The sequence below is a fragment of the Bacillus sp. FSL W8-0183 genome (assembly GCF_038006825.1).
Taxonomy (GTDB): Bacteria; Bacillota; Bacilli; order Bacillales; family Bacillaceae; genus Bacillus; species Bacillus altitudinis.
The window spans coordinates 2816029-2873699 of the sequence record NZ_JBBOVY010000001.1 but is presented as its reverse complement, the minus strand read 5'-3'; the positions used below and the strand labels follow the sequence as shown (position 1 = coordinate 2873699).

Annotated in this window: 55 protein-coding genes (2 of these 55 only partly in view); 37 read left to right on the top strand and 18 right to left on the bottom strand. The window is 40.9% G+C overall.

Annotation, left to right across the window (positions count from 1 at the left end; genetic code table 11):
- Positions 1 to 1559 carry the 3' portion of a septation ring formation regulator EzrA gene (ezrA, locus tag NSQ64_RS15220; protein WP_338705693.1) on the top strand. The gene continues 145 nt to the left of window position 1, outside the view, so the window shows 1559 of its 1704 coding nt (coding positions 146–1704); the start codon falls outside the window, past its left edge; the stop codon is at positions 1557 to 1559.
- Between the two features lie 40 nt (positions 1560 to 1599).
- Here ezrA and brnQ (NSQ64_RS15215) read toward each other — a convergent pair whose 3' ends face one another.
- Positions 1600 to 2943, bottom strand: a complete 1344-nt coding sequence (brnQ, locus tag NSQ64_RS15215; RefSeq protein ID WP_024718689.1) for a branched-chain amino acid transport system II carrier protein — start codon at positions 2941 to 2943, stop codon at positions 1600 to 1602.
- A gap of 214 nt (positions 2944 to 3157) precedes the next feature.
- Positions 3158 to 4501, bottom strand: coding sequence for a branched-chain amino acid transport system II carrier protein (gene brnQ / locus NSQ64_RS15210; protein WP_341017180.1), 1344 nt, complete (start codon positions 4499 to 4501; stop codon positions 3158 to 3160).
- A gap of 202 nt (positions 4502 to 4703) precedes the next feature.
- On the opposite strand from brnQ (NSQ64_RS15210), the gene NSQ64_RS15205 reads away from it, so the two are divergent.
- The 7 genes from NSQ64_RS15205 (at position 4704) to NSQ64_RS15175 (ending at position 11143) form a co-directional block, all read left to right on the top strand.
- The gene (locus NSQ64_RS15205) at positions 4704 to 5846 is read left to right on the top strand and encodes a cysteine desulfurase family protein (RefSeq protein ID WP_203143530.1); all 1143 of its coding nucleotides are present in this window, start codon (positions 4704 to 4706) and stop codon (positions 5844 to 5846) included.
- A gap of 4 nt (positions 5847 to 5850) precedes the next feature.
- Complete coding sequence (gene thiI, locus NSQ64_RS15200) at positions 5851 to 7056, top strand: tRNA uracil 4-sulfurtransferase ThiI (RefSeq protein ID WP_007501769.1); 1206 nt, start codon at positions 5851 to 5853, stop codon at positions 7054 to 7056.
- Positions 7057 to 7145: 89 nt separating this feature from the next.
- Positions 7146 to 7358 (top strand): alpha/beta-type small acid-soluble spore protein, encoded by a 213-nt coding sequence (locus NSQ64_RS15195; RefSeq protein WP_003216385.1) that lies wholly within the window; start codon positions 7146 to 7148, stop codon positions 7356 to 7358.
- A gap of 222 nt (positions 7359 to 7580) precedes the next feature.
- Positions 7581 to 9161, top strand: coding sequence for an acyl-CoA synthetase MbcS (mbcS, locus tag NSQ64_RS15190; protein WP_047945286.1), 1581 nt, complete (start codon positions 7581 to 7583; stop codon positions 9159 to 9161).
- A 136-nt stretch (positions 9162 to 9297) separates the two neighbouring features.
- The gene (locus NSQ64_RS15185) at positions 9298 to 9912 is read left to right on the top strand and encodes a LysE/ArgO family amino acid transporter (protein ID WP_039168907.1); all 615 of its coding nucleotides are present in this window, start codon (positions 9298 to 9300) and stop codon (positions 9910 to 9912) included.
- A 286-nt stretch (positions 9913 to 10198) separates the two neighbouring features.
- Positions 10199 to 10951: a hypothetical protein gene (locus NSQ64_RS15180; RefSeq protein ID WP_135226569.1), complete on the top strand. Its 753-nt coding sequence runs from the start codon at positions 10199 to 10201 to the stop codon at positions 10949 to 10951.
- A gap of 15 nt (positions 10952 to 10966) precedes the next feature.
- Positions 10967 to 11143, top strand: a complete 177-nt coding sequence (locus NSQ64_RS15175; RefSeq protein WP_008356320.1) for a hypothetical protein — start codon at positions 10967 to 10969, stop codon at positions 11141 to 11143.
- A 52-nt stretch (positions 11144 to 11195) separates the two neighbouring features.
- Here NSQ64_RS15175 and NSQ64_RS15170 read toward each other — a convergent pair whose 3' ends face one another.
- Positions 11196 to 11627: a MarR family winged helix-turn-helix transcriptional regulator gene (locus NSQ64_RS15170; RefSeq protein WP_268381824.1), complete on the bottom strand. Its 432-nt coding sequence runs from the start codon at positions 11625 to 11627 to the stop codon at positions 11196 to 11198.
- A 118-nt stretch (positions 11628 to 11745) separates the two neighbouring features.
- On the opposite strand from NSQ64_RS15170, the gene NSQ64_RS15165 reads away from it, so the two are divergent.
- The gene (locus tag NSQ64_RS15165) at positions 11746 to 12333 is read left to right on the top strand and encodes an NAD(P)H-dependent oxidoreductase (RefSeq protein WP_341017174.1); all 588 of its coding nucleotides are present in this window, start codon (positions 11746 to 11748) and stop codon (positions 12331 to 12333) included.
- Positions 12334 to 12438: 105 nt separating this feature from the next.
- A complete protein-coding gene (locus NSQ64_RS15160; RefSeq protein WP_341017172.1) occupies positions 12439 to 13788 on the top strand; it encodes an amidohydrolase family protein in 1350 nt (449 codons plus the stop codon).
- 40 nt (positions 13789 to 13828) lie between these two features.
- On the opposite strand, the gene NSQ64_RS15155 is transcribed toward NSQ64_RS15160, so the two are convergent.
- Both NSQ64_RS15155 and NSQ64_RS15150 read right to left on the bottom strand, forming a co-directional pair.
- On the bottom strand, positions 13829 to 15766 hold the full coding sequence (locus NSQ64_RS15155) for an ABC transporter permease (RefSeq protein ID WP_341017170.1): 1938 nt from the start codon (positions 15764 to 15766) through the stop codon (positions 13829 to 13831).
- Positions 15756 to 16517, bottom strand: a complete 762-nt coding sequence (locus tag NSQ64_RS15150) for an ABC transporter ATP-binding protein (RefSeq protein ID WP_007501759.1) — start codon at positions 16515 to 16517, stop codon at positions 15756 to 15758. Before NSQ64_RS15150 ends, NSQ64_RS15155 begins: the two co-directional genes overlap by 11 nt.
- Positions 16518 to 16815: 298 nt before the next feature.
- Here NSQ64_RS15150 and NSQ64_RS15145 point away from each other — a divergent pair, with 298 nt between their 5' ends.
- The gene (locus NSQ64_RS15145) at positions 16816 to 17160 is read left to right on the top strand and encodes a PadR family transcriptional regulator (protein ID WP_047945291.1); all 345 of its coding nucleotides are present in this window, start codon (positions 16816 to 16818) and stop codon (positions 17158 to 17160) included.
- Positions 17151 to 18395: an FtsW/RodA/SpoVE family cell cycle protein gene (locus NSQ64_RS15140; protein WP_138278865.1), complete on the top strand. Its 1245-nt coding sequence runs from the start codon at positions 17151 to 17153 to the stop codon at positions 18393 to 18395. Before NSQ64_RS15145 ends, NSQ64_RS15140 begins: the two co-directional genes overlap by 10 nt.
- A gap of 74 nt (positions 18396 to 18469) precedes the next feature.
- Here NSQ64_RS15140 and NSQ64_RS15135 read toward each other — a convergent pair whose 3' ends face one another.
- From NSQ64_RS15135 to NSQ64_RS15100, 8 genes are all read right to left on the bottom strand, one after another.
- Positions 18470 to 19474: a sensor histidine kinase gene (locus tag NSQ64_RS15135; protein ID WP_341017165.1), complete on the bottom strand. Its 1005-nt coding sequence runs from the start codon at positions 19472 to 19474 to the stop codon at positions 18470 to 18472.
- A complete protein-coding gene (locus tag NSQ64_RS15130) occupies positions 19474 to 20163 on the bottom strand; it encodes a response regulator transcription factor (RefSeq protein ID WP_341017162.1) in 690 nt (229 codons plus the stop codon). Before NSQ64_RS15130 ends, NSQ64_RS15135 begins: the two co-directional genes overlap by 1 nt.
- A gap of 109 nt (positions 20164 to 20272) precedes the next feature.
- The gene (locus tag NSQ64_RS15125; RefSeq protein ID WP_341017160.1) at positions 20273 to 21196 is read right to left on the bottom strand and encodes an iron-hydroxamate ABC transporter substrate-binding protein; all 924 of its coding nucleotides are present in this window, start codon (positions 21194 to 21196) and stop codon (positions 20273 to 20275) included.
- Between the two features lie 190 nt (positions 21197 to 21386).
- Positions 21387 to 21986: a response regulator transcription factor gene (locus NSQ64_RS15120; RefSeq protein ID WP_060781281.1), complete on the bottom strand. Its 600-nt coding sequence runs from the start codon at positions 21984 to 21986 to the stop codon at positions 21387 to 21389.
- The gene (locus tag NSQ64_RS15115) at positions 21983 to 23119 is read right to left on the bottom strand and encodes a sensor histidine kinase (protein WP_024718676.1); all 1137 of its coding nucleotides are present in this window, start codon (positions 23117 to 23119) and stop codon (positions 21983 to 21985) included. The genes NSQ64_RS15120 and NSQ64_RS15115 overlap by 4 nt, the downstream gene beginning before the upstream one ends.
- Positions 23120 to 23234: 115 nt before the next feature.
- On the bottom strand, positions 23235 to 24290 hold the full coding sequence (locus tag NSQ64_RS15110) for a fatty acid desaturase (protein WP_169056760.1): 1056 nt from the start codon (positions 24288 to 24290) through the stop codon (positions 23235 to 23237).
- A 188-nt stretch (positions 24291 to 24478) separates the two neighbouring features.
- On the bottom strand, positions 24479 to 25921 hold the full coding sequence (locus NSQ64_RS15105; RefSeq protein WP_341017157.1) for a DEAD/DEAH box helicase: 1443 nt from the start codon (positions 25919 to 25921) through the stop codon (positions 24479 to 24481).
- Positions 25922 to 26189: 268 nt separating this feature from the next.
- On the bottom strand, positions 26190 to 26993 hold the full coding sequence (locus NSQ64_RS15100; protein WP_008343132.1) for an NAD kinase: 804 nt from the start codon (positions 26991 to 26993) through the stop codon (positions 26190 to 26192).
- A gap of 448 nt (positions 26994 to 27441) precedes the next feature.
- On the opposite strand from NSQ64_RS15100, the gene sppA reads away from it, so the two are divergent.
- From sppA to NSQ64_RS15030, 14 genes are all read left to right on the top strand, one after another.
- The gene (sppA, locus tag NSQ64_RS15095; RefSeq protein ID WP_135009397.1) at positions 27442 to 28443 is read left to right on the top strand and encodes a signal peptide peptidase SppA; all 1002 of its coding nucleotides are present in this window, start codon (positions 27442 to 27444) and stop codon (positions 28441 to 28443) included.
- Positions 28444 to 28457: 14 nt separating this feature from the next.
- A complete protein-coding gene (locus NSQ64_RS15090) occupies positions 28458 to 28982 on the top strand; it encodes an RDD family protein (RefSeq protein ID WP_341017153.1) in 525 nt (174 codons plus the stop codon).
- Positions 28983 to 29083: 101 nt separating this feature from the next.
- A complete protein-coding gene (locus NSQ64_RS15085; protein ID WP_017358280.1) occupies positions 29084 to 29791 on the top strand; it encodes a DUF2953 domain-containing protein in 708 nt (235 codons plus the stop codon).
- Between the two features lie 14 nt (positions 29792 to 29805).
- Positions 29806 to 30258, top strand: a complete 453-nt coding sequence (gene ytfJ, locus NSQ64_RS15080; RefSeq protein WP_007501733.1) for a GerW family sporulation protein — start codon at positions 29806 to 29808, stop codon at positions 30256 to 30258.
- 112 nt (positions 30259 to 30370) lie between these two features.
- Positions 30371 to 30871: a thiol peroxidase gene (gene tpx, locus NSQ64_RS15075; protein ID WP_007501731.1), complete on the top strand. Its 501-nt coding sequence runs from the start codon at positions 30371 to 30373 to the stop codon at positions 30869 to 30871.
- A gap of 88 nt (positions 30872 to 30959) precedes the next feature.
- Positions 30960 to 31934, top strand: coding sequence for a class I SAM-dependent methyltransferase (locus NSQ64_RS15070; RefSeq protein WP_160757456.1), 975 nt, complete (start codon positions 30960 to 30962; stop codon positions 31932 to 31934).
- A 229-nt stretch (positions 31935 to 32163) separates the two neighbouring features.
- Complete coding sequence (locus tag NSQ64_RS15065) at positions 32164 to 33348, top strand: acetate kinase (protein WP_024718669.1); 1185 nt, start codon at positions 32164 to 32166, stop codon at positions 33346 to 33348.
- Positions 33349 to 33447: 99 nt separating this feature from the next.
- Positions 33448 to 33963, top strand: a complete 516-nt coding sequence (locus NSQ64_RS15060; RefSeq protein ID WP_024718668.1) for a MogA/MoaB family molybdenum cofactor biosynthesis protein — start codon at positions 33448 to 33450, stop codon at positions 33961 to 33963.
- A gap of 173 nt (positions 33964 to 34136) precedes the next feature.
- Positions 34137 to 35348: an argininosuccinate synthase gene (locus tag NSQ64_RS15055; RefSeq protein ID WP_008343148.1), complete on the top strand. Its 1212-nt coding sequence runs from the start codon at positions 34137 to 34139 to the stop codon at positions 35346 to 35348.
- Positions 35345 to 36718 (top strand): argininosuccinate lyase, encoded by a 1374-nt coding sequence (gene argH / locus NSQ64_RS15050; protein WP_341017147.1) that lies wholly within the window; start codon positions 35345 to 35347, stop codon positions 36716 to 36718. The genes NSQ64_RS15055 and argH overlap by 4 nt, the downstream gene beginning before the upstream one ends.
- Positions 36719 to 36836: 118 nt before the next feature.
- Positions 36837 to 37742, top strand: coding sequence for an aminoglycoside phosphotransferase family protein (locus NSQ64_RS15045; protein WP_341017145.1), 906 nt, complete (start codon positions 36837 to 36839; stop codon positions 37740 to 37742).
- Positions 37743 to 37837: 95 nt separating this feature from the next.
- Positions 37838 to 38593 carry an SDR family oxidoreductase gene (locus NSQ64_RS15040; RefSeq protein WP_008343153.1) on the top strand — a complete coding sequence of 252 codons (756 nt, stop codon included), beginning with the start codon at positions 37838 to 37840 and terminating at the stop codon, positions 38591 to 38593.
- A 66-nt stretch (positions 38594 to 38659) separates the two neighbouring features.
- Complete coding sequence (locus NSQ64_RS15035; RefSeq protein WP_024718665.1) at positions 38660 to 39343, top strand: metal-dependent hydrolase; 684 nt, start codon at positions 38660 to 38662, stop codon at positions 39341 to 39343.
- Between the two features lie 144 nt (positions 39344 to 39487).
- Positions 39488 to 40810 carry a CBS domain-containing protein gene (locus NSQ64_RS15030; protein WP_341017143.1) on the top strand — a complete coding sequence of 441 codons (1323 nt, stop codon included), beginning with the start codon at positions 39488 to 39490 and terminating at the stop codon, positions 40808 to 40810.
- A gap of 201 nt (positions 40811 to 41011) precedes the next feature.
- Here NSQ64_RS15030 and NSQ64_RS15025 read toward each other — a convergent pair whose 3' ends face one another.
- Complete coding sequence (locus NSQ64_RS15025) at positions 41012 to 41314, bottom strand: YtpI family protein (RefSeq protein ID WP_003216665.1); 303 nt, start codon at positions 41312 to 41314, stop codon at positions 41012 to 41014.
- Positions 41315 to 41461: 147 nt separating this feature from the next.
- Between NSQ64_RS15025 and NSQ64_RS15020 the strand changes: the two genes are divergently transcribed.
- Positions 41462 to 42403, top strand: coding sequence for a DHH family phosphoesterase (locus NSQ64_RS15020; RefSeq protein WP_025207776.1), 942 nt, complete (start codon positions 41462 to 41464; stop codon positions 42401 to 42403).
- Between the two features lie 49 nt (positions 42404 to 42452).
- On the opposite strand, the gene NSQ64_RS15015 is transcribed toward NSQ64_RS15020, so the two are convergent.
- From NSQ64_RS15015 to NSQ64_RS15005, 3 genes are all read right to left on the bottom strand, one after another.
- Positions 42453 to 42638: a hypothetical protein gene (locus NSQ64_RS15015; protein ID WP_008346082.1), complete on the bottom strand. Its 186-nt coding sequence runs from the start codon at positions 42636 to 42638 to the stop codon at positions 42453 to 42455.
- 109 nt (positions 42639 to 42747) lie between these two features.
- Positions 42748 to 43251 carry a sporulation membrane protein YtrI gene (ytrI, locus tag NSQ64_RS15010; RefSeq protein WP_007501718.1) on the bottom strand — a complete coding sequence of 168 codons (504 nt, stop codon included), beginning with the start codon at positions 43249 to 43251 and terminating at the stop codon, positions 42748 to 42750.
- Positions 43248 to 43589 carry a YtrH family sporulation protein gene (locus tag NSQ64_RS15005; RefSeq protein WP_007501717.1) on the bottom strand — a complete coding sequence of 114 codons (342 nt, stop codon included), beginning with the start codon at positions 43587 to 43589 and terminating at the stop codon, positions 43248 to 43250. The genes ytrI and NSQ64_RS15005 overlap by 4 nt, the downstream gene beginning before the upstream one ends.
- Positions 43590 to 43726: 137 nt before the next feature.
- Here NSQ64_RS15005 and dnaE point away from each other — a divergent pair, with 137 nt between their 5' ends.
- The 7 genes from dnaE (at position 43727) to NSQ64_RS14970 (ending at position 54154) form a co-directional block, all read left to right on the top strand.
- Entirely contained in the window at positions 43727 to 47062 is a 3336-nt protein-coding gene (gene dnaE, locus NSQ64_RS15000) for a DNA polymerase III subunit alpha (protein ID WP_341017140.1), read from the top strand.
- Positions 47063 to 47203: 141 nt separating this feature from the next.
- On the top strand, positions 47204 to 48436 hold the full coding sequence (locus NSQ64_RS14995; RefSeq protein WP_007501712.1) for an NAD(P)-dependent malic enzyme: 1233 nt from the start codon (positions 47204 to 47206) through the stop codon (positions 48434 to 48436).
- Positions 48437 to 48741: 305 nt separating this feature from the next.
- Positions 48742 to 49617 carry an acetyl-CoA carboxylase, carboxyltransferase subunit beta gene (accD, locus tag NSQ64_RS14990; protein ID WP_008346077.1) on the top strand — a complete coding sequence of 292 codons (876 nt, stop codon included), beginning with the start codon at positions 48742 to 48744 and terminating at the stop codon, positions 49615 to 49617.
- Positions 49602 to 50579, top strand: a complete 978-nt coding sequence (gene accA / locus NSQ64_RS14985; protein WP_008346075.1) for an acetyl-CoA carboxylase carboxyl transferase subunit alpha — start codon at positions 49602 to 49604, stop codon at positions 50577 to 50579. The genes accD and accA overlap by 16 nt, the downstream gene beginning before the upstream one ends.
- Before the next feature lie 339 nt (positions 50580 to 50918).
- Entirely contained in the window at positions 50919 to 51878 is a 960-nt protein-coding gene (gene pfkA, locus NSQ64_RS14980) for a 6-phosphofructokinase (protein ID WP_017358271.1), read from the top strand.
- A 27-nt stretch (positions 51879 to 51905) separates the two neighbouring features.
- Positions 51906 to 53666, top strand: a complete 1761-nt coding sequence (gene pyk, locus NSQ64_RS14975) for a pyruvate kinase (protein ID WP_024718661.1) — start codon at positions 51906 to 51908, stop codon at positions 53664 to 53666.
- Between the two features lie 98 nt (positions 53667 to 53764).
- Positions 53765 to 54154, top strand: coding sequence for an FxsA family protein (locus tag NSQ64_RS14970; RefSeq protein WP_007501703.1), 390 nt, complete (start codon positions 53765 to 53767; stop codon positions 54152 to 54154).
- 24 nt (positions 54155 to 54178) lie between these two features.
- Here NSQ64_RS14970 and ytvI read toward each other — a convergent pair whose 3' ends face one another.
- A complete protein-coding gene (gene ytvI / locus NSQ64_RS14965) occupies positions 54179 to 55297 on the bottom strand; it encodes a sporulation integral membrane protein YtvI (protein ID WP_268381841.1) in 1119 nt (372 codons plus the stop codon).
- Positions 55298 to 55397: 100 nt separating this feature from the next.
- On the opposite strand from ytvI, the gene NSQ64_RS14960 reads away from it, so the two are divergent.
- The 3 genes from NSQ64_RS14960 to icd form a co-directional block, all read left to right on the top strand.
- Entirely contained in the window at positions 55398 to 55862 is a 465-nt protein-coding gene (locus NSQ64_RS14960) for a DUF441 domain-containing protein (protein ID WP_007501699.1), read from the top strand.
- A gap of 374 nt (positions 55863 to 56236) precedes the next feature.
- Complete coding sequence (citZ, locus tag NSQ64_RS14955) at positions 56237 to 57355, top strand: citrate synthase (protein ID WP_341017136.1); 1119 nt, start codon at positions 56237 to 56239, stop codon at positions 57353 to 57355.
- A gap of 146 nt (positions 57356 to 57501) precedes the next feature.
- Positions 57502 to 57671: the start of an NADP-dependent isocitrate dehydrogenase gene (gene icd, locus NSQ64_RS14950; protein WP_024424789.1), read on the top strand. It continues 1102 nt past the right edge of the window; only the first 170 of its 1272 coding nucleotides appear in the window; it begins with the start codon at positions 57502 to 57504; its stop codon lies off the right edge, out of view.

Sequence of the window (57671 nt, the reverse complement as noted above, 5' to 3'; positions counted from 1 at the left end):
CAAAAATCAAACATTTAAAAATGACCGGAGAAACAGAGCAGTTTTTTGAAAGATGGCGTGCAGAGTGGGACGATATCGTCACAGCCCATCTTCCAAAGGTAGAGGAGCTATTATATGATGCAGAAGAGTATTCTGATAAATATCGATTCTCCAAAGCGAAGCAAGTTCTTGCACATATAGGAGATCTGCTCACCGCTGCTGATTCAAACATCGAAGACATTTTAAAAGAGATTGCAGACCTTGTCACAAGTGAAGAGCAAAACCGAAAAGACATCGAGAAGGTCAAAGAGCAATATCAAACGGTACGAAAAAATCTACTTGCTTACAGCCATTTATACGGCACCCTTTATGACAAAATGGAGCAGGACTTAGATGAGGCCTGGGAAGGGATCAAGCAGTACGAGGAAGAAACAGAAAACGGAAACTACATGACAGCAAGGAAAATTTTGCTTGAGCAAGACCGCAGACTCGATCAGCTGCAATTATATATCAATGATGTACCGAAGCTCATCGCAGACTGCAAACAAACGGTGCCAGGTCAGCTAACGAAGCTGAAAGACGGTTATAAAGAAATGACAGACAAAGGCTACAAGCTAGAGCACATCCAGATCACAAAAGAGCTGGAGAACTTGAATAAACAGCTGACCCGGGCGGAGAAACTGCTGATTGATGAACTCAATTTAGATGAAGCATCAAGCATTCTGCAAATGATTGATGATGCGATTCAGACGCTGTATGATCAGCTAGAAGCAGAAGTAGAAGCAGGTCAGGAAATCAAGAGCAAAATGCCTGAGCTGACCGAAGCATTTGAAAAACTTGAACAAGACCACACGCAGACTAAGGCAGAAACGGCTCTTGTGAAAGAAAGCTACAAGCTGACAGCGGGAGAGCTGGATCAGCAGAAAGCCTTCGAAAAACGATTAGAAGAAATTGAAAAGCTCATGAAGCAAATACGAGAGAAGCTTGATCGTGACCATGTCGCATACACATTATTAATGGATGAAATCAATCAGCTTGAGGCCTTTATTGAGGAAGCCAAAACGCTTCATGAAGCGTTTAAAGATCACCTTCAATCGTTACGAAAAGAAGAATTACAGGCAAGAGAAACATTGGCTGAACTTAAAACCATGCTGACAGATACAGTGCGCCAGCTGCACAAAAGCAACATTCCAGGTGTACCTGCTGACATCAAAGACCGTGCTGAAAAAGCGCAGGAGATGATTCAGCAAGTGCAGGAGCAGTTAGAGAATTTGCCGCTGAATATGCTAGCAGTGAACCAGCAATTAAAAGAAGCCTCTGAAACAGTCAGACAAGTGGTTGATGAAACACATGACATGCTTCGTAAAGTGGATCAAATTGAACGGATTATACAATACGGCAACCGGTTTAGAAGTCAAAACCACATTCTTTCAGAGCAATTAAAAGAGGCAGAACGAAGATTTTATGCCTATGATTATAACGATTCATTTGATGTGGCAGCAGCAGCTGTCGAAAAAGCATCACCTGGAGCCGTTCAGAAGCTTTTAACTCAGCAAGAAAAAGAATATCAGCATCAATAAAAAAGCTGAAGTCCATTTTAGGACTTCAGCTTTTTCCATGTTATGAAGCTTGCTTTTGGCGTTCTTCTGAAGCAGAAGAAGTGAATAGAGAGATAACAAATCCAATCACGATTCCGAGTATGGCAGGTACAATCCAGCCAATGCCAAGGTCATATAGCGGCAAGATCGTTTGAAAGAGATCTTTCACAGGACCAATCGGCAGTTTCGCCGCTGCTAAGCCGTCAAACAGACTGACGCAGCCAGTTAAAATCAAAGTAAGGACATACACAGGTCTTCTATGACCAAGCCATTTGTCAGCAAGTGATAAGACGATAATCACAATCGCTAACGGATAAATCGCAGTTAACACAGGTACTGAAAAAGCGATAATATGAGCAAGTCCAAAATTTGAAATGATAAAACTGAATAATGTGACGAGTGTAACGACCATTTTATAAGAAAGTTTAGGTAATAAATTTGAGAAATACTCTCCGCACGATGTCACGAGACCGATACTTGTGGTTAAACAGGCAACCGTAATCGCCGCGCCTAACACAATATTACCTAAACTGCCAAAAAGAAATTGCGAAGACTGAGCCAAGATTTTACTGCCATCTCCAACAAAACCAATCGCGTGTGTACTTGAAGCGCCTAAATAAGCAAGTGATAGATAAACAAATGTTAATCCGCAAGCTGCAATGAGGCCTGCTTTGATACAAGCAGATGTGAGTGCTTTTTTACTTGTTACACCACGTCCTTTAATGGCGTTGATGACAACAACCCCAAACACAATAGATGCAAGAGCGTCCATGGTTTTATAGCCTTCTAAAAACCCTTTGAAAAATGATCCATTGCTATAGGACACATCAGGTGTGCCAATGACGCCCATCGGTGTCAAAATGGCTTTGACGATAATAATCAAAATGATCGTAAATTTAATCGGTGTTAACACTTTCCCTACACGATCCACAATTTTCGTTGGATTTAGTGCAAGATAATACGTAATACCAAAAAAGGCCAGTGTAAATAAAAGAAGTGAGAGCCAAGCTGGTACACCAGCTAAAAAGGGTAGTGCACCAATTTCATATGAAACCGTTCCTGTACGAGGAATAGCGAAAAGTGGCCCAATAGATAAATATAAAATGACGGTAAACGCTGTTCCAAAAGCTGGGTGAGCTTTATCAGCTAATCCTTTCGCATCTCGACCTGTCAAAGCGATTGCAATAATCCCCAGAAGAGGTAAACCGACACCTGTTAATAAAAATCCGCCCATTGCTTTCCACACATTTTGCCCAGCATATTGCCCAAGCTCTGGTGGATAAATCATATTACCGGCGCCGAAGAATAGAGCAAACAGCATAAAACCTATGATAACCGTATCTTTCGTCGACAAAGTTGCCTTCATTGCATTTAAAGCCTCCATTATTATGTTGAAATATTCTGTTAATTAGTTGCTAGGTAACCGTTCATCATTAACAATCACTAATTATAAAGGATGTACGCCTGATGTCAACATGTGTTTTCGTACAAAAGTCATGAATTTTTCTATTTTAGTATATGAAGAACAATAAAAAAACATCCCCTTCTTCTTTGGAAGGGGATGTTTTGGCTTGTGATGATTATGAGGCAAGTTGCTTTGGTGGGCTGGTAAACATGGAAATAAGTACACCAATCAGAGCACCGATAATAGCTGGTATGATCCAGCCAATGCCTAAATCGTAAAACGGAACAATTGATTTCAAGATGCCAGGCAATCCGCCTAGATTCACTTTGGCAGCTAATAATCCATCAGTGATGGCAAAGAAACCAGTAAAGATGAGAGAAGTGATATAAATGACTCTTCTGCCGTTAATCCAGCGGTCAAGGAACGATAATAAAATAATGACAATGGCCAGTGGATAGATCGCTACGAGTACAGGCACCGACAGAGAAATGATTTGTGCCAGTCCGAGGTTTGCAACGAATGTGCTAAATAAAGAAACAATTAGAACGACAGTACGATAAGAAAGTGCTGGGAAGAGCTTTGAAAAGTATTCTCCACAAGATGAAATAAGTCCAACACTAGTCGTTAAACAAGCGAATAAAATGGCTGCGCCAAGAACAATGTTACCAGCAGAACCGAATAAAAAGTTGGCAGAAAGTGAAAGCAGTTTGCCGCCATCATTTGCTCCAACCATTCCCGTGGCATCGGGGCTTGAAGCACCCACATAAGCAAGTGAAATGTACACGAGTGCCAGTCCAACAGCTGCTACGATTCCTGCCTTAATACAAGCTGCTGCAAGAGATTTTCGCTCTGTGATGCCTCTGTCCTTAACAGCTGTCACCACGACGATTCCAAATACGATAGAAGCAAGTGCATCCATTGTTTTATAACCTTCTAAAAATCCAGTGAAAAGCGGATTTGCCTCATATGTTTTATCTGGAGCACCGATCATTCCCATTGGCGTAGCAATGGCTTTAATGACAATAATAGCAATAACAGTTAATAAAATCGGTGTCAAAATTTTACCAATACGATCAACCAGCTTTGAAGGATTTAACGCAAGCAAGTATGAAATAGTGAAAAACACTACGGTAAAGATGAATAGTGGTACCCATGAAGTGGCTTGGGCACCTGAGAGAAATGGAGCTAATCCTATCTCATACGAAACCGTACCAGTTCGCGGAATGGCGAAAAATGGTCCAATGGATAAATACAGAATAACGGTAAAGATAGTTCCGAATTTAGGGTGTGCTTTATCGGCAAGACCTTTGGCTCCGGTACCTGTAAGGGCGACAGCAATAACCCCTAATAGTGGAAGACCTACGCCTGTAAGTAGGAATCCGCCGATGGCAAGCCATACGTTTTCACCTGCATATTGCCCAAGAACAGGTGGGAAAATCATATTTCCTGCACCAAAGAATAATGCAAAAAGCATTAGCCCAATAGCCAATGTCTCTTTTATACTTAAACTATTTTTCAAAATAGTCCCTCCTCAATCAGTGTATTGTGTCAAATTTAAATATTCTGACAATTTAGGTGTTTATATGACAATTGCACTATGGATGATATAGTGAAAATAAAAAGTTGTCAACTGCCATTTTCAGAAAATTCTCTGTCTGACTTCATTATGGTAACATATAAATGCATTTATTTTTTAAGTTTTTTTGTAAGGAGTTTAAGATATGATTTATCTTGATAATAGTGCCACAACAAAGCCTTATCCAGAGGTTTTACAAGTACATCAGCAAGTGAGTGAGCGTTTTTTTGGGAATCCGTCTTCGCTGCATCAACTTGGAATTGATGCGAGCCGTCTATTAAGTGAAACGCGAAAACAAATCCTTCACTATACAGGCTTTACACAATATGAGATTATTTTTACTTCAGGTGCAACAGAAGCAAATAACATTGCCATCAAAGGGGCTGCTCTTGCCAAGATGAACCGAGGCAGACATATTGTCACAACAGCGATTGAGCATCCATCTGTCATCGAATCGTTTGAACAGCTGAAAACATTATTTGGCTTTGATATTTCCTATATTCAAGTAAATGAGCATGGCCGTGCAGATATGACGCATTTAAAAGAAGTGCTTCGCCCTGATACAGTGCTTGTCAGTCTCATGCATGTAAACAATGAAACAGGCGCGATTCAGCCGATAGAGGAAGCGGCAAGCATCATTCGGAAGTATGCTAAAGAAGCGATTTTTCATGTCGACGGCGTACAAGGAATTGGCAAGGTTCCGCTGCCTAAAGAGATGGATATTGATCTTTTAACGATGTCTGGTCACAAAATTCATGGCTTAAAAGGCACAGGAGCACTCTTTTTAAAGAAAGGTGTAGTACTTGCCCCTTTTATCACAGGAGGAGAGCAGGAACTAGGCCTTCGCTCAGGGACTGAGAACCCTGCTGGAGCTGTCAGTTTAGCAAAAGCCATAAAGCAATCATTTGAACATTTAAACAAGCATCATGATGAGATGATCGCCTTAAAAACGGAGCTAGAGCAGCAGCTTGGAAAGATAGAAGGCGTCGTCATAAACACACCGCTGACGCATAGCGCACCGCACATTGTGAATTTTTCAGTGCCAGGTATTCAGATCGAAGTCCTTCTGCATATGCTCGAAAAAGAAGGCATTTACGTTTCGACAACGTCTGCTTGTTCTGCTAAGAAAAAGGAACCAAGCCGTGTCCTGCTGGCGATGGGAAAATCAGAAGAAGCAGCCAAAAGCAGCATGAGAATCAGTTTGACATATGGACAAGGACCAGAGCTAGCGCCACAAATCATCACATCGATCGCACAAAGTGTGAAAAAATTAAAAGGAATGAGATAACAACATGAAGTATGACCATATTTTAGTCCGTTTTGGTGAGATTTCAACAAAAGGGAAAAATAGAAAGAAATTTATCGAAAAACTAAGACAGCATATCCGGTTTGTATTAAAAGACTTTGAAGCATTAAAGTATGCATCTGACAGAGACCGCATTACGATCATGCTAAACGGAGAAGATCCTGAACCGATTTCAGAACAGCTTAAAGGTGTATTTGGCATTCAAAGCTTTAGCCTGGCTGTAAAATGTGAGACAAATCTTGATGCCATCAAAGAAGCGGCACTCTCAGCGGTTCAGGAAGTGTATGAACAAGGAAATACATTTAAGGTCTCAACGAAACGTTCTTATAAACAATTTGAGCTTGATTCAAATGAAATGAACCGAGAAATTGGTGGACATGTTTTAAGGAATACAGACAACTTAACCGTTAATGTGAAACAGCCAGATGTTCACTTGCGAATTGAAATAAGAGAACATGCGACGTACATTACATTTAAAGATGTAAAAGGTGCAGGCGGACTGCCAGTTGGTTCAAGCGGAAGAGCGATGTTGATGCTCTCTGGCGGCTTTGACAGCCCAGTGGCCGGCTATCAGGCAATGAAACGAGGCATTCAAATTGAAGCGGTTCATTTCTTTAGCCCACCTTATACAAGTGAACGTGCCAAGCAAAAGGTCATTGATCTAGCGGAATGCTTAGCTGCCTATGGAGGCGAAGTCAAGCTTCACATCGTTCCTTTTACGAAAATCCAAGAGCTCATTCACAAACAAGTACCAGAAAACTATACGATGACTTCAACGAGAAGAATGATGCTCAAAATTGCAGATAAAATAAGAGCCAAGCGTGATGCGCTTGCCATTATTACAGGGGAAAGCCTTGGTCAAGTGGCAAGTCAGACACTTGAAAGCATGTATGCCATTAATCATGTCACAAACACACCGATCATTCGCCCGCTGATTGCCGTGGATAAGAATGACATTATCGAAGAAGCGAGACGAATTGGCACATATGAGACAAGCATTCAGCCATTTGAGGATTGCTGCACGATCTTTACGCCGCCATCTCCAAAAACAAAACCAAAGCTTGAAAAAGTAGAACGCTACGAAAGCTTTGCTGAATTCGAGCCAATGCTTGATGAGGCAGTGGAGCAGATCGAAACAATCGTTGTCACAAATGAAAAGAAAGCAGCTGACAAATTCGCTGATTTATTCTAAATAAAAAATTTCATAATAATTACCATAAAATCAATCGCATGAAGTCATGTGTTTCTACACATTCTATATTCACAAGGAGGTGAGAACACATGGCTCAACAAAACAGACAAAGCAGTTCTAATCAATTAGTCGTTCCAGGCGCTGCACAAGCGATCGACCAAATGAAGTACGAAATCGCTTCAGAATTTGGCGTAAACCTTGGACCAGAAACAACAGCTCGCGCTAACGGATCAGTTGGTGGAGAAATCACTAAGCGTCTTGTATCTTACGCTCAACAACATATGGGTGGCGGATCTTTCTAAGACACACAATTAAAAAGCTATGGCTTATGAGCGGGTTCATTCCCGCTCTTTTTTTTTGTACATAAATTGTTAGAATATTTTTAAAAAAGGAGACGAAATGAAAAAATTATGGCATAATACTAGGAGTAGGTCCTAATTCAAGCATTTTTCAGTTATGAGTGTTAGAATAGGTAAATTGAAACATGATTCGTTTCATAGAAAGAGGCTAAAAGGAGCTGTACCATGAAAAGAGAAGACTTAATTGCACCAGAACAATATAACTTAGTCAGTGAGATTGAAGCGTTCAGTCATGACCAGGAGAAAATCGCCCTGCACTGGCAGGACGGAAATGGCCATGAAGCGCATGTGACATATGCAGCATTAGTGGAAGAGGCGAATAAAATTGGTCATGTTCTATTAAATGCAGGCTTTAAAAAAGGCGATAAAATCATTGTGATGGTGCCGCGTATGCTAGAGGCATACAGCATTTATTTAGCCATTTTAAAAACAGGAATGGTTGTAATTCCTTGTTCAGAAATGCTTCGCGCTAAAGATATAGATTACCGAATTGAACATGCAGAAGCAAAAGGAGCGATTGTTTACGCATCATTCATTCAATCGTTTGAAGGAACCAACCAGCCAAAAGATTTCAAAACATTCTCGATTGGTGAGAATGATCATGGCTGGACAAACATTGTTGCGCAAAAGGAAGAGCAGTCAAGCGAGTTGAAATTGGCAGACACAACACGTACGGACATGGCGTTTCTCTCTTATACATCAGGCACAACAGGTAACCCAAAAGGGGTTGTTCATACACACGGCTGGGCGTATGCACATTTACGTACTGCGGCCAAAGCATGGCTCTCCATTAATGAAGGGGATAAAGTATGGGCAACAGCAGGACCAGGTTGGCAAAAATGGGTGTGGAGTCCTCTCTTATCTGTTTTAGGAAGCGGAGCAGAAGGTTTTGTTTATGGAGGGAAATTTAATCCGAATACGTACTTAGAGCTGCTTCAAAAAAATGAAATCAATGTTCTATGCTGTACACCAACAGAATATCGATTTATGGCAAAAGTGGATGACCTCAGTCAGTACGAGCTACCAACATTGCATAGTGCTGTTTCTGCGGGAGAGCCGCTCAACCGTGAAGTCATCGATACGTTCAAAAAACATTTCGATATCGAAGTGCGAGATGGTTACGGGCAAACAGAAAGCACGCTGCTAGTCGGGGTGCTGAAAGGAATGGACATCAAGCCAGGCAGCATGGGCAAACCAACACCTGGCAATGAAGTAGAGATCATTGATGAGAATGGCCAGATCTGTGCTCCAGGAGAAATAGGTGACATTGCCGTTCATCTTGAAACGCCGGCTTTATTCAAGGAATACTACAAAGATGCAGAGCGTACAAAGGCGCAGCGCCGAGGGGATTACTTTATTACCGGTGACCGTGCGAAAAAAGATGAAGACGGGTATTTTTGGTTTGAAAGCCGCAGGGATGACATCATTGTCAGCTCAGGTTATACAATTGGTCCATTTGAAGTCGAAGATGCACTGATTAAACACCCAGCAGTGAAAGAATGTGCGGTTGTGGCAAGTCCAGATGAAATCAGAGGATCAATCGTGAAAGCATACGTCGTCCTGCGTGATGCATCTGCACAAAGCGATGAGCTGATTAAAGAACTGCAAACACACGTGAAAAATACAACAGCACCGTACAAATATCCAAGAGAAATCGAATTCATTGACGAGCTACCAAAAACTCCGTCAGCGAAAATTCGACGTGTCGAGCTGAGAGAAAGAGAGCTTGCACGAAAATCATCATGACAATAGAAACAATAAGCGTCTGGATGGAAAATCATCCAGCGCTTTTTTTATTGGACAAATCAAATATGTGAAATTCGTTCATGATGATTTATGTTAAAATGTGTAAGGATGACTTGAAAAGGAGAATGTTCTGAAAATGTCGATTGCGATAATTCATGGGATTGTGCTTGCCTTTGGTCTTATTTTACCTTTGGGCGCGCAAAATGTATTTGTATTTCAGCAAGGAGCCCTTCAGCCGCGATTATATCGCGTACTGCCTGTGGTCATTACAGCTGCTCTCTGCGACACACTTTTAATTACTTTAGCTGTCATTGGGGTTTCGGTTGTTGTACTCACCATTCCTATCTTGCAAATGGGTCTTTTTATCATTGGATTTTTCTTTTTACTTTATATGGGGTGGTCAGTTTGGAACACGAGCTCCGCAACAGGTAATCAAGAAAAGATGGACCTGATGCCCGTGAGAAAACAAATCATATTTGCCTGTTCCGTTTCACTTTTAAATCCTCACGCGATTCTCGATACAATAGGAGTGATAGGAACGAACTCTCTGCAATATCATGGGGCGGAAAAGGTGGCATTTACCGCAGCCTGTATCATCGTCTCGTGGTTATGGTTTATGGGTCTTGCCCTTCTCGGGAAAATGTTAGGAAAGCTAGATACAAACGGCAAGTGGATGAACCGGATCAATAAAGCCTCTGCGGTCATGATCTGGCTAGTTGCATTATATATCGCCTATCAGCTTATTGGATAAAGGATACATAGAGCAAAAGAGACGTGATGTTGAACATGTCATTTGAAGAAGCGTTGGATGGAAAACATCCGGCGCTTTTTTGTTGTCTACTGTCTCGGGGCAAGCATCAGTTACACACCGTTCATTTATCTCAGACATACTGACGATTCAATTACCTGAAGGAAATGATATCAAGTAGGAGATATGCTACATTATTTATAGTGGTTTTTTTTGGTAAATAAGCCTCTTATGCCATTTTCCATAAAAAGGTATAATTTTTATGAGATTTATTAAAGGAGGCTACATAATGAAAGTTAGGAAGATGCTTGTTGTTTTATTATTCATTTCACTTCTATGCGGACAATATCCTGTGGGGAAAGCTGTTAGCATAGAAGAGGATATGCCTTTTGAAAAGATACAAAACAATAAAGTGGCTGAAAGGCTCATAAAAAAAACAAAAAAGAGCTTTCAATTTTTACAGGCAAAAGAAATAGCCTACAAAAAAGGGTATCAATTAAATGGAGAAAGTGTAGCAGTTCATTTGAATGATGCTAAAGCGAATGTTGTTTATTTTTATCTAACAAAGAAGAAAGCAGATAATCAGCTAGTAAGCACAGCATCATTTATTTCAATTTCACTAAGTCAGATAAAGTCCTATTATATTCAACTTGCGGAATACGATGAGCAAGGTAATTTACACTCATATTTCATTCAAAATGGAAAGTTGAAGAATGAGTTTCATATCAATCCAAATGGGGAGTTTTTAAAAGGATCTTTTACCTATGGTGAAAACGGTGCGAAAAAAGATATGATGGAATTAAATAGAAAAATTATGAATGCTGAAGATTCGGAAATTCAAACGAGCTTTAATTGGAACAAATTTTGGAGTTGTTTAAAAAAGAAAAGTGGCCCGAATGAATCTCTTCCGCTTCGTTCAATGGTTCTTGGGGCTTGTTATTATGTTTGTTTAACAGGACCTGTTGGTTGTATAGCATGTACAGTCATTAATGCAGGAATATCGGCTGGGATAGCAGGTTATTGTGTGAAAAAAGTTTGGTGAATTGGAGGTTTTCAAATGGCTCATAAAGAACAGCGTAAAGGGGCAGTGCTTGCTGTCTTTGATACATTGACGTTTGGTGTACCAGTCTTGCTGTGGAATTTATATAAGAATACGAATAAAACATTGAAGCTGATGATCCCGATTATTCCAATAGTAGGTTTCATCACGTATCTTTTAGCATCTCTTTACTAATGTGTTCAAAAATCATTTGCATGAGCGATACGCTCATGCTTTTTTCATTCGATCATTTTTTGAAGATGGTTTGATTTAATAGACGGAGAGCTTGTACGATATCATCCATTTGATTTTGGTCAGAGGAAGAAAGGCTGTCCATGAGCATGGATTCAATTTGTTGAAATGCTTTGTCCATACACGCACGGCCTTTTTTAGATAGCATAATGACATGTTTTCGCTTGTCATCTTTATCTTCTTGTCTATCAATGAATTGTTTTTCGTGAAGTTTTTTCAATTCTCTGCTGACATTCGGAAGAGACATGTGCTGACAATTGGCAATTTCACTAGGTGTTAGCGGCTCACTGACGGCTAACTGCTCCAGAATCAAATATTGTAGAGTGGTTAGATCAGATGGTTTGACCTTGCTCATCATAGCATGTTTCAGCTCAGAAAAAGTAGAAGCAAATGTGACAAACTCTTTGAAAAAATGGGGGTTTTTCATCATTTTCACCTCCTACGTACCATACCAAATTTATTATCAAAAAACAATTATCATTTGACAACTAAAAAAGAGGGGTGTATGCTTTTTGTTATCAAATGATAACTAAAGGAGATAAGCCATGAATGTACTCATTATTTATACTCACCCCCATCATAATAGTTTAAATGGTGCTTTTTTTAAAGAAATCCTAAAGGGCAGTGAAGAAAATCCAAACGTTCAAGAAGTGAGAATCATAGATTTATACCAACACAAATTTGATCCTGTACTTATTTTTAATGAAGAGAAAAAAAGACGTGATATGCATAAGGACCCTGAGATTCAAGAATATCAAGAGAAAATTAAATGGGCAGACAATATCGTGTTTGTTTATCCGATTTGGTGGGGGAGGCCGCCAGCCATGCTACTTGGTTTTATTGATCGCATGTTTGCAGCGAATTTTGCTTACCGTCAAACAGGCGGGCTGCTGCCAGAAGGCTTGTTAAAAGGAAAGAGGGCTGTATGTGTATCTACAATGCAAGGACCGACCCACTACCCTTTCTTCTTTTTGCAGAATGCCCACAAGGTGTTAATGAAACGAGCTCTTTTGCAATATGTCGGGATTAAACCGGTGAAGTTCTTTGAATTTGGCATGATGGAAAGTCCAAAAGGGAAGCATGACGTGAAATTAAAACGGATATACAACTATTTTCGGAATATCAGCTCATAAAACCACATTCCTTGAGTCACTTTTCTTCTAATTTGAACCTGTTATGTCTTAAAATGACAGAGAGAGTGAGTGACTCATTCTCTTTATTTGAAAAGGGGGATATGGATGAAGAAAACATTGTTTAAAGATGCGGCTCTTATCACACTTGATCCATCTTTAGGTTTTCTGGAGAAGGGAGATCTATTAATCGAAGGGGCACATATTTTAGAAGTCGGACCTTCGATTGAAGTAAGCGGTGCTGATGTTGTTGATGCGTCTGACATGGTCATCATGCCAGGGCTTGTGGATACCCATCGTCATGTGTGGCAGTCTGTCATACGGGGAATCGGAACAGATTGGTCTTTGCAAACGTATTTAAGCAAAATTTATTATGGCAACTATGGGGCGATGAGACGTCCATCAGATGATCGAATTGCTAATTATTTAGGCGCATTAGAGGCATTAGATGCAGGAGTGACCACGTTTTTCGACTGGACGATGATCAATTCTATGGATCATACAGAAGAACTCATTGGAGGTTTAAAAGATGCGGGTATTCGAGCGGTCTTTGGTTTTGGTACCTCTGGAGATGCAGCGTATTGGGACAGAGAGAGTACGCTCACAAATATGGAAGACGCAGCCCGCGTGAAACAAAAACATTTTCAATCATCGGATCAGCTGTTGACGATGGGACTTGCCATTCGTGGACCTGAATTTTCTTCATGGGAGACGACCGTCTTTGAAATTGAAACAGCGAGATCACTAGATGCATTATGCAGTATGCACATTGGCTTTGGAAATTGGGGAGCAGCGGATCGATCGATTGAGCGGCTTCATCAAGCAGGGCTGCTTGGGCCTGATTTGAATATGGTGCATATCAATGCAATTGATGCAGATCAAATGAAGATGCTAGCTGACAGCGGAAGCTCCATCTCTATTACACCTGAGATTGAAATGATGATGGGACACGGATATCCTGTCACAGGGCTCGCCATTGAAAATGGTGTTCTGCCAACGCTTGGTGTAGATGTGGTGACAGCGACAGGCGGAGATTTATTTACTCAAATGAAATTCGGACTACAGGCGGAGCGGGCGATTCAAAATCAATCTTTATTGATGGAAGGGACGATGCCAGGGCCTGAACTTGGATTGTCTGCACAGCAAATGCTTGAAGCAGCCACAATAAACGGGGCTCGTGCCTTGAAGCTTGATGACAAAATCGGCTCACTCACACCTGGAAAAGAAGCTGATTTTATCTTGATCGATCGGACAAGTATGAATCTTCTTCCGATGACAGATCCAGCTGGGGCAGTTGTGCAAACGGCACACCCTTCAAATGTTGATTCTGTCTATGTGGCTGGAAAAGCAGTGAAACAAAATGGGAAGCTAGTTGGAGTGAACTTAGAAGAGATCAAACAAAAAGCTTATGCGGCAAGAGATCATATTTTACCGCATCAGTTTGAATCAACAACATGACGTGCAATATCCCCATAGGCCACTGCCTATGGGGAATACTTTACAACGATTCTTTAATGACTTTTTTATAATATTGGACAGATAGGAATCCGAAGACGGAGTATAAAACGGTATAAATCGCCATGACAATCAGCATAGGTGTCCACAGTTCGCTGCCAAATAAAAACCAGCCAGATTGTACAGCAAAGTAGCTGTGCAAGAGCCCGACGAGAAGCGGAATGCCAAAGTTGAAAAGCTGTTTGAGCCGAATGCCTTTTAAGAGATCTGTCTCCGTAAAACCAAGCTTACGCAGAATCGTGTATGAGCTTTGTTCCTCTTCGCTCTCATTCATCTGTTTGAAGTATAAAATACAGCCTGATGTCACAAGGAAGCTGAGGCCTAAAAATCCAACTACAAACATCATCAGTCCGATGGTTTGTTTTTGCTGCTGAGTGGTAGCAAATCTAGACATACTTTCATCACTCAATTTCGCAGACATAAAGACGTCATTGGCTTGTTCAACTTTTCCTTCATCTTTTATATTGATCGCAATATATTGGTTATTCTCACGCTGCAGCTTAGGGTCATTGTTTTGATCAAGCTGCTCAAAGACGTTTTGACTGACGACAGCAACAGGTAGGCCGCCAGAAGTAAACTGGTAAGAGATTAAATGATCCTTTTTCATATCAATTACTTTTAAATCAATTGGTTTTTTTATTAAAAGTTTCACATCACCAGAGCTTTTAATCGGCATGAATTTTTTCAATAAATCATTGTAGCCGCTTAACATGACTTCGTTGTTCTCTACATGAATATTTGGTACGTTTTTCTCGCTGATCACAGGTAGTGTTAAGACTCCTGGAGCTTTATTCACACTGCTTAACTTCGTATCGATGATCTGATTTGCATCAAAATCGGCTTGAATGACCTCGAACTGCTTTTTCTCATAGGCAATATGCTGATCAGAAAGTGCACGAGTGAAAGTGCCAGCATCCTTCTCTGACCCCATGACAAAATGTGCTGGAATTTGCTGTTCAGCTGTTTTTTCTGCTGAGTAGTAGGAAATATAGCTGAGTGATAACAAACCGATGGCAAGTGCAGATACGGTAGTAATAATCGTTAACAGCAATGCATTTGATTTTAAACGGAACATGATCGACGATAAAGACAAGACTTCATGAATGGCAAGGTAGCCATTTTTTCTTTTTCGTACGATATTGGCAATGAATGAAACAGAGCCTTTATAGAAAAGGAAAGTACCAATAATGACAGAACCTAAAATATAGATCATGGCTAAAGATAACGAAAACATCGATGTGTATGAGCCATTAAAAAGCTGAGAAGAAATGTAATAGCCTGAGCTGATAAAGGCAATGCCTAGAACCCCGATGATGATTTCAAAGACAGAGATTTTTTTAATACGCTGCTCTGTAGAAGAGGTTGTTCTAAACAAAGCTAAGATCGTTTGCTTCTGAATAAAATGTCTATTTCTTTGCATGATGACAACATAAATCAAGAGAAACACGATGATTGTTTGCAAAAGAGCCGTGCCAGAAAAATGAAGATTGGCAATTGCATGAACACCTGTCACTTTAAATAGAACCATCAGCATCAGCTTTGAACCGATAAATCCGGCCAATATTCCAATAGCCATCGAAATCATATAGAGGATAAAATTTTCTGCATGGAGCAGCTTGGAAATTTTTTGTTTCGTCATTCCAATGAGCTGCAAGAGACCGATTTCTTTTCCTCTACGTTTGATGAAAATGCTATTTGCATATAAAAGGAAGATGCCGACGATGGCGATCAGCAGAATAGAAGCGGCTTTAATGGACGCACCGCCCTTAATGGACCCCTTTACATCATCAAGTGCTGGTGAATACTGCAAGGTGACAAAGGAAAAATAGAGCGCCACACTAAATACAAGTGCAAACACGTATAAATAGTAATTTTTTAAGTTTTTCTTCAGATTGCGGAAGACGAGCTGATTAATGTTCATGCTTCACACCGCCTAAAACACCTTGCGTTTTCATAATATCCTCGAAAAACATCTTTCTCTCTAATGCGCCTTTATTCAATTGTGTATAGATCTGTCCATCTTTGATAAAAATCACTCGTCTTGAATAACTGGCTGCAACAGGGTCATGCGTCACCATGACAATGGTTGCTTTGCGCTTGTGATTGAATTCTTGCAGCTTGTTCAGTAAGTCAGACGCAGATTTGGAATCAAGTGCTCCAGTTGGTTCATCAGCAAAAATGAGGCTTGGTTCATGAATAAAGGCACGTACCGCAGATGTCCGTTGCTTTTGTCCACCAGACAATTCATTTGGATATTTGTCTCTTAGTTCATAAATCCCCATATCCTCTGCAAGCTGTTGAAAGCGTTCAAAAGCTTCTTTTTTAGGCGTTTTGGAGATGGATAATGGTAAGAGGATGTTCTCTTTAACCGTGAGTGTATCAAGTAAGTTATAATCCTGAAAAACAAAGCCAAGCTGTTTCTTTCTAAATTCAGCGAGCTGCTGATCTTTCATTTGCGTCATTTCTGCATCTGCGATCCGAATCGATCCGCTGGACACATGATCAATCGATGACAATACGTTCAAAAGGGTCGTTTTCCCCGAGCCTGATGGCCCCATGATGCTGACAAATTCTCCAGCTTCTATCGTCAAATCAATGCCTTTCAGCACCTCTTGTTTATTGAATTTATTTCCATAGCTTTTATATAACTTGCGAGCTTCTAAAATGTTCATCTGTCGAACCCCTTTTTTATTTAATTGATATCTCTAGTATAAAAAGAAGCCGATCAGACTTCCTGCGATTTGGCGAACAAAACAGACGAGCATGTGACATTGTTGTCACATGCTTGTTTTATATGTCAAAGCCTTATGTAGAATTCAGATTGTTATTCAATTATTTTATCTGTTTTTCGCTATGATGTATCAAATTTCTTGTTTTTTTCTGATGAACCTTTACAGAGTATGTGATTTCATGTAAGATATGCATATCAAATATATGCATAGTAAATCTATGTATTAGAGGTGACGATGGATGAAAGTGAGTAAAGAGCTTCTAAAGGGGAGTACTGCTACCCTTATTTTAAGCTTGCTAAATGAAAAGCCGATGTATGGTTATGAAATGATTAAGCAACTGGAGTCGAAATCCGAAGGAATTTTTAGTTTTAAAGAGGGAACGATATATCCTATTTTGCACACTTTGGAGGGGAAAGGATTCATTGTGTCTTACTGGGGCGAAGGGAATGGCAATCGAAAAAGGAAGTATTACAAGATTAATGAACAGGGCAAAGCGTTTATGAAAGAAAAGAAGGAAGAATGGAATGTCTTCAAAGATGCAGTAGATGGCGTTTTGAATGGGGAGAAAGTCGTATGGGACTAGAGAAAAAGTTTGAACAATATATCAAAAATGTGTGTAAACGAATTAAAAATAAAGACGTACATGCAAGTATAAAGCTTGAGCTTCGTGATCATTTATACACGCTGAAAGAGGAAGCGGTCAGTGCGGGCATGTCAGAAGAAGAGGCGGTAAATCAAGCGCTCGATCAAATTGGAGATGCAGCCATACTCGGAATGCAGCTCCATGAAACACACAAAACTCAAGTGGACTTTAAAACGATACTTCTTGTACTAGCTACTTGTTCATTTGGGCTGTTTGTGATGTATTATTTTCAGTTTCATTCTCATTTACTGCATTTTCAAGACACGAATATCTTTTATAAAAGTCTCATTTACTATGTATTTGGTCTTGCGTTGATGCTTGGACTGTTTGCTTTTGATTATCGGCGCTTTTTACCCTATTCATGGCATTTATACATAGGAACGATTGGAATGCTGATTCTTACAATGATGATTGGGACAAGAGTGAACGGTATTCTTTTTTTAAGCTTAAATAATGGATCGATCAATCTGACTGAAATTTTTCCATTTCTGATGATTATTTCGTTAGCGGGCATTTACCAATCTTGGAACTGGAAGAATGGTTTCAAGTCTTGGTTAGGATTAGCGATTGTCACTTTACCTATTATTTTATTACATATAGTCGGATCTCTTTCTGCAACCATCACCTTTATGGTCATATGCATAACGATGATGTATGTATCTCATGCAAGAATGAGACAGCTTATTCCGTTTACAGCAGCAGGTGTTGTCTATCTCATTGTTCAATTATTTTCTCTTTATCAAGCTGATATGTCTCACTTTTACCAATACTCACTTCATGAATTTAGCTCAAATGGTTTTCAAATAAATCCGTACGCATTGTATGATGTTCACACTGATTGGATGTTGACGTATATCATTTATTCATTCGGATGGTTTGCAGGATTGGCCGTTTTTATTTTGTTTGTGACTTTGATTTATAGAGTAGTTCATACAGCGAAACGAGTTCAATCTGCTTATGGCAAGATGTTAATGATTGGTTTGGCAACCACATTTGCAGCAAAATTTATCTTAAGTATTTTCACAAACTTTGGATTATTGCCTATATCAGGAGTTTCCATGCCTTTTATGAGCTATGGGGGATCTCATATTCTTCTAGAAATGATGTCAGTCGGGCTGCTAATGAGTATTTATAGAAGGAAACAGCTAGGAGAAATGTGCCGTGAAGTAGCGTGATATGGCTGTATAAAATAACCCAATCTCTTCAATGCATCGTTGAATGAAGAGATTGGGTTTCTTGAACTGCATGTTCACATGCTTGCAATATGCACAAAATCATTCTTTTTCGGAAAGATAAAGGTGAAAGTTGTCCCTTGATCTAATGTGGAGTTGACCTCGATTGTGATATGAAGAGCGTCAGCTCCCTTTTTTGTTAAATAGAGCCCCATGCCTGTGGAGGCCGTGTCATTGTGATGTCTTGTGGAGGTAAAGCCTTTTTCAAAAATACGGGACACGTCTCTTGGGTCAATTCCTCTGCCTTGATCTGTGATGGTGAGCACCACTTGTTCGTTCATTTGTTTGCTTTCGATGATAATGTCAGATGATTGGCTGTACTTGACGGCGTTTGTCAGCACTTGTCTGATCATAAAGGATAACCATTTTGTATCACTTAATACATCTCGCTCTTCTAATAAAAGGTCAAAGCCAATTCCTTTTTGCATACACCACGATTGGAGCGCTTTGATTTCTTTCGTTAGCATGTTTTGGAGATCCAGTTTTTCAATAAATAAATCATTTTCAATATGTTGGATCCTGCTTTGATGCAGCTGTGCATCAAGGAGTAAATGTATTCTAAGCCATTCATATGTCATATTTGATTTGAGCGGCTGTTCTGTTATGCGGTCAATCATTAAGTGCATCGCCGTGAGCGGCGTTTTCACCTCATGTATCCATGAGAGCAGTTCATCTTTTTCTTCTTCCAGCGCAGTCTTTTGCTTAGCCGTCATCTGGCGGTATCGGTCAATTTGCTCTGACGCTGCCTCCTGTACAATTTGTTCAAAGGGAGAAGAGGGTTTGAGACGTATTTGAAGGTCTATGTTTTCATCCCATTCTTTCAGTTGCATGTAATAAGCAGTTTCTTTCCGATAACGAAAAAAAAGAAAAACAATGAAGAGTAATGTAGACAAAAGCACGATATAAAAAAGAGAAGCGAGTGGAATCGTTGTATCCAAATATGCAACAAAGAGAATGAGAAGCTGCAAACTAAGAAAGAACAAGATCCAGCTTCTTCGTTCTTTTAGAAATGCTTGCAGCATCATTGATCATCCTTTTCCTTTGCAAGATAACCTTGACCCACTTTTGTTTCAATGAAGGCGCCAAGGGAGATTTCGTCTAGTTTTTTTCTAAGGCGGTTGACGTTTACAGTGAGTGTATTGTCACTCACGAATCGTTCATCGTCCCATAAAGCTTGGATGAGAGATTCCCTTTTGACGATATGGTTTTTATGCTGAATTAATTCTTTGAGAATAAAAAACTCATTTTTTGTTAATTCAATCTCACCGTTTTCATTTGTCACTGTATTATTTTCGAGGTCAAGGGTAGCGCCGCACCAGACTTTTAAGTTGGTTGGTTCCGCATTATAATCATGGACTCGGCGAAGAACAGCACTTACTTTGGCGATGAGAACGTCAAAGTGAAAGGGCTTTTGTACAAAATCATCAGCTCCAAGCTGCATCGACATGACCATATCAGCAGGATGATCACGAGAGGAAAGAAAGATGATGGGCACATTAGAATGATGCCGAATCATCCGGCACCAATGAAAGCCATCGTACTTTGGCAGTTGAATATCAATAATGACTAAATCAGGCTGGATGGAAGTGAACTCCTGCATGACCTGTTGAAAATTGTTGATCCCATACACATCATAAGACCAGTTGACTAAACGTTCTTTGATTTCTTGGAAGAGGGTTGTATCATCCTCAATCAGCAAAATTTTAAACAAAACGAGCACCACACTTTTTGAATTACTTGTACATCATTGTAGCGGAAAACAGGCACTCCCGCTAGAAGCAGACAGCAAAAAAGCAAGGGAAGAGATCCCTTGCTTCGGTTTATTTACCTAAAAAGTGCTTTTTAAAGAATGATAATTGATATTCAAGTGTGAGTGGATCATTAAAGTAAAACTCTTCCGCATTTGCTTCATACACACGATGTTTTTTCACAGCAGGAATGGACTTATAGATTTCACTGTTTTGATAGGAATTGTCCATCTCGCTGTTTTTGCTAATGATCATATAGTCTCCGGCAAATTCAGGGATGACCTCTTGTGATACCGCATAATAGCCAGCTTTTAATGCTTTTTCTTTTACTTTTTCAGGCATTTTTAGTTTCATTGCTTGGTAGAGGATTTCTGTTCCCCGTCCCCACGCATCTCCAAAGACGTAAAGGTCTTTTGTGCCGCTCTCGAAGACAGATACGGTTGCATCTTCACCGATTTTTGCTTTGATTTCTTTGCCAGCTTCAGCTGCACGCAGTTTGAAATCCTTGACCCATGCTTTTGCTTCTTTTTCTTTGTTTAAGACTTTTCCAATTTCAATATGCTGCTGAAGGTAATCGACTTTGTTATACGTGAATAAAACGGTAGGGGCGATTTTTTTCAGTTTTTCTACATTTTTTGCACCGCTTAAACCGATGATGACATCAGGCTTTAACTTCATGATTTTTTCTACATTTTCATCGGATACTTCTTCCACATTTTTTAATTTCTTTTGGAAACGTGGATTCTTTTTTGACCAAGAGTCAACACCCACAAGGTTCACACCAAGTGACAAGACATTTCCTGTATAAGAGGCGAGAACAACAACACGTTTTGGATTTGCTGGCAGCTTCACAGGTCCATTTTCAGATTGATATGTAATCGTGTCTGATGACGTTGATTGATTTTTTCCTTTATTTGAGGAAGAGTTGCTGCTATTGCCACATGCGCTCAACGCAAGTACGAAGATGAGCATCAGAGGGAACAATATTTTCTTCATGAATGTAGACTCCTTTGAAATCGGCACATCAGCCGTGTATTTGGTTGCATGAGTGATAATGATAATTATTATCACTCAGGTATCATACCATAGAAGTGAGGTTTGTTGTCAATGATATTTTAGCAGTGGATAGAGGAATTCTGATAAAAAGAAAAAAAGATCAAGGCAGTGTCTGACCTGATCTTTTTTCTTATTTAAACCAGCCTTTTTCTTTGGAACGAGTGATGGCTTCAATTCGGTTTTTGACTTCTAGTTTATCTAAAATAATGGAGATGTAGTTTCGCACAGTGCCGCTTTTAATGCTGAGTTCCTTGGCGATTTCTTTTGTGTTTTTTCCGTCTGCGACGAGTTCTAGAACCGACTTTTCTCGTTCAGTTAAAGGATTTTCGTCGCTGTACAAGTCTTCCATTAATTCAGGGGCGTACACCTTTTTCCCTTTCATCACACTGCGGATGGCACTTGCCAAATCCTCGCTTGGGCTGTCTTTCAGCATATAGCCGCTAACGCCAGCTTTCAGCGCTCTTTGAAAATAGCCGGAACGGGCAAAGGTTGTTAAGATGATGATCTTCACATCAGATTTTTTGAGTTCTTCAGCGGCGTCGAGCCCAGATTTCCCGGGCATTTCAATATCCATTAAACAAATATCGACCGGATGTTTTTTAGCAAAATCAATGGCGTCCTGTCCGTTTGTCCCTTTTCCAACAACGGTCATATCGTCTTCTAAATCGAGAAGCGACCCAAGAGCACCAAGCAGCATTTGCTGATCCTCTGCGATAAAGATGTTAATCATTTTATTTCCTCCTTATCTTTCGCTGCTGAATCATTTGGAATACTCATGATCAGCTTCGTCCCGTCTTTTGTTTCAATGTGCAGGCGTCCATTTGCAAATTCCAATCTTTCTCTAATCCCTAAAAGGCCATGTCCCTTTGTTTGAGAGGATGGATCACCGCCTTTAAATGTGCCGTTATCCTCAACTGTAATGACAACTTCCTTTGACTTTTGATGAATGGTGATTTGACAGACAGTGGCATCGCTATGTTTGACGACATTCGTTACGGCTTCTTTGATGCACATGCTCACAATGTTTTCGTTCAGAAGAGAGATATGTTTCGGCGCTTCCTTTTCATCATAAATCATGTCAATATCGGCGGCTTCAAGGATTTGCTTGATGTTCAATATTTCATCTTTGATCCGAATACCTTTCATGGAAGAAACAATTTTCCGCACTTCATTTAGAGACGTTCTAGCTGTCTGCTGAACACTCTTTAGTTCGGCACGAGCCTGTTCAGGATCTTTATACACGAGCTTACGGGCAAGGTCACTCTTTAAACCAATAAGAGAGAGTTTTTGTCCAAGTGTATCATGCAGGTCACGAGCAATGCGCTGTCTTTCTTCAAGTTTGACAAGATCGGCGATCCGTTCATTGGCATTTTCTAATTTCTCTTCAAGGCGTTCACGTTCTTTTCGGCTTCGAATGCTGAGAGGGAGCAGAATGGCACTAATAAGTGTGATCACAACAAAAGGAATTTGTGTGAGAAACCATCCCTTTTTTAAAATCAAGCTAAAGTTCACTGCTACGGCGGCGCTCCCTAGATGAATATAGTATAAGATATAAAAAGGGACTTTTCTTTTGATATGCCCGTTGAAATAGGCGATACAAAAAGCGAAATAAATATAGCTGTAGAGCATCACATAGCCTGTAGAAATCGCAATCAATAAAAGACCGAAGACATATAAAGACCAGCCTTTTGCGACAAAGGCAAAACGATACACTCCGAAAAAAACCACGTTCAAAATAATGCCAATGACAATACCTAAAGTCGTAGGCGTCTTTAAGATGAAATAGAAGGGCAGGATGAAAAAAATGGCCCATATATAGGGGGAAATCCCATGCAATTTTTGAATTTTAAACTGTTTTTTCATCCGTGTGCCACCTTTTCCGTTTTCGTTCTTTTCCTTACTTTATCAAATTCAACTTACGGTTGCATCCTGTAAATGGCAACAAGCTCCTTCTAGAGTAAGAAAGAGCTTGCACCAATTATGCATTTTTCTTCAGAATGTCTCCTTTAATGACAGGTGCGGGCATCTTCTTAGATTGCCGTGCTTCTTTAAAGGTAACGAATGCTTTCGTTTCTTCATCCCAAAGTCTAAATTTCATTGATTCGATACTTGTTTTTAAAGTGATGGTTGGAACATTTTGAAGCGGCTCACTATGATCATGTGCATGCTCCAAGTGATAATTCGGTACCCTCGGACTTAAATGATGAACATGGTGATAGCCGATATTGCCTGTTAACCATTGAAGAAGCTTTGGCAATTTGTAAAAAGAACTGCCTTCTACTGCCGCCTGCACATAATTCCAATGTTCATCTTCTTCAAAGTAAGAATCTTCAAATGTATGCTGCACATAAAACAGCCATACGCCGATTGATCCTGAGATCAGGAAGATTGGACCTTGGACAAGCAGGAACTCCTGCCAGCCAAAAAGAAGACACGTTGCAGCTGCTAGTGCAATGATGCTCACGTTTGTGAAATACGTGTTCCAGCGCTCTTTTTTACGAGCATTTTTGACGTTGAAACGGTTTTTTAAGAGAAAAACAAAGATCGGTCCTAAAATAAACATCACAAAAGGATTACGGTAAAATCTGTAGCGAAACTTCGTCCAAGCTGATGCTTCTTGATATTCTTTGACTGTCAGGAGCCAAATGTCGCCAGTACCTCGTTTGTCTAGATTACTGCTTGTGGCATGGTGAATTGAATGATCTCTTTGCCATTGAAGATAAGGGAAAAGGGTGAGTACGCCCGTTACAAAACCGAACAGGTGATTCAGCGGCTTCTGTTTAAAAAAGGATTGATGGCAGCAGTCGTGAAAAATAATAAAGACACGTACTAAAAAACCAGCTGCAATCACCGCAAAGAAGAGGGTTAAAAGGTAGGAGATGTTCAGGCTATAATAGGCAAGAAACCAAAGCCCCAAAAATGGAATGAATGTATTAAAGAGTTGAATGATACTTTTTTTCGAATTAGCACCAGAGAATTGGCCAACTTGTTTTCTTAAAGTGGCTTGCTGCTGTGTGTTTGTTGAAGTCGTCATGAACGTTCAAGTCCTTTCCGTTTCTTTCTACTTCAAAGTATAGAAGGAAAGGTGTCATGCTCATAGTAGCACCCATCATGTATTCAATATGACATTTGTCATGTTGGACGCAGGAAAGGCTGATGGTTCAAGGGTTGTAAGCTTATTTTATTTTAAATAAAAAAGTAAAGGCGCTTAGCCTTCACTTTTTATTGACGTGCTTCATGAACTTTTAACTGCTTGCCTTTAATGGTTGTGTGGCGCATGGCATTTAGCACAAGAGGGCCTTTGCCGTTTAAAATATCGACGTATGTTTTCGTATCTTGAATGGTAATAATCCCAATGTCATCAAAGGCAACGCCTTCTATTTTGGCAATGGTCCCAACGAAATCAACAGCCCGCAGCTTCTTTTTCTTCCCGCCGTTAAAATACAGCTTCATAATATCTTTCTCTATGTCGGCCTGCTTATTTTCCTTTTGAATCGGTGTTTCAATTTTTTCTTCAAAGCTTGCCACATGCTGTTCTGCTTCTTCTTTTGTAGGATAAGGCTGAATTTGAAAATGAATACCAGCTTCCTCTTTTAATTCTTCAATAAGCGGCTGCCCGTGCCTTGTCATAAACGCAATCGTTTTCCCGCTTTTACCCGCTCTGCCAGTTCTTCCGGTCCGATGAATATAGCGTTCTTTTTCATAAGGTAGGTCGTAATGAATGACATGTGTCATATCACTGACATCAATTCCTCGGGCTGCTATATCGGTTGCGATCAAATAACGGAATTCCCCGTTTTTGAATTCATCCATGACAGCAAAGCGGTCTTCCTGCCTCATGCCTCCGTGAATTTTGTCACAAGGCACATCCCATTCATCCAGCTTCATTGTGAGTTCGTTCACTCGGTCCTGTGTATTACAGAAAATAATGCAGCTATCTGGGTTTTCAATCACGATCGTACGCTGAAGAAGAGAGAATTTCGCTTCTTCCTCCGTTTCAATCACGGTGTGAGTGATTTGTGGTACAGACGTTTCTTCCCGAGCAATCTCTATCACTTTTGGCGATTGTAAAAACTGCTCACTCAAATCCTTCATTTCATCAGACATCGTCGCTGAAAATAACATCGACATCCGCTTTGGCGGCAGATGCTGAATAATAGAAGAGACTTGATCAATAAATCCCATGTTCAGCATTTCGTCTGCTTCATCTAACACGAAAAATGACAGATTGTCTAAAGAAAGTGTCCCTTTTTCAAGGTGATCCAATATTCGTCCTGGCGTTCCGCACACAATGTGGTTCTTTTGTGCAAGCTCTATTTTTTGTGCTTGAAATGGAGCTTTTCCATAAATGGCGGCCGCTTTGATTCGTTTAAATCGTCCGAGGCTGGTCAGATCCTGTTTGACCTGCATGGCAAGTTCTCTTGTTGGGACGAGGATGAGGGCTTGAGGTTTATTCTCAGCCCAATCCACCATTTCACAAATTGGCAGACCGTAGGCTGCTGTTTTGCCACTGCCTGTCTGAGATTTGACAATGAGGTCCTGCTTTGAAAAAGCAACGGATAATGTCTCGTGCTGGACGGGTGTAGGTGTATGGAAATGAAGCGCTTCTAGCGCTTGTTTCAATTCATCGCTTAATGGATATTGATCAAAATGTTGTAATGGCATCGTGTTCTCCTTTTCGTACATGTATACTTGTGACATCATACCATATCTTTTCAAAGACACCATGACCTTGAATGAAAAGGCATGAAAAAAAGCCCCGTAAAGGAGCTTTCAGCGTGTAGACAAACCCTCGCATTCGGTGTCAGATTTGCGCTCCGGTACTCACGAATGTCAAATTAGCTCCGTTCCGGTGCTCACTCTTCCTAGACTTCAAAGGTTTTCTATCACGCTGAAAAGAAAACAAAAGCCCCCTAAAGGAGCTTTTCAATGATTAAAGGAATCTGCGTTTTACTTTTTCCCAATAGGAGTTATCTTTTAATTTGACCGTTTTGATCACTTTACCAGAAAGGCCAATATCAATTTGTTTGACATGTTTTGTACCTAGCGCTTCGTTATCAAGACCGATAATCGGATGGTCGTTACCGTCCTGAACAACTTTTAGTGTCAGCTTGCGGTCACTGCTTAAAATGAAAGGAGCTCCAAGTGTACGGTATGAGTTGTTATTCAGCGATGCCAGCTCGGTTACTTGCATACACGGAAGCATCGGATCCACCACGGCGCCGTTGACAGATTTATTGTAGGCCGTTGAACCGGTTGGAGTGGAAATAATCATCCCGTCGCCTCTAAAGGTTTCAAAATGGAAATCATCTATATACACATCGATGACAAATGTTTTAATGATGCTAGAGCGGATCGACAGTTCGTTTAAGCAATGGAACTGGTTTGTACTGTCAACGCTTACATCGATGATCGGATATTTTCTCACTTCAATCTGTTCAGTGTTCATGGCATCAATCATTTTATCAAAATGTTCTAACGAAAAATCGCAGTATAGGTGCGAATTCTCTGTTTTTGATACCCCTACATACAAGCAGTCATCCCGGAAGTTCGTTTTGCGAACCGCTTGAAGAAATGTACCATCTCCACCAATTGAAGCAATGATATGGGCATCTTCTGCACGCTTTACGACGTGAAAGCCTTGATCGGTAGCGAGCTTCTCCAGAGAAGAAATGTGTCCATCCAATTCATGATCTTTTTTGTAAAAGAAAAATACATTGCGACGATTGTCTGTCATTGACGTTCTCCCCTTTGTTGTCAAAAATAGATTTCGAGTAGTAAAGGGCTTACATAGAAAACCCTTGTTCACATTTTACACTTTTTTCATATGAAAGTAAAAATATTAGAAAGACGCTTCATCATGATAGAGGCTTCCATTTAAGAAATGAGTCATTGTAAGTGATTAGACAACGCTGACTTTGAGCATAATTTAATAGCTCATTTTGGAAGAAAGAGAGGTCTGGGCGTTTCGTTGTGAAGATGGTCTGAGCTATTAGATATAGGAAGAGGATAAAATCGCCAATTTTTCGTCATGATGAGCAAATGATAGAAGATGTAAAGTTGATCGTCATTTCACATCGATGCTATCATATGTTGAAATGAAATGTAAAAAAACCACAGTTCCTGTGAAACATTTCATGTGTGTATTCGTATGAACGAAGTGAGACAAAAAGGAGGAGAAAGAAATGAATGCGAAAAGATGGGTAGCCTTAATCATTGCACTTGGTGTTTTCGGCTTTTCGATTGTGATTAGTATCACGACGGCCTTGTATGAAAGCTTCAATGATAATAAGATGAGCTATCAATTCGGGGACGAAATCGAAGAAAAGGTACTAGAAGATGGAAGCGGTGCGAGTAAAATTGCTGTACTTGAGATTAATGGTACGATTCAAGATAACGGCGGTGCATCCAGCCTTCTAGGCGGGGAAGCATATGATCATCGTGCGTTCTTAAAAGAATTAGATAAAGCAAAAGACGATGCGTCTGTGAAAGGTGTCTTGCTGCGCGTCAACTCTCCTGGCGGCGGTGTCTATGAAAGTGCTGAAATACATAAAAAATTAGAAGAAGTAAAGAAAGCGAAGAAGCCAATTTATGTTTCTATGGGTTCAATGGCGGCTTCTGGTGGCTATTATGTATCCACTCCAGCGAAAAAAATCTTTGCTTCACCTGAAACGTTAACAGGCTCTCTCGGGGTCATCATGCAAAGTTTGAATTATGCAAAGCTGGCAGATAATTTAGGCATCAAATATGAAACCATTAAAAGTGGAAAATTCAAAGACATCATGTCTCCAAATCGTGATATGACAAAAGATGAGCGTGCTATCATGCAAAGCATGGTTGACAACTCTTATGAAGGCTTTGTGAAAGTCATCTCAGAAGGACGCGGCATGTCTAAGCAGGACGTCAAGAAAATTGCCGATGGCCGAGTCTATGACGGAACACAGGCGAAATCAAACGGATTAGTGGATGAGCTTGGGTACTATGAAGATGCTCTAAAAGCAATGAAGAAAAATGAAAAAGGGTTAAAAGGAGCGACAGTGATCAGCTATTCTCAAAGCTTCGGCTGGAACTCTCTCTTCAATATGAGTGCAAGCAAGCTCTTTAAAAGCGAAATTGATTTTCTGAACTTAAAAGAAACACTGGCTGGCTCAAATGGGTCTAAACCGATGTATCTCTATTCAAAATAAAGGAGGGATCATAGATGGATTCTACATTCGATGAAGTAACGGAAAGTCGCAGCCAAGAGGGAGAATCAAGGCCGACTCTTACGAAGCGCACTTCAATTGAAGCGCAGGCTTTTGCAGGTTTCTGGATTAGATTCTGGGCATTTATCCTAGATTGGCTCGTCGTATGGGGTGTTAACCATTTGACGGTTTCTCCAATCTTTAGTCTCTTTGGCTGGTCAAAAGGGGGAGGCTGGTTTTCCCCATTTTCCGTCACAACGACAATTGTTTTTCTGCTTTATTTTGCGATCATGACGAAGATTTTCCAACAAACACTTGGAAAGATGGTGTTTGGAATCAAAGTCGTCTCACTTCAGCCGGAGAAGAAGCTGCCATGGGATGTCATTTTCTTTAGAGAAATTGTGGGGCGATATATTAATACGCTTTTTGTTCTCTATGCCGTGGTTGGGTTTACGCCGAAAAAGCAAGGGGTTCATGACTACTTTGCAGATACGGTGGTTGTTCATGAACATTTATATGAAAAAACAGAATCAAACGCATAATCAAAGAGAGTTTGGCCGGGTACCGGTCAAACTCTTTTTTTTGGTGATTGGGTATAAAATCCAGAAGGAGAGCCATAATCGTAGAGGAAGCATCATTTGTTATGGAGGAAGTGAGCACAGTGCTGTACGTTTGGATCGCAGCTTTTTTGTTCCTTGTGATCTTATTGATCTTTATGAAAGTGACCATTTCACTGGACTATTCACATGCAAATGACAATGACCATATTGCGGTGAAGATCATCACCTTATATGGAATCGTCAGACTGAAGAAAGACATTCCGATGGTGAAAGTGAATACGGAAGATCAAACGATTGATATTCGTGAAAAGAAAATGGCCAGCACCAAAACGCCTAATCAAGAAAAAGAAACCATGCATAAAAAAGTGGGAAAACGTGATGTAAAGGAAATCCTTCATCAAATGGAGCGTATTACAAAAGAAATTGTCGATCTAAACCGGATCATGCGCAAGTTTTTCATTCATATAAAAATCGTCTCATTTCACTGGTCCACATGGATTGGTTTTCATGACGCAGCTTTAACAGGTGTAGCAGCCGGTGGTGTGTGGTCAGTCAAAGGAGCACTTCTTGCCTTTATGCAGGAGCACCTCACCTTTAAGCACAAACCCGTCTATGAAGTGATTCCCGCTTTTCAGCACAAAGTATCACAGACACACTTTGCATGTATAGCTTATTTTCGGATTGGACATGCTATGCTTGCAGCCATTCGATTACTTGTCCATTGGTTAAAAGGGAGAAAGGCGAGAAAGAATGCCTCTCTTCAAGCAACGAAGAATGAATCATCTGTTTAAGGAGGAACCCGAAAATGGCAGATCATCCAATCCAAGGTCTGATGAAGACAGCGATGGAAAACTTAAAAGAAATGATTGATGTGAACACGATCATCGGCGATCCAGTCGAAACCCCTGACGGCAGTGTCATTCTCACTGTGTCAAAGGTTGGTTTTGGATTTGCAGCCGGCGGCAGTGAATTCAACGGTAACCAAAAGAAAGAAAAACGGTCTGATGAACAAGAACGAAAAGAACCGAGACTCCCATTTGGAGGCGGAAGCGGTGGAGGAGTATCGATTACACCAATCGCCTTTTTAATTGTGGGAACAAATGGCGTACGAATGCTTCATTTGGATGAACACACACATCTGCTCGATAAAATATTGGATTCTGCTCCTCAAGCAATTGAACGTCTTCAGCACATGTTTAAGAAGGATGAACGGGAGCATCGTCACAAAGAACGAAAACTAGATGACATAGACCTTTAAAAAGTTAGCTGCCCTGCAGTTAACTTTTTTTTCAAAATGGACGATTAGGCTTTGCAGTTTTTTGCTTTCTCTACTATGATAGAACCATACATTTGATAAGGGAGGAATTGTTTTGGCATCGATCACATTTAAAGGGAGCCCAGTAACGCTTGTAGGAAATGAAGTGAAAGTAGGCGAGCAGGCTCCAGATTTCACGGTATTAACGAACTCACTAGGGGAAGTTTCACTTTCTGATTTAACAGGAAAAGTGACGATTATCTCAGTGATTCCTTCTATTGATACAGGTGTGTGTGACGCACAAACAAGACGTTTCAATGAAGAGGCAGCCGGTTTAGGTCCGGTCAATATCTATACCATTAGTGCAGACCTACCATTTGCACAAGCACGCTGGTGCGGAGCAAACGGAATTGAAAATGTTGAAACATTATCTGATCATAGAGATATGTCATTTGGTGAAGCGTTTGGTTTATATATGAAAGAATTGCGTTTATTGGCGCGTGCGGTCTTCGTATTAGACCCAAGCGGAAAAGTGGTTTACACTGAGTACGTAAGCGAAGCAACCAATCATCCAAATTATGAAAAAGCCATTGAGGCTGCGAAATCACTGTTATAAAAGCAGCATCGACAAGAGCTCCGGCTTCATACTGGGGCTCTTTTCAATGAGAACATATAGCTTTTAACAAAGCGAGGAGAGAAAAGCATTGCAGAAAGATCAAGTGAGTACGATTTTTGAGCTGCTCGATACAGCTTCAATTCGTTTAAAAAAGGAACAGAACATTTCCTATATTGAAGCATTGGCAGAAGCAGGAGAAGCCTTTTTCCAGGCAAATGATCGAAACGGTTTACTAAAAGATTTAATAGAGAAAGCAGATTTCGCCTCTTATGATCATGAGCAGATTCGTAAAGCGTTTCAGCTCGCCGTATTAAAAGGACAAAAGGATATTTCACATCCAAACCGGCAGATGACACCTGATACAATTGGTCTGTTTGTCAGCTATTTGGTCAATAAATTTTTAGAAGGACAAAAAGAGCTGGTTGTCTTTGATCCTGCAGCGGGAACAGGGAATTTACTGCTTGCGGTCCTCAACAATGTAACAGCTGAAACAACACGCGGTTTTGCCTCTGAAATTGATGACGTGCTCATTAAAATTGCGTGGGCACAAGCGAACTTAGAAGAAAAAGAAGTAGAGCTTTTCCACCAGGACAGCCTTGAGCCGCTTCTTATCTCACCAGCAGATGTTGCTGTATGTAGTCTTCCTGTCGGGTTTTACCCAAATGATGAGCGCGCTAAAGACTATGAATTAAAGGCAAAAGAAGGTCATTCCTTTGCGCATTATTTATTCATTGAGCAAAGTCTTCGTTATACGAAAGAAGGCGGCTTCTTATTCTTCATCATTCCAAATGATTTGTTTGAAGGAAAAGAAAGCGTACAATTAAAGGATTTCATCAAAGAACATGCATATATGAATGCGTTAATTCAGCTGCCAGTCTCTATGTTCAAAGACAAAAAGCATGCCAAAAGCTTATTTGTGATGCAAAAGAAAAAAGAGGGGCTCGAAGCACCGAAACGTATGCTATTTGCCAATCTGCCATCTTTCTCACAGAAAGAAGCAATGGTTGGCGTCATGAGAAAATTAGACCAATGGTTTTTAGAAGAAAAAGAAACGAAAGAATAGCCAGAGTGATGTCTGGCTATTTTATTATTCAGAAAATAACGACTTATTGATGTAAGCGGTAACAGTTCGAAGGTGTACTTGAAATGCAAAGTTTTCAATGTTTAAATGAAAAAGTCAGATATTTTTCGGACTTATCGTTAAACTATAAAAGACCCGTTCAAACAGGTTGAATATAGCACCGAAAAAACGTGAAACCTTATATAACAACTGAGTAAAAGGAGCGACAGTAATGTCCAAAATTATTGCAATCAACGCAGGAAGCTCATCTCTTAAATTTCAATTGTTCGACATGCCAGAAGAAACCGTTTTAACAAAAGGTCTTGTTGAAAGAATCGGAATGGACAACAGTATCTTCACGATTTCTGTAGATGGAGAAAAGAAAACAGAAGTCACAGATATTCCAGATCATGCAGTAGCGGTTAAAATGCTGCTTGAAAAACTAATTGAATTTAACATCATCAAAGACTTTAATGAAATTGATGGCGTAGGACACCGCGTCGTTCACGGCGGAGAAAAATTCAGCGATTCTGTTGTTTTAACAGATGAAGTCATCAAAGACATTGATCAGCTTTCAGAGCTTGCACCACTTCACAACCCTGCAAACGTTGTAGGAATCAAAGCATTCAAACAAATTCTGCCTGACGTACCAGCGATTGCTGTGTTCGATACAGCGTTCCACCAAACAATGCCAGAGCAGTCTTACCTATACAGCCTTCCGTATGACTACTACAAAAACTTTGGTATTCGTAAATACGGATTCCACGGGACAAGCCATAAGTTCGTAACAGAGCGTGCAGCAGAGCTATTAGGCCGTCCTCTTGAAGAGCTTCGTTTGATTTCTTGCCACCTTGGAAATGGTGCAAGTATCGCAGCAGTTGAAGGCGGAAAATCAATCGATACGTCAATGGGCTTCACACCACTTGCGGGTGTTGCAATGGGAACACGTTCAGGTAACATTGACCCTGCCCTTATTCCATTTATTATGGAGAAAACAGGACATACAGCTGAAGAAGTACTTTCTACTTTGAATAAGAAGAGTGGTCTTTTAGGTGTGTCTGGTCTTTCAAGTGACCTTCGTGATATCGAAGAAGCGACAGAAGAAGGAAACGACCGTGCTGAAGTAGCACTAGATATTTTTGCAAGCCGTATTCATAAATACATCGGTTCTTATGCAGCGAGAATGAATGGTGTAGATGCCATCATCTTCACAGCTGGAATCGGTGAAAACAGCTCAGAAGTGAGAGCACGTGTACTTCGTGGTCTAGAATTCATGGGCGTATATTGGGATCCATCTCTTAACAACATGAGAGGCGAAGAAGCATTCATCAGCTACCCTCACTCTCCTGTAAAAGTCATCGTGATTCCAACGAACGAAGAAGTTATGATTGCAAGAGACGTTATGCGTTTAGCGTAACATCCTTTTGAAGCTCTTTTCCTCAGCGGAAAAGGGCTTTTTTCTATTGAAATCACCATGCTATAATGTGAGGCAATATGAAAGGAGCGGTGTGAAGATATGAGCGTCGAAGAACATAAACGCGAAGCGAAAACGAGGCTTCATGTAAAAGTCATTACCGTCAGTGATACAAGGACAAAAGAAACAGATAAAAGCGGCCGTCTAATGATTGATTTGCTCAAAGAACAAGGGCACCTTATTCTTGCATACGATATTGTGAAAGATCACATTGGAGCGATTCAAGATGCCGTTTTAGAAGGAACAAGTGAAGCGAAGATTGATGCCGTCTTGTTAAACGGGGGAACTGGTATTGCAGCAAGGGACGTCACTATTGAATCCATTACACCTCTTTTCTCAAAAGAGCTGCCGGGCTTTGGAGAAATTTTTCGCATGCTGAGCTATACAGAAGATATTGGATCAGCCGCTATCTTATCTAGAGCGACGGCAGGGGTGATTAACCAAAAAGCCGTTTTTGCCACACCAGGCTCTACCGGAGCAGTTCGGTTAGCCATGACCAAACTCATTATTCCAGAGCTTCCTCATGTCTTGCGAGAGCTTGAAAAAGATCAAAAATAGCCCAAAATGACTCTGCCAAGAAAATTTGGCAGAGTTTTTTTCATAAAGGGGTTGAAAAAACAATTTTTCCTTGTTACAGTGTATACATACTAAATGCATGTTTATAAATTAAAACTTATTTTTATGCAAAAAAACATTCACAGAATCAAAACAAGCGAGAGGAGCTTTCAAACATGTCACAAAATAAAAAAGTCGTATTAGCATATTCCGGAGGTCTTGATACCTCTGTTGCAGTTAAATGGTTACAGGAGCAAGGTTACGAAGTTGTTGCTTGCTGCCTGGACGTAGGTGAAGGAAAAGATTTAGCATTCGTCCAACAAAAAGCACTTCAAGTCGGAGCTGTTCAATCTTACATGATCGACGCAAAAGAAGAGTTTGCTGAAGAATTTGCACTTGCTGCACTGCAAGCACACACGATGTATGAAGGGAAATACCCACTCGTGTCTGCACTATCTCGTCCGCTCATTGCCAAAAAGTTAGTGGAAGTCGCAGAGAAAGAAAATGCCGTAGCCGTTGCACACGGATGTACAGGTAAAGGAAACGACCAAGTTCGTTTTGAAGTATCAATCAAAGCATTGAATCCAGACCTAGAAGTTCTTGCACCAGTGCGTGAATGGAAATGGTCTCGTGATGAAGAAATCGACTATGCACAAAAGCACGGGATTCCAATTCCGATTAACTTAGACAGCCCATATTCAATTGACCAAAACCTTTGGGGCAGAAGTAACGAATGTGGTATTTTAGAAGATCCTTGGGCAGCGCCGCCAGAAGGTGCTTATGATCTGACAAATCCACTTGAAAAAACACCAGACACACCTGAAATCATTGAAATCACGTTTGAAAAAGGAAAACCAACAGCTATTGACGGAATCCAGTATTCATTATCTGATCTCATCCTTCATTTAAATGAAGTTGCTGGCCAGCATGGTGTAGGCAGAATCGATCATGTTGAAAACCGTCTTGTTGGAATCAAATCTCGTGAAGTGTATGAGTGCCCAGGTGCAGTTACCCTATTAAAAGCACACAAAGAACTTGAAGACTTAACGCTTGTCAAAGAAGTAGCACACTTTAAGCCAATCGTTGAACAAAAAATGGCTGAATTAATATACAACGGCTTATGGTTCTCACCACTTAAATCAGCACTAGATGCATTCTTACAAGAAACACAAAAGAACGTAACAGGTGTTGTACGTGTGAAACTATTTAAAGGCCATGCCATTGTAGAAGGACGTAAATCACCATATTCACTTTATGATGAAAATCTAGCAACTTATACAAAAGCAGATGAATTCGATCATGATGCAGCTGTAGGATTTATTAACCTTTGGGGTTTACCAACAAAAGTAAACAGCATCGTGAACAAAAAGGAGCAGGTTAAAGCATGAAAAAGCTTTGGGGAGGCCGATTTCAAAAAACACCAGAAAAATGGGTCGATGAGTTTGGTGCATCCATTCATTTCGACAAACAATTAGTCAAAGAAGATCTGACCGGCTCCCTTGCCCATGCAAGTATGCTGAATAAATGCGGTATCATCGGTGATGAGGAGGCCGCTGCAATCAAAGACGGACTGAATACGCTCATGAAAAAGGCAGAGGCGGATGAACTCGATTTCTCAGTAGATTATGAGGACATTCATTTAAACCTTGAAAAAATGCTCATTGATGAGATTGGTCCGCTTGGCGGCAAATTGCACACAGCGAGAAGCCGGAATGATCAGGTCGCAACCGATATGCATTTATATTTGAATAACCAAGTAGAGCATATCATTGAGCTGATCTCTTCTTTTCAAACAGTGCTTGTAGAAAAAGCTGAACAGCACGTTGAAACGATTTTTCCAGGATATACGCACTTACAGCGTGCACAGCCTATCTCCTTTGCTCATCATATGCTCGCCTACTTTTGGATGCTTGAGCGGGACAAAGCGCGTTTTCAAGATTCATTGAAGCGGATTAATGTGTCGCCACTTGGATGCGGGGCGTTAGCAGGAACGACATTCCCGATTGATCGTGAATATACAGCAGAGCTTCTGGGCTTTGACCATATTTACGAGAACAGCCTTGATGGCGTGAGTGATCGTGATTTCATTTTAGAGTTCTTGTCTAATAGCAGCCTTGTGATGATGCACCTCTCACGTCTTTGTGAAGAAATCATTTTATGGTGCTCTCAAGAATTCAAATTCATTGAGCTTGATGACACGTACGCAACAGGCAGCAGCATGATGCCGCAAAAGAAAAACCCGGATATGGCTGAATTGATCCGCGGAAAAACAGGCAGGGTATATGGCAATCTGATGGGATTGCTCACGATTATGAAAGGCTTGCCGCTTACGTATAACAAAGACTTGCAAGAAGATAAAGAAGGCATGTTTGATACGGTGAAAACGATCGCTGGCAGCCTGCAAATCTTCACAGGCATGATTCAAACAATGACAGTGAACGAAGATGTCATGAAAAAAGCAACAAAAGAAGATTTCTCAAATGCGACCGAAGTGGCAGACTACCTTGCGAAAAAAGGTATGCCATTCCGTGAAGCACACGAAATCGTTGGGAAGCTTGTGTATACATGCATTCAAAAAGGCATCTATTTAAGTGACCTTCCAGTTGAAACATTTACAGAAGCAAGCGGCCTCTTTGAACAAGATATTTACACTGTTCTTGATCCGTATGTTGCTGTTGAAAAAAGAACAAGTGCAGGTGGAACTGGATTCAAACAAATTCAGCTCGCTTTAGAAAAAGCAAAAGCCTGCCTAGCATAATTCGCCAAAACCATTCGTTTATACGGATGGTTTTTTTCATGGGAAAAAGGAGATTGATCTTCACTGGAGAAAATGAAAGCATACCAGTGTCAAGCTGAATAAGGAGTGACAACAGTTCATGAAGAAAACGCTTCAGGCTTTGTTTGATCAGCCTATCGTATCAGTGAAAACGTTAGGAGAACCATACGACGGCCGGGCTAATGATGTGTGGCTGATTTCCTTGCAAGATCAGACGGAATATGTAGTGAAATCTCCAAAAACTGCAAGAGAAGAAAGTGAATTTGTGTATGGGATCAACATGATTTATGGAGTAGATGCCCGTACTGTACAGGAGCATCTTGATGAAATCAATGAAAAGCTGGCTCATACGAATTCCTTTCATATTCCGAAAGTTGTTCGTAAAGTGAAGAAGGCGGGGAAACACTTTTATGTCATGGAAAAAGTAGAAGGAATCCCTTTAACATCTTTTGAGGGCCGTTCAGCACAATTCTATAGGGATTACGGGAGGAAACTAGCGCATCTTCATTCATATCAAACAAACTTTTTCGGTGCAGTATACGGGGGAGAAAAGAGACATTTGAGAGAATTCCATGCGCTGTTAAAAAAGGCAGTTTCCAAACTCATCAGCCGCTATTACGCTGATCAGCCTGAATATCAGAATTATGCAGAAAAGGTGCAGCAAAAGCTTGAAAAGCTAAGTCCTCCTGATGCTGCCAGTCTCATTTTAATTGATTTAGACCCATCGCAATATATTGAAGACGATGATCAAGTGACGAGTCTAGTTGATACGGAATATGTCGTATTTGGACCAGCTGCGTTTGATTTGATTGCACTCGAATACCTTTTGACGAAAGAAGCCGCACAAGCGGTTCAATTAGGGTATGAAGAGATTTGCCCGCTTCCTCGCCAGCTTCATGAGGTGAGAGAATGCTATCGGTTTGTTTCGCTGCTTCTCGATATCCATGGTTCATGGGATATGAAAAAGTGGATGAATCACCCTATACGGTTTTCCCCTCACTGTTAAAGGGTTCAAAAGTGCGAAGGGAGCCGGTTTATAGTAAAGTAAAGATAACAAAAGAAACACATGAACTTGCAACCTTTGTTTTAGGAGGAGATTGTGTGCGACACGCATTAATAACAGCGGGTTCTAAAGGACTTGGCAGGAAAGTCACCGAGTCTTTACTGAATATGGGGTATTCTGTGACAGTGAATTATCGAAGTGATGATGAAGCTGTCCGGCAGATGAAAGAAGAACTGCAAGAATACGAAGAAAAGCTTCAATTTGTCCAAGGCGATGTAACAAACAAAGAAGATTTAAAAAACATGGTCGAGCTGGCAGCAGAGCGATTTGGGCGGATTGATGCCTTGATCAATAATGCTGGACCTTATATTTTTGAACGAAAAAAACTCGCGGATTACTCTGAAGACGAATGGTATCAAATGATGGAAGGCAACCTATCCGCAGTGTTCCATTTGTTCCGAATGGTGATCCCTATGATGAGAAAACAAGGCTTTGGCCGGATTATCACATATGGCTTCCAAGGAGCAGACCATGCGCCAGGCTGGATGCACAGATCAGCTTTCGGAGCGGCAAAAGTGGGCCTTGCGTCATTGACGAAAACCATTGCGATTGAAGAAGCCGAAAACGGCATCACCGCTAATATGGTGTGTCCAGGCAAAATCGTTGGAGACATGAAAGAATCAACGATAGAGGAAGCACGTCAGATAAAAGACGATGAAACACCGATTGGTCGGTCTGGGACAGGTGAGGATATCGGTCGTATCATTTCATTTCTATGTGATGACCGTTCAGACCTCATTACAGGAACCGTCATTGAAGCAACAGGTGGTCTTAATGTAATTCACAGGCACTAAGTTTTTCAGCTTTTTATAGAGGGAATAGATAAAATGAGATCAAATTCGAAAGGTGGATATATTTACATGAAAGCTACATATCATGGACATTCAGTCGTACACATTGAAACAAACGGATACCATATTTGGATTGATCCATTTTTAAATGGAAATAAGCACACGGATATCAAACCGCAAGATGTGAAAGCAGATGTGATTTTGCTCACGCACGGGCATGGAGATCACGTCGGAGACACGATTGAAATCGCTAAAAATAATGACGCACTCGTGATTGCGCCATTCGAACTTGCCACTTATTTAGGCTGGCAAGGGGTGAAAACACACCCGCTTTCTATTGGTGGCGGACGTGAATTTGAATTTGGTAAAGTCAAGCTGACGCAAGCGTTCCATGGCTCAGCGGTCATTGATGAAGAATCCAAAACGATTACGTATACAGGGATGCCATCCGGTATTTTATTTACTGCTGAAGGCAAAACAATTTATCATGCTGGAGACACGGCTCTCTTCTCGGATATGAAACTCATTGGGGAGCTGAATCATATTGAGCTCGCCTTCCTGCCAATAGGTGATAACTTCACAATGGGACCAGACGATGCGAGAATCGCAGCAGAATGGCTTCGTGCGAAACAAGTCGTACCAATTCATTACAGTACATTCCCGCCGATTGAACAAGATCCTCATGCGTTTGCAGACAGCTTGCATGGCGGCGTGGGTCACGTATTAAACAGCGGAGAATCCATCGAGATTTAATCAATAGAAAGAAAAGCCGGCACTCTACCGGCTTTTTTATTTGCCTGTATCGTGCTCGTGTAAAAGACAAATTGCTATTAAAAGCCTCCTGCCTTTATAATGAAATATAGATGAAAACGCTGAAAACAAAAAGGGTGAACGGGATTGGCGACAAAGCATGAGCAAATTTTATCGTATATTGATTCATTGGATGTCGGAGAGAAAATTTCTGTCCGGCGTATAGCGAAAGAAATGAAAGTCAGTGAAGGCACGGCTTATCGGGCTATTAAGGATGCTGAAAATAAAGGGTTCGTGAGCACCATTGAACGAGTCGGTACCATTCGAATTGAACAGAAGAAAAAAGAAAATATTGAAAAGCTGACATATGCGGAAGTCGTCAATGTCATTGATGGTCAGGTACTTGGCGGACGAGCCGGCTTACATAAAACGTTAAATAAATTTGTCATCGGTGCAATGGAACTGGATGCGATGATGCGATACACAGCAGCAGGCAACCTGTTAATCGTCGGAAACCGAATCAATGCTCACCGGCAAGCATTAGAGGCGGGAGCGGCTGTGCTGGTCACGGGCGGATTCTCAACAGATGATGAAATTATTCAGCTCGCAGATGAGCTTGAGCTGCCCATTTTATCAACAAGCTACGATACATTTACCGTAGCGGCTCTCATTAACCGGGCCATTTATGACCAGTTGATTAAAAAAGAAATTGTGCTTGTGGAGGATATTTTAACGCCGATAGAACGGACCGTCTATTTATCGCCAGAAGACAAACTTGAGAAATGGTATGAAAAGAATTATGAAACTGGACACGGCCGGTTCCCGGTAGCAGACGATCAAATGAAAATTCACGGCATTTTGACCTCAAAGGATATTGCAGGCCATGACCGTTCTACACCGATTGAAAAGGTGATGACAAAAAATCCACTGACCGTTATTGGCAAAACATCTGTCGCTTCAGCTGCACAAATGATGGTGTGGGAAGGTATTGAGGTACTGCCAGTTGTAAATGATCATGAGAAGCTGATTGGGATGATTAGTCGTCAGGACGTGCTGAAGGCGCTGCAAATGATTCAAAAGCAGCCGCAGGTCGGTGAAAAGTTGGATGATGTCGTGTCACGAGGGTTTAAGGAGACTGAGACAGAAAAACCAAAAACAGATGCGGTGTACCAATATGAAGTCTCACCACAAATGACAAATCAGCTCGGCAATATTTCGTACGGTGTGTTTACACAAATTTTAATCGAATCAGCCAATCGCTTCTTAAAGTCTCATAAAAAAGGTGAACTAATTGTAGAAAGTCTTTCTGTCTATTTCTTAAAACCGGTTCAAATGGAATCCACGATACAGATCAAACCGAATATTTTAGAAGTTGGGCGCAAGTTTGGAAAACTTGAAGTGGAAGTTTACCATCAGTCAAATATTGTAGGCAAAGCGATGTTGATGGTGCAGCTGATGGAGAGAGGATAAATGGCAAAAAAGGGCGGCATGAATGCGCCCTTACAGCGTATAAACAAACCCTCGCATTCTTTGGTAGTCCTGCGTGCTGGTGCTCACGAATGTGACATTCGCTCTGCGCCAGTACTCGTCCTTCCTAGACTGCAAAGGTTTTCTAACACGCTGAAAAGAAGAGAAAGGGCTAAAATCAAGTTCATTTTAGCCCTTTCTCTATTATGCGTGGTCTTTTTCGCCTTCCTTTAAAAAGAGCGGAAGATAGTGCTTATAGGCTTTATATCCGGCCCATGTACTGCCGATACCAACTGCAACAAAAATAAACCCAATGACAAATGCGAGTGACGAGCGGTTTAAAAATAATTGATTCACACCGAAGAGCAGGACAAAGCAGCCAAGTGCCATACTTGATTTGGCAGACCAGAATTTCTTTTCGACCGGCCGGTTCGTACGGACATTCTTTGCTTTGTAGTATAAATAAAACATGGCAGAACAAATAATAAACACAATCAAAACAAGCATGTGCCAAGCCTCCATTGTAAGTGGTTACAACCCTATTTTAAACGTAAATAGGCTTGCTTACTAGAATAAATTGTCTATTCCTCACTTTTCTGTCTGGGTAGATTATGATTTAATAATAAAAAGAGTATCGTATAAGAAGGAGTATTTATGAAAAAAGAACTGATTAGAACCATATCATTATATGACACCATCATCATTCATAGACATGTAAGACCTGATCCAGACGCCTATGGATCGCAGTGCGGCCTTACGGAAATCTTGCGTGCCACCTATCCAGAAAAAAATATTTATGCAACAGGAACCCCTGAGCCATCTCTTTCATTTTTATATGAATTAGATGACGTGCCGGATGAAGTGTACAAAGGTGCCCTTGTCATTGTCTGTGACACTGCGAATCAAGCAAGAATAGATGATCAGCGCTATTCAATGGGCGATAAGCTGATGAAAATTGATCATCATCCGAATGAAGATCCTTATGGTGATTTGCTTTGGGTTGATACAGAAGCAAGCTCTGTCAGTGAAATGATTTATGAGCTGTATTTAGAGGGGAAAGAAGAAGGATATCAGCTGAATACAAAGGCGGCAGAACTCATTTATGCCGGCATTGTAGGAGACACAGGCCGTTTCCTTTTCCCAAACACAACGAAAAAGACACTCAAATATGCGGGTGAACTCATCGAATATCCGTTTTCATCATCAGACCTTTTCAATCAATTGTATGAGACGGATTTGAATGTCGTGAAATTAAATGGCTATATTTTTCAACATATCTCTTTATCAGAGAATGGCGTAGCTTCTGTTTTTATTAAACGTGACATTTTGGAGTCGTTCCAAACAACAGCGCAGCAAGCCTCACAGCTTGTTGGGACACTTGGAAATATTGCAGGGATTAAGGCATGGGTCTTTTTTGTGGAAGAGAACGATCAGATTCGTGTGAGATTCCGCTCAAAAGGCGTCGTCATTAACACCATTGCTAAAAAATATCATGGCGGAGGTCACCCGCTTGCAGCCGGTGCGTCCATATATGATTGGGCAGTTGCAGATGAGATTTTGCGTGATTTAGAAGAAGTATGTAAATCATCATCGTGAGAGAGGGGCTTCAAGTCCCCCCTCTCTTTTTTGAGCTTTGAGAAAAGGGTTACTTGGATACAGGGATAAACCAGCAGCCGATGTCAGTTGAATCTTCATAGGCTTGGAGATTTTGATGCTTTAATTCTTTTTTAATTAAATGGGCCATCATTTCTGTCTCAGCATAAGCACACATGCCGTCTTTAATCCGGCTTGCTTTGTCTCGTGCCATTTGACGATAGCTGTAAACCTCCATTGTTCTCACCTCTTTCTTATGATCATCTCGTTCTTCTTTTAGTGTATAAAAATAACAAGTGAAAAGCGATCATTGAGTGCAGAAATTCATAAAAATTCCACATCATCTATTATTCAGCAAAGGAAATACGCACTTCAAGCGAAAGCTTTGTATAGATGGTCAGTTCGGTGACTTTGGCGCGGTATGCCTTTTCTCTAATCGTATATTCTTTATTTTCCACGGTCCGTTTTAAGAGCTCTTTTGTTTTATAGACACTTTCAATATCCTTTGTGATCACCTCAGAGATATCTTCTTTCACCTGATCTTCAAATTTCAAGGTATCTGGCTCCGGGATTTTGTACTGCTCACGGTTGACGAGGTGAACGTCTACGCTCTGAATAAGCAGACGCTGCTTATTGTCTTCATTTAATTTATGCAAATCTTCCCGATAGAGTGTGATTTGTTCTTTCAGACTGTCCATATGGTGCTGCTGGCTTCTGAGCAGTGTCACTTGCTTCTCCTGAAAGGTGCCATACGTAAAGAGAAAAATCAGCCAGCTGATAATTGCGCCGAACATCATCCCAGCAAAAAAACGCTGCCAGCCTGGACGTTTATACAGCTCAGGCACCCTCATGATGACACATGCTCCTGAGTGAGCCACGTAATCAGGAGATACCCCGTTTGCGCACCGCCCATAGCAGAGATAATGAGCAAGATCTGCTTGAAAATATCACGTGTGTTCCCTTCGAAAATCCCTCTTTCAAAACTATAGACCGCATCAAAAGTTCCACCGATTGCCGCAACAAGTGCCCAAATTTTTAAGCGGTTGGCAAGACTTGAAATAATTGATAGCGGCGGCTGACCAGATAAATATGCACCTACCCCGCCTATAATGGCACCGCCCAAAATAACCCCCAGTGCGATAAAATAACAGCTAATAAAGTTTGGAATAAAGGCTTCCTTCACATCCATTTTTCCCACCTCACTCTATTCAATATATGGCGAATGCTGGACAAGTATGAACGAGCGGAAAAGAAAGAACATTTGTTTCTCACCGCATCGCGTTTTATAATGAAAGAATGAATTTAGACGAAAGGAGTGGATTAAGCATGTCCTATGTTCATCTTCAGGTTCACAGTGGATACAGCTTGTTGAGCAGTGCAGCGAAGGTCAAGGAGCTCGTATTAAAGGCGAAAGAACTTGGCTATCAAGCGCTCGCTCTTACCGATGACCATGTGATGTATGGAACGGTTGAATTTTATAAGGAATGTAAAACACATGGCATCAAACCGATTATCGGTTTAACAGCTTCTGTCTTCATAGATGAACAAGAGACAGAGGCTTATCCTTTGATCCTCCTTGCCAAAAACAATGAAGGCTATCAAAACTTGATCAAAATTAGCAGTGTCTTGAAATCAAAGTCAAAAACCGGCCTGAAAGAGAAATGGCTGAAAGCCTATCATCATGGCCTTATTGCCATCACACCAGGCGTATCCGGCTATATTGAAACGTTGCTGCAACATGATCAGCTAGATGAAGCAAGGGATGCGGCCATCCATTTAAAAGATCTTTTTGGTGAGGAACATGTGTATTTAGCCGTTCAGCCGTTTCAGCAGGACGAAGAGCTGTCTCATAAGCTCAGGAAACTCTCAAAAAGGGCGAACATCCCGCTTGTGGCAACAGGTGACGTCCACTATATCCATCAAGAGGACAAAACCGCATATACATGTTTAAAAGCCATTAAAGCAGGCCAGCAGTTATCAGAAATTGAGGAAGACCAAGGAGACAAGCATTTCAGATCGATCGAAGAAATGATGAAGTGGTATGGTGATGATCCAGAATTGCTGGCAAGAACGGTTGAGATTGCAAACCGCTGCGAGGTCGATTTAAATCTTGGCCAGACGAAACTGCCAACCTATCCGACGCCCGATCAATCAACAGCTGATCAATTTTTACGAAGAGTGTGCCAAGAAGGCATGAAACGAAGACAGATTGCTTCAAATGACACATATATCAAAAGGCTTGAGTATGAGCTGAGCATCATTCAAAAAATGAATTTCAGTGATTATTTCCTCATTGTGTGGGATTTTATGAAGTATGCTCATGATCATGGCATTGTCACAGGTCCTGGCCGGGGATCAGCAGCAGGCTCTTTAGTTGCGTATGTTCTGTTTATTACAGATGTCGATCCGATCCGTCACGGGCTTTTATTTGAGCGTTTTTTAAATCCTGAACGAATCAGCATGCCGGATATAGATATCGATTTTCCTGACACGAGAAGAGATGAAATCATTTCATATGTAAAAGACAAATATGGGGATATGCATGTGGCGCAAATTGTCACGTTTGGAACACTTGCCGCAAAGGCAGCTTTAAGAGATGTCGGACGTGTGATGGGAATTGATTCAAAAGCAGCAGACCGCCTTGCAAAGCTCATCCCATCAAAGCCAGGGACGACACTGAAAGAAGCGGTGATGGTCTCCTCAGAATTAAAAACACTGCTCCAGCAATCTGAAGAGCTGCAAAGAGTGTTTCAAACCGCTTTAAAGGTAGAAGGATTACCAAGACATACGTCAACACATGCAGCCGGCGTTGTCCTAAGTGAGGAGCCGCTCACACAAGTCGTGCCTATTCAAGAAGGCCATGATGGAGTGTATTTGACGCAATATGCGATGAATTATTTAGAAGATCTCGGTCTTTTAAAAATGGATTTTTTAGGTTTGAGAAACTTAACATTAATTGAATCCATTAAAAACCAGATTGAAAGACAGGAAAATGTCCACATTAACTTTAGTGACATTTCATATGAAGATCAGAAAACGTTTGATTTGTTATCAGCGGGAGATACAACGGGGATTTTCCAGCTGGAGTCACAAGGTATGCGTCAGGTGCTGAGACGACTGAAACCTTCTAGTCTAGAAGATATCGTGGCTGTCAATGCCTTATACCGCCCGGGTCCGATGGAGAATATCCCGCTCTTTATCGACCGAAAGCATGGCAGAGTGAAAGTCTCCTACCCGCATCCAGATTTGTATGACATCTTAAAGGATACATATGGGGTCATCGTCTATCAGGAGCAAATCATGCTGATTGCAGCAAAGATGGCAGGCTTTAAGCTGGGCGAGGCCGATCTACTAAGAAGAGCCGTTTCAAAGAAAGATAAAAAGGTGCTTGATGAAGAACGAAGCCATTTTGTTGAAGGATGCCTAAAAAAGGAGTATCCTGTTAACATTGCAAATGACGTTTATGACCTAATCGTCAAATTTGCAAACTATGGTTTTAATAGAAGCCATGCTGTTGCATATAGCATGATCGGCTTTCAGCTTGCTTATTTAAAAGCGCATTATCCGTTATATTTTATGTGCGGTCTTTTAACGAGTGTGATTGGAAATGAAGACAAAGTGGCTCAATATTTCTATGAGGCAAAGGAAAAAGGGATATCGGTGTTGAAGCCTTCTATTAATAAGAGCGAATTTCCATTCACGGTTGAAAAAGGGGAGATCCGCTACAGCTTAAGAGCGATTAAAAATGTCGGAGTGTCAGCTGTAAAGGATATATACAGAGCAAGACAGGAAAAGCCATTTGAAGATTTATTTGATTTTTGCGCAAGGGTATCAACAAAGAGTGTCAACCGAAAAACGATTGAAGCCCTCATTTTCTCAGGGGCAATGGATGAACTTCATCCAAATCGTGCTTCGTTATTAGCATCGATAGATATTGCGTTAGACCATGTGTCATTTTTAACACCTGAGGATCAACTGGACTTTCTTGGGGATACAACGTTCTCCATTAAGCCAAAATATGCGGAGATAGACGAACTGCCGCTTGTTGATCTCCTGCAATTTGAAAAAGAGGCACTCGGGTTATATTTATCAAATCACCCTGTACAAGCGTATCGAGATCGCTTAAGAGAGAATGGTGCGGTGGAAATCATCAGACTTTCTTCCTATATAAAGCGAAAGATCTCAATGGGTGGTCTTTTGACAAAGGTGAAATCGATTCGGACAAAAAATGGACAATCGATGGCATTTGTCACATTCGGGGATGAAACGGGAGAAATGGAAGGTGTCGTCTTTCCAGAGCAATTTAGAAAGCTGTCCCCCTTACTTGAGGAGGGCGCAATGCTTTATGTTGAAGGCAGAATAGATGTCAGAAATGAGAGCAGTCAAATCATCGTACAAGAAGCTGTTCTACTGGAAGAGATGGGCTCTAAAAGAAAAGAATCTGTCTACATTCGAGTCAAAGAAGAGAACCATACGCAGGAGCTGCTAGAACAAGTGAAGCGAGTAATCTCCATGCACAGGGGAGAAGCAGATGTCTATTTGTATTATGAAAAGCAAAAAAAGACGATGAGACTTCCAGATGCATACAAAGTTCATGCAGATCATGCGGTCATTTTCCAGTTAAAAGAGCTGCTAGGTGAACAAAACGTTGTGATTAAATGATGACAAATCGTCTGAATATGTTTTACAATTTCACCTATTGTGTTATCATTTTAAAGATTCTGTGTATTTAAACTGCCAAGTATGTGCTTATCAACTTAGCAATTCATTAAATCATTTTCCACTTGAAGGAGTGTTCATCACATGTCATTAAGAGAAGAAGCATTACATATGCACAAAGAGAATCAAGGCAAACTCGAATCAAAATCAAAGGTACAAGTGAAAAATGCGAAAGACTTGAGCTTGGCTTACTCACCAGGTGTAGCGGAGCCATGTAAAGATATTTATGACGACACAAGCAAAGTGTATGATTATACAATGAAAGGCAATATGGTCGCTGTTGTCACAGACGGAAGTGCTGTGTTAGGGCTTGGAAACATTGGGGCAGAAGCATCTCTTCCAGTAATGGAAGGAAAAGCCGTCTTATTCAAAAGCTTTGCAGGTGTTGATGCATTCCCAATCGCACTTGCAACAAACGATGTAGACAAAATCGTTGAAACAGTGAAGCTTCTTGAGCCGACGTTTGGCGGCGTGAACCTTGAAGATATTGCAGCACCAAACTGCTTTATCATTGAAGAGCGTTTGAAAAAAGAGACAAACATTCCTGTTTTCCACGATGATCAGCACGGGACAGCGATTGTAACAGTGGCAGGACTTGTGAATGCACTGAAGCTGTCTGGAAAATCAATGTCTTCAATTAAAGTGGTTGCAAACGGCGCTGGAGCAGCAGGAATTGCGATTATCAAACTTCTTTATCATTTCGGTGTACGTGATATCATCATGTGTGATACAAAAGGCGCTATTTATGAAGGCCGTCCGAATGGTATGAATGCAGTGAAAAATGAAGTAGCTAAATTCACGAACCAAGATCGTAAAGAAGGTTCTTTAGAAGAAGTGATTGAAGGCGCAGATGTCTTTATCGGCGTTTCAGTAGCAGGTGCTTTAACTAAAGAAATGGTTGGAAAAATGGCAAAAGATCCTGTCATCTTCGCAATGGCGAATCCAAACCCAGAGATCATGCCAGAAGACGCACATGCAGCAGGTGCAAGTGTTGTAGGAACTGGCCGTTCTGACTTCCCGAACCAAGTGAACAACGTCCTTGCATTCCCTGGTATTTTCCGTGGAGCGCTTGATGTACGTGCGACACACATTAACGAAGAAATGAAAATTGCAGCTGTTGAAGCGATTGCTTCCCTTGTATCAGATGAAGAATTGTCAGCGGAATACGTTATCCCTGCACCATTTGATGCACGAGTAGCGCCAGCGGTAGCCAAAGCAGTGGCAAAAGCAGCAATGGAAACGGGCGTTTCAAGAATCAAAGTAGACCCAGAAGCTGTTGCAGAAAAAACAAGAAAATTAACGATTATCGGCGAGTAATCGAATTGGAAAAGTGTGCACGTTCTTTCTGAATTTGGAGGAAAAACGTGCACCATTTCCTCTCTTACACGAAATTTTTTTCATCCTAAATGAGATTTTTTTGTAGACGTTCACAATTCACATATACCAACTACTCAGCGCCCCAAACCTATACTCATTTCTCCTCAATTCCCCACTGAAAAAATTGAATGAAGGATGACAGCGTTTGACAAAAAAAGTACAATAGTTTCGGTACAGTTATGACATGTCCTATAATAGTGGATGTGCGTGTAAAGAAAAAACCCTTCAAAAAGGGAGGTAGTCATTTGTCAATCAAGAATATTTTCAGTAAAAAGAAAAAATATGCATCTGTACCCTCTGAACAGGCAAGTCAAGATGTGCCTGAAGGCATCATGACCAAATGTCCGCAATGTAAAAAAATAATGCTCACCAAAGAACTAGATAAAAATTTACGTGTTTGCATGAATTGCGGCAGACATTTGCAAATGAATGCAAAACAACGTATTGAAAGCCTTGTAGACGAAGGCACATTTGAAGAATTTAACGGTCACCTCATTTCTGAGAACCCGCTCGGTTTCCCAGGCTACGAAGAAAAGCTTCAGAAAGACAGAGAAAAAACATCTTTGAATGAAGCCATCGTAACAGGAAAAGGTGAAATTAAAGGTCAAAGTGCTGTCATTGCTGTCATGGATGCCACGTTCCGTATGGGCAGCATGGGCTCAGTCGTTGGTGAAAAGATTACATTAGCTATTGAGAAAGCAAAAGCGGACAAGGTGCCATTTATCATCTTCACTGCATCTGGAGGAGCAAGAATGCAAGAGGGGATTCTTAGTCTGATGCAGATGGCAAAAACAAGTTCAGCATTAAAGCTATTCAGCGAGGATCAAGGTCTGATTATCTCTGTGATGACCAATCCGACAACTGGCGGTGTATCAGCTAGTTTCGCATCTCTCGGTGATTACAACTTTGCAGAGCCTGGTGCATTAATTGGTTTTGCTGGTCGCAGAATCATTGAACAAACCATTCGTGAAGACCTACCAGAGGACTTCCAAACGGCTGAATTTTTAATGAAGCATGGTCAGTTAGATGCTGTGATTCACCGTGCAGAAATGAAAGAAACATTAGGCCAAATCTTAGCATTACACAGCACAGGAGGTGAACGAGAGTGGCTGGAGAACTAGAATTTGAAAAACCTGTCATTGAACTTCGAGCGAAAATTGATGAATTGAAAAAGTTCACACAAAACTCAGAGATGGATTTAAGTGCGGAAATTGAGCGCCTTGAAACGCGTCTGAGTAAGCTTGAAACAGACATTTATACAAATTTAAAGCCTTGGGACAGAGTACAAATTGCTCGTCATGCGATGCGCCCAACAACTCTCGATTACATTCAAGAGCTGTTTGATAACTTTTTCGAATGTCACGGTGACCGTTTTTATGGCGACGATGAAGCCATCGTTGGAGGAATTGCCACATTTAAAGGACTTCCTGTCACAGTCATTGGTCATCAGCGCGGAAAAGACACAAAAGAAAACTTGCGCCGTAATTTCGGGATGCCGCATCCAGAAGGTTACCGTAAAGCATTGCGCTTGATGAAACAAGCAGATAAATTTAATCGTCCAATCATTTGCTTTATTGATACAAAAGGAGCTTATCCTGGTAAAGCAGCTGAAGAACGCGGGCAAAGTGAAGCAATTGCGAAAAACCTTTTCGAAATGGCAGGACTTCGTGTACCGGTTGTCTGTATTGTCATTGGAGAAGGCGGAAGTGGCGGAGCACTAGGCTTAGGCGTAGGAAACCACCTATTTATGCTAGAGAACTCAACATATTCAGTGATTTCACCTGAAGGTGCAGCAGCACTGCTCTGGAAGGACTCATCACTTGCGAAAAAAGCTGCAGAATCAATGAAAATTACTGCTCCAGACCTAAAAGAATTAGATATTATAGATGATGTTATTAAAGAAGTGCAAGGTGGAGCACACCGAGACGTGAAACAACAAGCAGCCTACATTGAAAAAACATTAAAACAGTCACTTACATCTTTGCTCAAACAATCGCCTGAAGAATTAGTCGAACAAAGATATCAAAAATACAAAGCAATCGGCAAAGTATCGATTGAAAATCAATATATTGGGGTAAACTAAATAAACGTACAGCCTTTTGGCTGGCGTTTATTTTTTTCGTCTTTTTTCATCAAAACGATCTGATGTAAGCGCTATTTGAAAATAATTTTCTTTTGTTTTCATAAAATTTGAAACGTCTGAAAACGTTGATTTGACAAGGTTTAGAGCACTTGAATCAACTGTTTTTTGAACAAAGTGCTTTCATGACTTTCTTAACTTTTGTTTAAAAACATTTTATTTAATTGTATAATAAGTACGGTTTTAGAAATTCGTATTGAAAACATCCGGTTTTGCTCATGATTGTTTTCAAGCAGTGGAAATGGTATGTTTAATTCATATATGGTCTCTGAGGTGAAAAAGATGAAGCGTATAGGAGTTTTAACGAGCGGTGGGGATTCCCCAGGAATGAATGCAGCTGTGCGCGCAGTTGTAAGGAAAGCAATTTACCATAATGTAGAAGTTTACGGTATTTATAATGGATATTCAGGTCTAATTAACGGTAAAATTGAGAAACTCGAAATAGGTTCAGTAGGCGATATCATTCATCGTGGAGGAACAAAACTTTACACGGCAAGATGTCCTGAATTCAAGACAGTTGAAGGTCGTGAAAAAGGGATTGAGAACTTAAAAAAATTCGGTATTGAAGGACTTGTTGTCATCGGTGGAGATGGCTCATTCATGGGAGCGAAGAAATTAACAGAGCTCGGTTTTCCATGTGTAGGTGTCCCTGGCACGATTGACAATGACATTCCTGGTACTGATTTCACTATTGGCTTTGATACAGCACTAAATACAGTCATTGATGCCATTGATAAAATTCGTGATACAGCCACATCTCATGAACGTACATACGTAGTGGAAGTAATGGGAAGACATGCAGGTGATATTGCCCTTTGGTCAGGTCTTGCAGGCGGAGCTGAATCGATTTTGATTCCTGAAGCAGACTATGACATGGACGAAATTATTGCCAGATTGAGAAGAGGACATGAACGAGGCAAGAAGCACAGTATCATCATCGTTGCAGAAGGCGTCGGCAGCGGTGTCGAATTTGGTAAGAGAATTGAAGAGGAGACAAGCCTTGAAACGCGTGTATCTGTCTTAGGACATATTCAACGTGGAGGTTCTCCAAGTGCGTTTGACCGAGTGCTCGCAAGTCGCCTAGGAGCGTATGCAGTAGAACTTCTTCTTGAAGGAAGAGGCGGACGCTGTGTAGGTATTCAAAGCAACGAACTCGTTCATCACGATATTTTAGACATCTTAGATAAAAAGCATACAGTCGATCAAAATATGTACCGACTTTCACAAGAGCTCTCTATATAAAACGAGAAGACCTTAGGAGGAACAGTAATGAGAAAGACAAAAATCGTTTGTACAATCGGTCCAGCAAGTGAAAGCATTGAAAAGCTGACTGAATTGATTGAAGCAGGAATGAATGTAGCCAGACTAAACTTCTCTCATGGAGATTTTGAAGAGCATGGTGCACGTATTGAAAACATTCGCAAAGCAGGGAAAACTTTAGGCAAGGACATTGCGATCCTTCTTGATACAAAAGGTCCAGAGATCCGTACACGCACAGTTGAAAACGGCTCAATTGAGTTAGTTGCTGGTGCTGATCTTATCGTGAGTATGGAAGACATTGTGGGAAACACTGAAAAAATCAGTGTGACGTACGAAGATTTAATTCATGATGTAGAAGTGGGCTCAACCATTTTATTAGATGATGGTCTGATTGGTCTAGAAGTAAAAGAATTAAATAAGGACCGAAAAGAAATCGTCACAAAAGTAATGAATACAGGCACACTGAAAAACAAAAAAGGTGTCAACGTACCAGGTGTGAGTGTGAACTTGCCGGGTATTACAGAAAAGGATGCCAATGATATTCTGTTTGGAATTGAACAAGGTGTCGATTTCATCGCAGCTTCTTTTGTGAGACGAGCTTCTGATGTTCTTGAAATTCGTGAGCTACTTGAAAAGAACAACGCAGCTGACATTCAAATCATTCCGAAGATTGAAAACCAAGAGGGCGTTGATAACATCGATGAAATCCTCGAGGTATCAGATGGACTGATGGTTGCGCGTGGAGATCTTGGTGTAGAGATTCCGGCAGAAGAAGTACCACTTGTTCAAAAAATGCTAATCAAAAAATGCAACCGTTTAGGCAAGCCTGTCATCACAGCAACTCAAATGCTGGATAGCATGCAGCGTAACCCGCGTCCAACACGTGCGGAAGCAAGTGACGTGGCAAATGCTATTTTTGACGGTACAGATGCGATCATGCTATCTGGTGAAACAGCAGCAGGAACATATCCAGTTGAAGCTGTGCAAACGATGCACAACATTGCCTCACGTTCAGAGGAAGCACTTAACTATAAAGCAATCCTTTCTCGCAGAAGCGAAGAAGTAGAGGTCAGCATTACAGATGCGATCGGTCAATCTGTTGCGCACACAGCTATGAAGCTTGATGTAGCAGCGATTGTGACACCTACTGAGAGTGGTCATACAGCAAGAATGATTTCAAAATATAGACCTAAAGCACCAATCGTTGCAGTCACAGCAAACGAATCAGTAGCAAGAAAGCTATCTCTCGTATTCGGTGTATTTGCGAAGAGTGGATCAAATACGTCATCTACTGATGAAATGCTAGAGAATGCAGTAGAAAAATCTATTGAATCTGGCTATGTAAGACATGGCGACTTGATTGTCATTACAGCTGGTGTGCCGGTTGGAGAAGCTGGTACAACGAACTTAATGAAAGTGTATGTTGTCGGTGACATCATTGCGAAGGGTCAAGGAATTGGCCGCAAATCTGCATTTGGACCGGTTGTTATTGCACAAAGCGGAAAAGAAGCAGAGGAAAAAATGTACGATGGTGCGATTCTTGTCGCAAACTGCACAGATCGTGATATGATGGGTGCTTTAGAAAAAGCGTCTGCCCTTATCACGGAAGAAGGCGGTCTAACAAGCCATGCAGCAGTCGTTGGGCTTAGTCTTGGCATTCCAGTCATTGTCGGTCTTGACAGTGCCACAACACTTCTAAAAGAAGGCGAAGAGATTACAGTAGATCCAGCACGCGGAGCGATCTACAAAGGCCGTGCAAGCGTCCTTTAAATCACACACGAGGGGAGTTATCTGACTCCTCTCTTTTTTTATGTTACACTAAAAAAGTTAACAGCTTTCGATGAAAGAGACCCCATGAGGTGATATGGTTGAAAAAATATTTTCTACTATTATTGATTCTGTTCCCGGCAGTGGAAATTAGTTTATTTTTAATCTCAAGTAACATCATTGGTATTTTACCAACGATGCTAGTCATTGTGCTGACAAGTGCACTAGGTGCTTACTTTGCAAGGAAACAAGGAATAGAAGCATTTCAGAAAGTGCAGCGAGATTTACAGTATGGCAAAATGCCAGGGGCCACCATTGTCGATGGATTCTGCATTCTGATTGGTGGTTTGCTGCTGCTCATACCTGGATTCCTTTCTGATCTGATTGGGGCTGTGCTGCTCATTCCCATGACAAGAAAACGGATCAAACCGCTCTTTGAGCGCTGGCTTAGAAACATGTCCAATCGCAAACGCTATACGATTATACGATAAAGAGACCTTCGCATCAGGTCTCTTTTACTTTTGCGCGCCATACCGAATGTACTGATAAAGGTCTCTGAAAACCCCTGCATTACGAAACGCCTGCCAAACGACAAGAGAAGCGGGACCGAGTGCAAGTCCAAGAAAACCAAAGCATTTTAACCCGACAAACAGTGCCACAAGTGTTGCTAAAGGATTAAGACCAATTGATTTACTTAAGACTTTTGGCTCTGATATTTGTCTTTGAATGAGCACCACAATATACAAAATGCCCAGTCCAATGGCGAGTGAAAGATTTCCTGTCATCGCGGAGTAAATGATCCACGGAAGAAAAACCGTGCCACTCCCGATGTAAGGAAGTAAATCAACTAGACCAATACATAGAGCGATCACAATCGCATGCTCGACCTTTAAGATGAAAAGTCCAATCAGCACGATCCCAATGGTCATGGCAACAAGTAGAAGCTGGGCTTTCATAAAGCCAGAAATGGCTTTTTTGATTTCAGATAAAATGGCATGTGTATGAAGCATCCATTTGGCGGGAAAGATACGAGAACCATATTTTTTTAACGTAAACCAATCTTTTGTGATAAAAAAAGTCGCTAGGGCGGAAAATAAAAGCGTCGCTGCTGCATCAGGCAAAAGACCTAAAAAAGCTGGAATGAATTCAAGAGTTTTTGAAAGGAAAGTCCCGATTTTTGCCGCTGCTTCGTCACCAAGTGCTTGGATTTGTCCTAAAATAGATTCCTTTTGACCTGCTTGAAGTGTATTAAATTGAGCAGTCAAATCATGATATAAAGGCAAAATCTGATCTGTGAAAAAACGTTCCACGATCCCAATCAGTTGATCAAGATGACCTGGCAGGACCTTTGCTAAATAAGCACTTCCTGAAATGATTTCCGCCACTAAAAGTGTCATGAATCCGGCGGCTGCCACTAAAAAGAGTAATAGCACAATGATGACAACAAAACCTCTTGGCATCCCGGTCATGTTTTCAATTTTGCATACGGCTGGATGAATCAAACACGACACGGCAAATGCAATCCAAAATGGATATAAAAACGGAAAAGACTGATATAAAAAAACAACCGCACAAACGACGATGCTGAAAATCATCAAACTTCGCAAAAAAATGCCCACATAAGTGTGATTCACACAATCCCCTCCAAAAAACAAGCATGTCCGATACTTCATTTTATTCAAAAAGATTAGTAATATGAAAAGGTCGCAATAAAAAGAAAGAAAGGAGCGGCGTATGTTTACTCAAGCAAATTTGTTTTTGGTTCTTTTACTCGTTATTGCACTTATTGCAAAAAACAATTCGTTAATTTTAGCGGTCTCTGTGCTGATTGCAATTAAGCTGATTGGCCTGGATCAAAAAATATTCCCGGTTCTGCAATCAAAAGGTATCAATTGGGGTGTGACGGTCATCACGATCGCTGTGCTTGTACCGATCGCAACAGGGGACATTGGATTTAAACAGCTTGGAGAAGCGATGAAATCTTCCTATGCTTGGATAGCTCTTGGAGCGGGTATATTAGTAGCATTAATTGCAAAAAACGGCATTGTGCTACTCGAAAACGATCCGCATATCACAGCAGCACTTGTATTCGGTACGATTTTGGCAGTTAGTTTATTCAAAGGTGTGGCTGTTGGCCCGCTGATTGGTGCTGGAATTGCCTATTTAGCGATGCAAGCAGTGAAATTTTTCAGCGGTTAAAAAGAGAGTGGCTCATGCCACTTTCTTTTGATTTTTTTCTGGCGTGAGCTTTTGCAAAAAAACATAATTAAATATATTAAAAGAAGCAAAATCCCTTTATTCCATGCCCGAACCGGAAGGCTGGAAAAAAAAATATCAAAAAAAATTATAGTTAAACATTTAACAAATGTCTGATTATTGTTTATAATGGGAATAGGCTTAATTTTGAACTCATTGATCAAACACGAGATATGAGGCTAAAAGCGCTCTAACCGTATAGGTAAATGTAAGCATTTTCTTTTCTAAACCTGCCAGCCTATTTTGGTTGGATAGCGCTTTCAAAAAGCGAGAATTTTGCAACGAAGGGGAATCTTTTTAAAAAGGGGAGATTGAACATGACAGCAACAAGAGGTCTTGAAGGTATCGTGGCAACAACTTCATCCGTAAGCTCAATTATTGATGATACTCTTACTTATGTAGGGTACAATATCGATGATTTAACTGAAAAAGCGACTTTCGAAGAAATTGTCTACCTGTTATGGCACTTAAAGCTGCCGAATGAGCAGGAGCTAAGCGAGTTAAAGCAGCAGCTCAATGAAAATGCTCATATTCCGCAAGAGATCATTGAGCACTTTAAATCTTATTCGCTGGATGGGGTTCATCCAATGTCTGCGATTCGTACAGCGGTATCCTTATTAGGTTTACTTGATGACGAATCAGAGATTATGGACAAAGAAGCGAATTACAGAAAAGCCATTCGCTTACAAGCGAAAATTTCTGGACTTGTCGCTGCATTCTCACGTATTCGAAAGGGACTTGAGCCTGTACAGCCAAAAGAAGAATACACCTATGCTGCAAACTTCTTATATATGCTAAACGGCGAAGAGCCTTCACCAGTAGAAATTGAAGCGATTGATAAAGCGCTCATTCTACATGCGGATCACGAATTAAACGCATCGACATTTACAGCACGCGTATGTGTTGCTACACTATCAGATATCTACTCTGGTGTAACAGCGGCTATCGGCGCATTGAAAGGACCACTTCATGGCGGCGCGAATGAAGGCGTAATGAAGATGCTCTCAGAAATTGGCGAAGTTGAAAACGTAGATTCCTATATTCATGGTAAGCTAGAGAAGAAAGAGAAAATTATGGGCTTTGGCCACCGCGTTTACCGCCAAGGTGACCCGCGTGCAAAACATTTAAAAGAAATGAGCCAGCGCTTAACAAATCTCACAGGCGAGCCAAAATGGTATGAAATGTCTGTACGCGCAGAGGAAATCGTGACATCAGAGAAAAATCTTCCACCAAATGTTGATTTTTATTCTGCTTCTGTCTATCACAGTCTTGGGATTGATCATGACTTGTTTACACCAATTTTCGTGATCAGCCGATTCTCTGGATGGATTGCTCACATTTTAGAGCAATATGACAACAACCGTCTGATCCGTCCAAGAGCTGACTATATTGGACCTGATCTTCAAACGTTTGTTCCGATCAGTGAAAGAGACTAATGTTTATAGAATAGCGGAGGCTGATCCATCTAAACCAATCAGCCTCCATATCAACAAAAAACGAATCACGTGAAAAACTTCTTGGCTTGCAGACATCAAGCTTGGAAGTTTCAAATATTCACTACATAACCTGGGAGGTAATATCATTGTCACAAGGCGAAAAAATTACAGTTACTGGCGGCGTATTGAATGTACCAAATAATCCAATTATCCCGTTTATCGAAGGGGACGGAATCGGTCCTGACATTTGGAAAGCAGCATCAAGAGTTCTTGAAGCAGCTGTAGAAAAAGCATATAAAGGTGAAAAGCAAATCAC

Coding starts and splice junctions, on each gene's coding strand:
- brnQ (WP_024718689.1), bottom strand. CDS start 2,943: ATGAAGGCAACTTTGTCGACGAAAGATACGGTTATCATAGGTTTTATG.
- NSQ64_RS15205 (WP_203143530.1), top strand. CDS start 4,704: ATGATTTATCTTGATAATAGTGCCACAACAAAGCCTTATCCAGAGGTT.
- thiI (WP_007501769.1), top strand. CDS start 5,851: ATGAAGTATGACCATATTTTAGTCCGTTTTGGTGAGATTTCAACAAAA.
- NSQ64_RS15195 (WP_003216385.1), top strand. CDS start 7,146: ATGGCTCAACAAAACAGACAAAGCAGTTCTAATCAATTAGTCGTTCCA.
- mbcS (WP_047945286.1), top strand. CDS start 7,581: ATGAAAAGAGAAGACTTAATTGCACCAGAACAATATAACTTAGTCAGT.
- NSQ64_RS15185 (WP_039168907.1), top strand. CDS start 9,298: ATGTCGATTGCGATAATTCATGGGATTGTGCTTGCCTTTGGTCTTATT.
- NSQ64_RS15180 (WP_135226569.1), top strand. CDS start 10,199: ATGAAAGTTAGGAAGATGCTTGTTGTTTTATTATTCATTTCACTTCTA.
- NSQ64_RS15175 (WP_008356320.1), top strand. CDS start 10,967: ATGGCTCATAAAGAACAGCGTAAAGGGGCAGTGCTTGCTGTCTTTGAT.
- NSQ64_RS15170 (WP_268381824.1), bottom strand. CDS start 11,627: ATGAAAAACCCCCATTTTTTCAAAGAGTTTGTCACATTTGCTTCTACT.
- NSQ64_RS15165 (WP_341017174.1), top strand. CDS start 11,746: ATGAATGTACTCATTATTTATACTCACCCCCATCATAATAGTTTAAAT.
- NSQ64_RS15160 (WP_341017172.1), top strand. CDS start 12,439: ATGAAGAAAACATTGTTTAAAGATGCGGCTCTTATCACACTTGATCCA.
- NSQ64_RS15155 (WP_341017170.1), bottom strand. CDS start 15,766: ATGAACATTAATCAGCTCGTCTTCCGCAATCTGAAGAAAAACTTAAAA.
- NSQ64_RS15150 (WP_007501759.1), bottom strand. CDS start 16,517: ATGAACATTTTAGAAGCTCGCAAGTTATATAAAAGCTATGGAAATAAA.
- NSQ64_RS15145 (WP_047945291.1), top strand. CDS start 16,816: ATGAAAGTGAGTAAAGAGCTTCTAAAGGGGAGTACTGCTACCCTTATT.
- NSQ64_RS15140 (WP_138278865.1), top strand. CDS start 17,151: ATGGGACTAGAGAAAAAGTTTGAACAATATATCAAAAATGTGTGTAAA.
- NSQ64_RS15135 (WP_341017165.1), bottom strand. CDS start 19,474: ATGCTGCAAGCATTTCTAAAAGAACGAAGAAGCTGGATCTTGTTCTTT.
- NSQ64_RS15125 (WP_341017160.1), bottom strand. CDS start 21,196: ATGAAGAAAATATTGTTCCCTCTGATGCTCATCTTCGTACTTGCGTTG.
- NSQ64_RS15120 (WP_060781281.1), bottom strand. CDS start 21,986: ATGATTAACATCTTTATCGCAGAGGATCAGCAAATGCTGCTTGGTGCT.
- NSQ64_RS15115 (WP_024718676.1), bottom strand. CDS start 23,119: ATGAAAAAACAGTTTAAAATTCAAAAATTGCATGGGATTTCCCCCTAT.
- NSQ64_RS15110 (WP_169056760.1), bottom strand. CDS start 24,290: ATGACGACTTCAACAAACACACAGCAGCAAGCCACTTTAAGAAAACAA.
- NSQ64_RS15105 (WP_341017157.1), bottom strand. CDS start 25,921: ATGCCATTACAACATTTTGATCAATATCCATTAAGCGATGAATTGAAA.
- NSQ64_RS15100 (WP_008343132.1), bottom strand. CDS start 26,993: ATGACAGACAATCGTCGCAATGTATTTTTCTTTTACAAAAAAGATCAT.
- sppA (WP_135009397.1), top strand. CDS start 27,442: ATGAATGCGAAAAGATGGGTAGCCTTAATCATTGCACTTGGTGTTTTC.
- NSQ64_RS15090 (WP_341017153.1), top strand. CDS start 28,458: ATGGATTCTACATTCGATGAAGTAACGGAAAGTCGCAGCCAAGAGGGA.
- NSQ64_RS15085 (WP_017358280.1), top strand. CDS start 29,084: ATGGAGGAAGTGAGCACAGTGCTGTACGTTTGGATCGCAGCTTTTTTG.
- ytfJ (WP_007501733.1), top strand. CDS start 29,806: ATGGCAGATCATCCAATCCAAGGTCTGATGAAGACAGCGATGGAAAAC.
- NSQ64_RS15065 (WP_024718669.1), top strand. CDS start 32,164: ATGTCCAAAATTATTGCAATCAACGCAGGAAGCTCATCTCTTAAATTT.
- NSQ64_RS15060 (WP_024718668.1), top strand. CDS start 33,448: ATGAGCGTCGAAGAACATAAACGCGAAGCGAAAACGAGGCTTCATGTA.
- NSQ64_RS15055 (WP_008343148.1), top strand. CDS start 34,137: ATGTCACAAAATAAAAAAGTCGTATTAGCATATTCCGGAGGTCTTGAT.
- argH (WP_341017147.1), top strand. CDS start 35,345: ATGAAAAAGCTTTGGGGAGGCCGATTTCAAAAAACACCAGAAAAATGG.
- NSQ64_RS15045 (WP_341017145.1), top strand. CDS start 36,837: ATGAAGAAAACGCTTCAGGCTTTGTTTGATCAGCCTATCGTATCAGTG.
- NSQ64_RS15035 (WP_024718665.1), top strand. CDS start 38,660: ATGAAAGCTACATATCATGGACATTCAGTCGTACACATTGAAACAAAC.
- NSQ64_RS15025 (WP_003216665.1), bottom strand. CDS start 41,314: ATGCTTGTTTTGATTGTGTTTATTATTTGTTCTGCCATGTTTTATTTA.
- NSQ64_RS15020 (WP_025207776.1), top strand. CDS start 41,462: ATGAAAAAAGAACTGATTAGAACCATATCATTATATGACACCATCATC.
- NSQ64_RS15015 (WP_008346082.1), bottom strand. CDS start 42,638: ATGGAGGTTTACAGCTATCGTCAAATGGCACGAGACAAAGCAAGCCGG.
- ytrI (WP_007501718.1), bottom strand. CDS start 43,251: ATGAGGGTGCCTGAGCTGTATAAACGTCCAGGCTGGCAGCGTTTTTTT.
- NSQ64_RS15005 (WP_007501717.1), bottom strand. CDS start 43,589: ATGGATGTGAAGGAAGCCTTTATTCCAAACTTTATTAGCTGTTATTTT.
- dnaE (WP_341017140.1), top strand. CDS start 43,727: ATGTCCTATGTTCATCTTCAGGTTCACAGTGGATACAGCTTGTTGAGC.
- NSQ64_RS14995 (WP_007501712.1), top strand. CDS start 47,204: ATGTCATTAAGAGAAGAAGCATTACATATGCACAAAGAGAATCAAGGC.
- pfkA (WP_017358271.1), top strand. CDS start 50,919: ATGAAGCGTATAGGAGTTTTAACGAGCGGTGGGGATTCCCCAGGAATG.
- pyk (WP_024718661.1), top strand. CDS start 51,906: ATGAGAAAGACAAAAATCGTTTGTACAATCGGTCCAGCAAGTGAAAGC.
- NSQ64_RS14960 (WP_007501699.1), top strand. CDS start 55,398: ATGTTTACTCAAGCAAATTTGTTTTTGGTTCTTTTACTCGTTATTGCA.
- citZ (WP_341017136.1), top strand. CDS start 56,237: ATGACAGCAACAAGAGGTCTTGAAGGTATCGTGGCAACAACTTCATCC.